A 57,671-nucleotide genomic window follows, 5' to 3' on the forward strand; every position below is an offset into this window, starting at 1 on the left:
GATTCGCAAATGTTCCACGCCAATCCGCTCGATTCGGCCGGTATCTTCATATTTGACGATCGCCCCTGACCCCCACTGTTTTTCAATGGCATTGGCAAGAGGCGCGTCGAGTGTTATGCAATTTCCTTCAATGTGCGTGATCACCCTATCGAAGGCTAGTTCAAAAGGCGACCATTGCACGGTCCCTCCTGCTACAGGCCTTTTCCGAATCGAGTCCATTCCAATGGCATGAATCCATCGTTCATTTCCGTATCGCAGCACCTTCACGGTATCTCCGGGACGGAAACTGGAAGCATCTTCGACATGCAGGCTGCGCGAGCCTGACGGAACATAGAGATCCATTATAGGCGTTGACGTCTCTGTTAGCAGATCAGGAGCCGATGCCCCTTGAATGTCGATCACATTCCGCTTAGCAATCCCTGTTGCATACAGCAGCGTACCCTCTTCGCCAATGCCTTCTCCCCGCAACACAACTCCGCTCGCACGAATATGAAGCTCTCCGCTGACTTGGTACACGCCCTTCTTCAGAAGTACAGCTCCCCGGAAGCCGTCTGGAGATAGATGCAAGGCCGAGATGCGATCCAGCGCATCCTGAATATGTGTTGTATTATCGCCTTCGACAGGTTCAATTGTGATGACCGTCGGCACATCGGGCAACGGAACACCGCCCCCGCCATATCCCGCATTTGAGAAATCGATCACACGATTTCCTTTGTAATCCGGTACATAGACAAGCTTACCAGCCTCGTTCAGATAAACAATTTGGCTCTGGCCTTCCCTAGAAGCCGTAGGTTCTAGAATCGTGAAATAAAAAGCGTCGTAACCTACAACATTTCCGTTCACTTGCAGCTCGACGCGCCATTGATAGTGCATAACTTGAGATACATTACTAGGGAATATAAACGTGCTTTCCGTACCCGCCTCAACTTCACGTTCAGGTAATTGGGCGATGACCTCGCCGGTTAAGTCATCTATCAAAGCAGTCTTCACTAACGTGCGTTCATTCGCCATCATGTGTAGGATGGGAAATTCGCTGTCTACCGCCAATAGTGCAGGTTGCCCGATTGCCATCACGAGAGAGGGATGCGTTAGCCATATATCTGCTATCCGTTCGGTTGGATCGAGGGCGTCAACAAAAAAGCTGATCTCTTGCGTTACCCCATGCAAGGTAACACGGCTGTTAACTTGAGCAATGCCTGGCTTAAGTGCCGTTAGTGTACCGGCTTCATCCATTGTGATTACATCCGGGTTCATGCAAGTGATGACGACCTCCGCTTGCGTCAGATCAGCCACCCTCCCATCGGTCATGACCCCCCTTACAGAAAGACGCGTGCTGCTTCCCTTTACAAGCGATAATGTATCCCATTGATCAAAGGACTCTCCCCCATCATCTCTTACATACACGCTCGCTAACAAAGGTCCGTCTGGAATAGACGGAATCTCATAGATACCGAAATCAATCAATTGAAAATCCCGGTCAGGATCGAAAAGATCCGCTTCAAGCTTGACATATCTGGCTGCAGCTCGAGGAAAAATGGCGATATTGGTGCCGCCAATGTCTTCTTTGGAGGCATCCTTCCGGCAAGCCTCATGCCAATTGAGGTTGTCCTCCGAATAGGAAATCTGATAACCACTTATGAAGCCTGAGGCAAATTTTAAAATAATCTGATTAAAAGTGACGTTACGTTCCAAATCAACCGTTATCCAGACCCTGTTGTCTTCTTGCCTATCGAAGCTTAGTGGCTGCCAATAGGTGCCCGCTTCTCCATCCACAGCAAGGTGCCCCTCGCCACTCACGCACTCTGAGCTGCAAATTACTGCGCGATTTAAAGCAAAGTTAACATCCATACTGATGAAATACCCCCTACCTTCATTTGCAATGAACTCAGCCTAAATTTTACTATCTATAAGGTTCTCTTACATTGTCTGAACTTACACTGCTATGTCTTTTTTTACGATGGTGCAGTTGAAAACAGCCGCTTAACCCCTTAAGGTTAAGCGGCTGCTCTACATTATGGATTGTAGTGGAAAATACAGATCATGTTTCCTGTTCACCCACAGCATCGGGATCGATACACGATCAAAATAGGCCTCCGCCGGGTCCGAATATTTGATCTGCCTCGAACGCAAAACGGCACTCCCTTTCCCTATCGTGATGTCAAAGAAAGCTTCGCTGCTTGCAAGCCGGCCGAAATCCCCGTTATTCTTATATCCCCAGAATCATTAGTGGTCTGAACCAACAACAGGCAATACCCGTTAAAAGCTCTGCGCCTATTCGCCTTATCTGACTCATGACTGCTCGGGTTCCCATTGCCAACTCCGAGTATGCTTCCAGCCCCTTCCACCGCGAAAACAACCTCGTTATCTGCGATTGGAACAACGCGTCCCTGCTCGTCGCGGATCGATACGCGAATGATTGCTACGTCTGTTCCATCTGCTTGAAGCACTGTTCGGTCCGCCTCCATATGAATGCGGGCTGCGCCGCCCGTAGTTTGAACCTGCTTTACCGCGAATATGCCACCGTCTTTGTAAGCCGTAGCCATCAGCTCGCCAGGCTCGTAAGGCACTGACCATGCCAAATGACCGGCCTTGACCATGCTCTTAACACCTAAACTACGTCCATTCAGCGTAAGCTCAACATGATCTCCATTGGCATACACCCAAACATCAATGGGTTCACCGCCCTTTTCGGCCCAATTCCAGTGCGGCAATACATGAATAGTCGGCTCGTCGGTCCAAACGGATTTTAAATAATAATAAACATCTTTCGGGAAACCGCACGTGTCCATAATGCCAAAATGGGAATTGATGCAAGGCCATTTATATGGCGTCGGTTCCCCTCTATAGTCGAAACCCGTCCAGAGGAACACGCCGCTCAGAAACCGGTGTTTAAGCACATCGTTCCAAGCTTTCTCCACCGTACAGGACCATGAGGGCATATAGATCCCTTCATACGCTGGGCAGTATCCTCTTTCCTTATCTATTTCATAAATACCTCGTGTCGTTGTGCTGCTTGCGCTTTCACTTCCGAGCATGATTCGGGATGGGCGGGACTTGTGATCCGATATATCTTGTTTTTTGCGCTGACCATAATTGTAGCCGACGATGTCTACCTGCTCGCTGTATGTCCCGTTATTCCAACCATGATTCATAGCCGCGAGCGTTGGCCTGCTCGGATCCAGCCTGCGAGTAACATTGTGCAGCGATCGCAGAATCCGCGCTCCCATGCGCTTGCCTTCAAGAATCTCTTCGTTTTCCATGCACCAAATGATGACAGAAGGATGATTGCGATCCCTCAGTATCAAACTTTCCAGATCAGTAACCCCTTTGGGCGTGCTATCCATGAGGCGATTCTCATCAATAACCATCAAGCCAAGTCGATCACACATATCAAGCAGTTCCGGTGTTGGCGGATGATGAGCGCTCCGATATGCATTGCAACCCATTTCTTTCAATAGCTCTAGTTTGTAAGCAATTAGCCGATCTGGCAACGCGACCCCGACGCCAGCGAAATCCTGATGATTGCATGTGCCTTTGATGAGCACCGGTTTATTGTTCAGGAAGAATCCATCTCGCGTAAATGCGATGGTGCGAATGCCGAAGACTGTTTCATAGACATCCACGACGCTGCCGTCCATGGACACTTCCGAAATGACTCGATACAGATAAGGACGCTCAGGCGACCAGAGCTGGGGATTAGATACCCAAATAGATTGCTCGGTCTCCCGCTTAGTCAGCCAAGGTACGCTAACTTGAACAGATTGTGATGCGACTCTTACGCCTTCCGCATTCACAATAGTCGATGTCAACTCGCATACCCGATCTTCCTCATATTGGTTGTGCACAACAGTTCGTATGACAACGTCTGCTGTCTGTTCCGTTATTACAAGCGTAGTGACATAGGTTCCCCAGTGGCCAACATGCAGCCGGTCTGTTTTTTGCAGCCATGTATGCCGGTAAATGCCGCCGCCTTCATACCACCAACCTTCGCACCGGGTAGCGTCGACTTTTACGACGATGACATTATTGCCTTCTTCCCCATATCGAAGGACATCTGAGATGTCATAATGAAAGCTGGTGTAGCCACTATCATGCGTGCCCAGCAGATGTCCGTTTACCCAGACCGTGCTTACGCCCATAACACCATCAAAGTGAATGCCGATGCTTTTCCCTTCGTCATGCGACGGTATAGCGAACATTTTTCTGTAAAAGCCGATCCCCATCGGCAAATATCCATGACTGGCCGGACGGCTTCCCAAATTCGGATCGTTCACCACATTCCCTTCCACGATATAATCGTGGGGAATGGCTACTCGGCTCCAATCCTTTGGGAGGGCCGACTCCGCTGTTTCTTTGTCTGCGTAAGCGATTTCAAGCCATTCGCCTTCCTCGCGTTTTCCACTGTCTGTAATACCGCCTGTCATCCCCGCTTTTACAGCGTACTTCACAGCAATGTCGCCTTTGTGGAAAAACCAGTCCTTGTCAAAACACTCTCTGCTCCTAGCTTGTTGATGCTCCATGTTTAAACCTCTTTCTTTTCATGTATTCTTATATAATTTTATTGATAATTATATGATCTACATAATCCTTGAACAATCTAACGATATTTATGTTAATATAACAATATTAATATTCTATTGAGAGTGATGCAGATGAAACCTTTTTACTGGAACGTATTAACGGATATCGATTTTCAATTGCCCCTCTATATTGTCTCAACCGGGAGCTGGACGCACCAGCCTCAGGTTTTCCGAAAAAATGGCTACAAAGCGTTTCAATGGCTTCAATGTCTGAGTGGCCAAGGAATACTAGAATTGGAAGGGAGATCCCTCACCGTTTCCAAGGGACAAGGCATGCTGCTGTATCCTGGGGTCCCACACCGTTATTACCCGATTGCAGAGCCATGGACCGTGCAGTGGATAGAATTTAATGGCACCTTCGCAGAGAAAATTCTCCAATCCATGCAATTCCTCGAGTCTTCTGTACTTTTTGTAACGAAACCCGAAGTGTTCGAGTCCCGAATCCATGAAATTAATCATATGTTCTCCGTCCGGAAATACGGCTCAAGCTATGAGGGATCTCAGCTCCTCTACGGCTTGCTGCTCGATCTGATCAGGTATACATCCACTTCAGATACCCGCTCCAATCAAGAGCAATATGAACATTTAAAGCCAGTGATCGACTATATAGAGAACTCCTATGCCCAGCCGCTTACGCTGATTAATTTAGCCAATCTCCTATCGGTTACGCCGCATTACATGTGTGTCCTCTTTCAGCAAACGCTCGGCACGAGACCATTCGAGTACATCAACCGTTTCCGGATTCATAAAGCGAAGGAATTTCTTCAGCAATTCCCCGAATGGGAAATCCAGACGATTACCAAAAAAGTCGGCTTCGAAAGCCCCAGCTATTTTATTAAAGTATTCAAAAAAATCGAGGGCATTACACCGAAAGAATTTCGAAAGCAGCATGAGCTGCGGTAATGATGCCATGAAACAGAAAAACGGCTGCTCTGGTATTTTCTACAGAGTCAGCCGCTGATTATTTAAGACGGCTGATCGATATGGGTGTGGACTGCTTCAATACCGACTTTGGCGAGCGCATCCCTACGGATGTCAAATACCATGATGGTTCTGATCCGCTTAAAATGCACAACTATTATACCTTCCTGTACAATAAGGCCGTATTTGAGGTATTGGAAGAAAAGCTTGGCAAAAATGAAGCGATGTTTTTTGCCCGCTCGGCCACAGCAGGCGGGCAGCAATTCCCTGTGCACTGGGGCAGCGATTGCTCGGCCAATTACGACTCCATGGCGGAGTCGCTGCGCGGAGGTCTCTCGCTCGGTTTATCCGGCTTTGGCTTCTGGAGCCACGACATCAGCGGCTTTGAGAAAACAGCGCCGCCTGATATTTATAAGCGCTGGGTCGCCTTTGGTCTGCTGTCTTCACACAGCCGACTGCACGGCAACGAGTCTTACCGCGTTCCGTGGCTGTTTGACGAAGAAGCCGTCGATGTTCTCCGGCATTTTACGAAGCTCAAAAGTACGTTGATGCCTTATCTGTTTGAAAGTGCCATCCAATCCACCGAGATGGGGATTCCGATGATGCGCGCGATGGTGCTCGATTTCCCGGCGGACCCTTCTACCCATCATTTGATACGCAGTACATGTTAGGAGACAATCTGCTCGTGGCTCCGATCTTTAACGATTGCGGACAAGTGATGTACTATGTGCCGGAAGGACGCTGGACCGACTTCTTTGGCGGTCAAGTCATTGAAGGTGGGAAATGGCACGAAGAAACCCATGGTTACATGACGCTGCCACTGTTGGTTAAGCCGAATGCGTTGCTCGCTATAGGAGCGAACGATCTAAACCCCGATTACGACTACGCGGATGGCGTATCCCTGCATTTGTTTGAACTGCAGGATGGCGCCAGCGCTGCAGCTTCGTTGTACAGCTTGCAAGGCGAGCTGGAAGTGACCGTGAAGGCTGTGCGCCAGAATGAAGAAGTCAGCTTCTTCACTCAAGGTGCAACGAAGCCATATACCATCGTGCTGAGGGGAATACATGAAGTCGCTGGCGTAGATGGAGCGGATTGGATCGATTCCCCTAACGGCATCGTGCTTACGCCTGAAACGGGCAAATCGCACTTAGCCATACGGTTGTAAAAAAAGGCAGTTCCCCAAGTAGAACCTTCTACTTTTGGGAACTGCCTTTTCTTGTTGCCGCTCGTGTGAGGGATAACATGCGTGCGAATGCAAGGGCGAATGCGAATGCGATTGTTTTACCGCCACCGATTCCCACTTCTTATTCACATGCAGTCCGCTGGGCGGATGTGATGGGAACTACAGGGCGCTATTTCAGCGAATAAGCTGATTTCTGGCTGCGAGCGGAACTACAGGGCCTTATTTCCCCGCAATTGGCCGTATTTTAGCATCAGGCGCCGAAATAGCGGATCGTAGTTCCCCTCCATCTGCCAAATAGCCTGTTCCGTGGCAAATAGCGGACCGTAGTTCCTAATTTTTCTGGCTTTTGGCATGTCGTATCGACGGCACTGAAGTCATGATCAGCGCTAGACTAAGCCATGTTATCTAGCAGCTTTGACAGGTGATCGAGAAACCGGTCATGACAAAATGCATTATACTCGTTCCATGGAGCTTGTAAGCCAGCGTAACCCCCAATTGAGTGCACTTGCTTCGCTTTCACAGCTTTCAGTTCCAGCCATGCGGGAGATCGGCTAACTCGATGCCATGTCGTCTGCGAGATCTCATCTTGGGGACGCTCAAAAGAATATGATCCGCATCATAGACGCCAAGGTCGTGAGCCTCAATCGCTTGCGTCCAAAAGATAGAATCAATATGGCGAGCTGGGGCAAGTTGAAGATCATCATACAAGACAGTTCCTGCGTGTCGGCCCCAGATATACATCTTCTTCTTATCGACCACTACAACGACAACCGTCTCGTCTTGCAGCCTTTTCTTTGCTGTTTCCCTAATCCCTGCAGCCTTCTGATCGTAACTGTGAAGCCATCTAGTCACATCCTTCGTTTTGTCGAGGAAATCTGCTGTCAACAAAAGATGTTGACGCCAGCCTTCTTCCCACGGCAGAAACAGGGAAGGAGCAATCTGCTTGAGCCTGGCTTGCTCATCGGCGTCGATCCAAGAGTCGACACCAACGATATAATCTGGCTGCGCTTTTTGCAGGGCTTCTCTGTTGAAATCGTAATGATGGCTGAGCGGTACAGACACATCAAAGGCATATTTATTTCGATAATAGTCTGTCAAATACTGATCAATAGGCGCAGCATAGGGAATTGTACGAAGAGCCAGCAACTGACCGATATTAACCCAACTATAGGCTGCGACCTTAGTCGTCCTATTTTTCAAATAAACGGCTGGGGCTAGTCCTATGTGCTTTTTGAACATATTGCTGAAATACGTTTCGTTCTTGTAGCCAACTTTATAAGCAATATCCGTGAGTGAAAGTTTGGTCTGCTCACCCATTAACCGTCTTGCCTCAATGAGGCGCAAATCCGTCACATACTCAATGACACCTTTGCCAAACTTTTCTTTAAATAGCCGCATAAAATGGTACCGGCTTAGCCCTGCCGTCGTAGCCAGCCGGTCAATCGTAATATCTTCCGTGTAATGCTGCTCTAACATGAGCTTCGCGCACTCCAGGGCCAGCTCTGTTTTGTGCTCTTGGTTTTTGAACACCTGACTGAGCAGCTCATAGAAGCCAGCCTCGCTGCGAAAGCGATCAGCAGCACTTCCGTTGTTCCAATGAGCAAAAATAGTTTTGCACAAAGGGATGACGGAGAGAGCTGACAACTGAATGGCCTCGCCTTCCCCTGGAAACATTTGCGATTTTTTGCAATGGCTTTCTGCCCGGCTAATTGCATCTCCACGGCTTGGAACCGCAAAAGATAAAAGCCTTGCTCATCCCCAAAGTGCAGACCCATTTCTAATAGTTGACCAGGTTTGCAAACAAAAACAGTCCCCGGCCGCATAGGATGATAATGACCATCCACGATAAGTCGTCCCTCGCTAGCAGCCGATGCAACAAGTATGAGCGTATCGGCTCGAATGAAATCGCGTTCTGCTGGCCATTTCATCTGATTTTCCGTTACGTGCCGGGCGCCAAGGAGCTTATACCACGAATCAGCATATGAGTTGTCGCTGCTGCTAAATAAATCTGAATCTTCTCCCATGGACGTTTGCTTCTCCCATTATTCTGGTTATTTTACAACGTCACTCAGAACATCATCGATAATCAGTTGGTTGGCAATAACATTTTGATTAAACCAGTGGCCTGAATCTGCCTCATAAACATGTCCTTGCTTGACCGCAGGCAGCTGCATCCATAGCGGGTTATCGACCGGCGGTTTCGCCCTTCCTTTTCCGGACAGCACGAAAATATAGTCGACATCATCCAACTGAGCTAATGTCTCAATCGAATAAGTCTCGTAGTCGCCCTTTAACAATTTCGGCTGTTTGAAACCAAGTCCGTCATACAGCACATTTCCACTATAGAATTTCGCTCCGAACAGTTTGTAGCCCTTATCTCCGGCTTGCAGCAGAACAGCTGTCTTATCTCCGGCTTTTGCGCGAATTTGTTCTTTCGCTTCGGTTAGCTTCTGGTTAAGCTTCTTGACCGCCTGATCCGCCTCGCTGCTTTTGCCTAGAACTTCGCCTAGCTTAGCAAAATTGCTACGCCAGTCATTCTCATCTTTTGAAAGCACATAGGTAGGCGCCACTTTGGAGAATTCTTCATAGGATCCATTTTTCATATAAGCCTCGGAGGTGAGGATAATCAAATCTGGATTATAACTTAACGCTTCTTCCGGCTTAAGCCCGCCTTCCATATGAAGGATTGCGACGTCTTTGAGCTCATTTTGCAAATATTGCTGCGGTTGCCCGGCAGCGGACCATTGCGCAACCGGCTTTACGCCGAGCGCCGTAAGTGAATCTTCGAGAAATGGCGCAATGATTCGCTTAGGCTGTGCAGGAACTTTTACCGTGTGCCCCATGGCGTCTGTCAGCGTTTTCTCCGTCTCTGGTTTTTGAGTTGCCGAGCTGGAAGTCAGCTGCGTGTTATTCGCTGCTCCGGTTCCCGCTTGCTTCGTATCGTTTCCAGCTCCGCAGCCGGCGAGAAATACCGATGTCAGAAGAAGAACAGACGTGATCGTTGCGTACTTTTTATAATGAAACATATGTAACCCCCTAGATGATACTGATAATCATTATCGTTATCGATACTAAGGAGTATATAGGAAGACAGCCTGTTTGTGAATAAGCAAAAATGCTGAATTTATGGAGATGCTGCGCACGATCGTGTATGAGCGGAGGTTTTAGGGACTTCCTCTGTCCGCTAAAAGTTTACTAAAGGGAACTAGAGTCCTCTATCTTGAGAAAAACAAAGTAATTTCTCGCTAAGCGGAACTACAATCTCTTATTTGTCCTCCACGGCGCGTTTTTCAACCGAAATCTTCAAAATAGCGGATCGTAGTTCCCCTTGCAGGTGGAGAACATGCATTTTCAGAGAAATAGCGGACTGTAGTTCCTTGAACGCCCCAAACATATAATTCTGCTGTGTTGAAAAAGACACCCAAGAGGTGTCCAAAGAGTCTTAACTACCAATGAACATCATGGATACAATGAAGTTAACTCTTCCTCCATCTTATCAGCAACTAACGTGTAAAACTCAGGAAACCTAGCATCAGTGGGACTTGATATCTCTTCCAATGCGCGAATCACTAGCCCAGACGCCGCAATTGCCGAGATAATCTCACCAAGTGTCCAACTCCGTATAAGAACCTTCTCCAACCCGGAACGTTCTTCCTCTGGCAGCAATTTTGCAAATGCCACGTCTCCTTCCCTCGTCCCCTTTTCAAAATAGTTGCCGCTAGGTTGCGTCAGATTAACTGTGTTCACCCAAGCACGTGCAAAAGGATGAAAGTCGGTCAAGAGGAACCGGCCATTTTTCCCAAGTCTGCGACGGACAACGGCAAAGATGTCGTTAAGATCCGTAAAGTAATGCAGAACACCAAACTCCATCAGCACGATGTCAAATTGGCCAAGTGACTCTTCATTCGGGATCTGCAAGACGTCAGAGCAAATATAGTCGAGCCTCACACCGACGGCATCAGCAACTTGCTTGGCGTACAACCGGTTTTCTTCCGAAATATCGACTACGGTTACATCCGCGCCTAACATTGCAAAAGAGATTGCTTTTCTGCCGTGCGAGCCAAGAAGATTAATCATTCGCCTTCCATTTGGATCGCCTATGTATTTTAACCAATAGCGCAGATGATGCTTATGTTCCCGCTTCAATTCTACGGCAAGTTCATCTGGTGTCCCGAAATTGTGTACCCAAGCCTGATACGCTTTCGTTTCCCAAGCCTTCTTGTTTGTTCTTGAAAACTCAGCTTGCACATTCCATGCCTCCCAGTTTCATCTGACTCCAAATGCTCATCCTAATACCTGCATCCTTAATTTACCACAAATTTCAAAGCAACAAACAAGCCTTCTTCTGCGTCTATACATTACTAAAGTCAACTAAGGAGTAGAGGATATGAAGATAAAAAATGGCTTGCAAACAGGAGCCGCGTTAATGCTGCTTCTCATGGGCTTGCTCCCCGCAGCGAGTGCGCATGCAGACGCGATCACGTCGCCTCCTGTCTATCTGGATGGGCATCCGCTCAGCTTTGAGACTCCTCCCGTTATCGAAAATGGCTACAGTCTCGTTCCACTCCGTACCATTTTTGAGGCCGAGGGCGCCAAAGTTTCCTGGGATGAAAACACACGCACAGTTACAGCTAAGAAAAATGATATCGTATTTACATACCGGATTGGTGAAATGACCGCTTTTAAAAATAAAGACCAGCTTGAAATGCCGATCGCGGGCAAAATTATTAACGGATCGACGATGATTCCGCTTCGATTAATTAGTGAAACGCTAGGTAATCTCGTGAAATGGCATGAATATGCTCGAACGATTACGATTTCCTCCGCTAATGAGTATGAAACCAAGATTGAATATGGCGTCAATCTGCGCGACGCTCCAAATACGAGTGCGCAAGTCCTTCGAATGATTCCGAAGAGCGAGAACATTCATGTGATCCGAGAAGTCGACGCCAACTGGTTGGAGGTTCAGACGAAAGACAAGTCCATTGGCTTCCTTTCAGCAGGGTCGCAGTATACGGATTACGCCAACTTGGCTCCAGCGGATAAAAAAGCCGATGAATTGCTCGCTTTCGGAGCAAAATATCTCGGAACGCCCTACGAATTCGGTGCAGATTCTGGCCAAACCAAGACATTCGACTGCTCTTCATTCGTCCAATATGTGTTCAAGCAAGCATTGTCGATTGATCTCCCGCGAGTCTCCTACAACCAAGCTTTGAAAGGAACCGAAGTCCCTCTAGATGAGCTGCGCAAAGGCGATGTGCTGTTCTTTGACGCACGCGGGCTCGATATCGGGCATGTTGGTATCTATGCAGGAGACGGGCGGATTCTTCATACTTACTCCAAAGAGCAAGGCGTACATTATGAAGACTTTGATGATAAATGGAAAAAGCGTTTTGCCACGGCTAGAAGGATGTTCTAGTTCTATTTTTCAAGACTTATAGTGGGATAATGGCTAGCCCTGAGGCTGCATTCCCTACCTTGATGGTGTCAATGACCTTATTATCCTGGACTCTGATAACAGAGACGGTATTTTCTCCAAAATTAGCCACATAGGCATATTTGCCATTTTGTGTGATAGCGACTATACCGGGTTTCTTCCCCACCGGAACGGTCGCTATCACTTTATTTTTTTTAAGCCTAATGACGGAAACGGTGTTATCTCCTTCATTACCAACGTAAGCAAATTGATCGTTTGGCGTTATCGCTACCCCGATGGGCTTTGTACCGACTTTGATTTTACTAAGAATCCTTCTGCTGCGCGTACCGATGACCAAAACATTCTGATTCGCAGTCACATAAGCCAATCTGCGATTTTGGGTAAAAGCAATTTGATCCGGACCTACTCCAGCGGGAATGGTGTCTATGACCTTATTGCATTTTGCATCAAAAATAGAAATCGTATTGCTGTCGTGATTACTCACATATCCCAAAGTTCTTTGGCCAGACTTCCGAGGTGTAACAGTTACCCCTATTGGTCTATTGCCGACCTTTAGCGTTTGAATGACCTTTCTCCTCTTGATACATAGAACTGAAACAGTCTTATCTGCCGAATTCGTAACATACACGTACCTTTGCGATGTTCCAACATCCGATGGACTTTTTCCGACTGGGATGGTGCTAATGATTTTATTCGTACTTCGCTGGATGACTTGAGCGGTGTTATCGGTTTTATTGACGACAACGGCATACTTCCCATCAGGTGTGACAGCGATCTCAAAGGGACCTTTTCCCGTCTTGATCGTTGCCTTGACCTTTCTTGTTCGAGTATCAATCACCGAGATGGTGTTGTCATTATAATTCGTAACGTAAGCGAAATGAAACGAGGGTATACGTCTATTCATGGTCACAAGGGATCACACTCCTAAGTAATCTTATGTTGGGAGATGTGTCCTTTGGAACGGCTGTTATCACGAGGCATTTGCATTCTCTAAAAGCAACACCCTCATACAGGATCAGCCTACCGAAAATATATGTATATAAGAAACGTTGTCATGGAGGAGCTTCCAATGCTAACCAATACGAAGGAAAGAAAAATCACAAATCAAGATATTGATCAGATGATTGCCGAGATTGATAAAGGTTGGAAAGAACTGAATAATATCCATATTTCGTGTCACCATATTTGGAGGGATCTCGTCCGAATATCGCAAGTTTTGGATGAAAAGTTCGATATTGCCTATTAATATCATGTTTTAAAACACAAAAACAGTAAGAGGCTTTCCCTCCGTCAATTGATGACTCTCGGGAAAGCCTTTTCTACGAAGCCGCTTGCCACCGATGAACGACAACTGTTCACGCGGGAGGAGCGTTAGCTGCGTCAAGAAATAACGGGAAATCCTCCCGTTATTTCTTGCAAGTCCTGCTTAAAAAGCCAGTTAACAGGCATTTCTCCCGTTAATTTACTCCCACACCCCTGCTTCCTAGCTCAATCGTCCCCAATAACAGGAGAAATGCCATTTATTCATGCTTTAGATGCGTTACTCCACAAAATAACAGGAGTATTTCCCGCTATTCTAAGCGACTTTCCCGAAAGTTCAAAGAAAGGCTGTCCCTCGGTCATTGGATGACTTATTGGACAGCCTCTTACTGTTTTTATTTCGCTTGAATGTAACCTTCTGCTTTCAGCAATTCAGCGATCAGAACAGCACCGCCTGCTGCTCCGCGCAATGTATTATGCGATAATCCTACGAATTTGTAATCGTAGATGGAATCCTCACGCAAGCGACCTACGGAGACGCCCATACCGCGCTCAATGTCACGATCAAGCTTCGTCTGCGGTCTGTTCTCTTCTTCGAAATAAGTGATGAACTGCTTAGGTGCGCTTGGCAGCTCAAGCTCCTGCGGGCGACCTTTGAACTGCAGCCAACGAGCAAGAATTTCTTCTTTGGATGGTTTTTTCTCGAACGATGCAAAAACGGTCGCCAAATGTCCATCTGTTACGGGAACGCGGATACATTGGGTTGTAATTAAAGGCGCGCTCGCTTTAACAATGGCATTATTTTCGATGCTGCCCCAGATGCGCAGCGGCTCTTGCTCGCTTTTTTCTTCCTCGCCGCCAATATAAGGGATAACATTGTCCAGCATATCAGGCCAATCCGTAAAGTTTTTGCCCGCTCCGGAAATCGCTTGGTACGTGGATGCAACCACTTGTGTTGGTTTGAAGTCCAGCAAGGCATGAAGCGCTGGTACATAGCTCTGAATGGAGCAGTTAGGCTTAACGGCAATAAACCCAGTTGAAGTTCCGAGACGTTTTCTTTGTGCCGCGATCACATCAATATGTCCTGGATTGACTTCCGGAATGACCATCGGGATATCAGGCGTCCAGCGGTGAGCCGAGTTGTTGGAAATAACAGGCGTGCCTGTTTTGGCGTAAGCCTCTTCCAACGCTTGAATTTCATTCTTTTTCATATCGACTGCGCAAAAAATAAAATCAACCTGAGATGCTACTTCTTCCACTTTCGAAGCATCTTGAACAACAATTTGTTTCACGCCTTCAGGGATAGGAGTAGTAAGCTTCCATCTGCCCTGCACGGACTCTTCATATGTTTTACCCGCAGAGCTGCTGCTAGCTGCGATCGTTGTTACTTTAAACCAAGGATGTTGATCCAGCAGCTCTACAAAACGCTGGCCAACCATACCTGTTCCTCCGACAATACCCACTTTTAATTTTTCTGACATGTGATATTCAAATCCTTTCAAAATGGTATGATAAACTATTCAATAAGTCTGAATTGGTGTACCTAATCAGCGCGTTAACGGCATTTCTTTTATAAAAGCAAAAAAATCCCACCCCCAAGACTATTCCAGCCTTAGGGACGAGATTTGGATTCCTCGTGGTACCACCCCAGATTCGCCAATATGTCGCCATATTAGCCTCTTCAAGTACGGCATTACGGTGTAATGCGTATACTTTAGCTCTGTAACAGGAGCTCCTGGCACACCATCCCCTTCTTACTCGGTTCCAATGTGCTGCTCTGAGCCTTTTTTCAATAAAGAATTCTTTGCTCCTTTTCAGCTAACGGAGCTCTCTGTGAAAGATTTCATTTATTTACTCATCTCTTCGTCGCATTTGAATGTTGCGATAATAGTATCAGATATCGATTGCAACGTAAACATAATTTTTATAATTTTCGAAATTAGACAAATTATTCTCCGACGATGTCCGCCCTTAAATCGCTCGCAACTTCCATCATCCTTGGAATCACGGCTTCATTCGTGCCTGACACATAAATATCCCCCTGATAATGCCGAAAGGGAATCTTGCTATCGCCATAGCTCCACATGAAGAAATCACCATCAATCGACATGGTTGTAGCACCGGTTATTGTAAACACAGATGTATAGGTAAAATCAGGTTTAGACGCAAAATACTGTTTGCATTCTTCCAAAGAGATTACGGCTTCTGAGTTGTCATTTACTTGCAAGGATCTTGTAATTCGATAACGTTGACTCAAAACGATTCCTCCATTCGTTCAATATTTTATTGCAAAATGACCCAAATTGCTAGAGTAATTTTTGACTTCCAGCCGCGTGGCAACAAGAACCTTTCAGTCATATAAAAAAGCCATTCCAATTACTGGAGTGGCTATGTCTGTTTCCATTTGCTTACCCTCATGATTTGGTTAGCTGTCTGCGATCTTCGACTTGCGGCGGCTCTTCCATCCAACCATGCCCAATCATGATTTCCCCGCCTTCTTTGACATAGGGTATAATTTTTTGAGCAAGTTTCGCCATCGCAAGCGGTAAATCACTACGCAGACTAAAAGCTCCGCCAAGCGAGTGACTTCCAATCGCAAACGAGCCCAATAAATTGGTGAGATACATCATTAACTTATCGGAGAATGGAGAAACCGTGGAGTTGGTGGCTTTCCCAGCGTGAGTGGCAGGTGGCTCAATATAATCCTCGCGCAGAAATTCACCTAAGGTCGTTTCGACCTCTTTAGACAGCTTCATGCCTTTCACAAAATATTCTTTCACATTCTTATCATGAGCAACTTGAGCGAAGCCGATCATAAGCTGCATCCCTGTAAGGTTTGCTTCAATGCCATGATGTAAGAGCGAAATCTCAATCGCATTTAGAGCTCTTTTATCCTTAAATAAATGGAATCCTGATAAATAATTATCATTCTGAATAAAGGTTACCTCTGTGGGCATGGACATATAAGGCGGCCGCGATAGAATCCCTTTTTCCTCTAGGAACTGTACGCACTGATCGTAAATCTCTTGTGAATTTGCTGTTAACCGCTTAAAAAGCTGTCTTATATCTTTCCGATACGACATCGTTGAATGCAACGCAAATAGCGGAACTTCAATTTTACTTATCATATGCAAAAACATCGGTTCATACTGGTAATCAAATAACTTAGGAACCCCTTTATTTACGTCGTTTGCAGTAAATCCAAGTGGAATGACAGCTCCTTCTTGCTCAAAAATTTGTTTGATCGTCGTTACCATTTGATCAGTGAAATCATACGTTACTTTAAGAATTTGTTTAATTTCTTTACTTTCCGCATTTTCAAGGAAATATTCCAAAAATTGAAGTAACATGGTTTTTTCTTGATACGTCATCCACAAGTTACCTATTTCTGATGATGTCAATGGGATATCGGTTGACTCCATATGATTGACTCCTTTATGTAAATTCGCGTGATCTTTTCCTGAGGTTTGCTTTCATTTATCATTTCCTATCGGGGAAAGAATATCCAGAATCATTTTACCTCAATGGTCGTACAAATAGGGCTGTCCCTCTGGTCATAAGACCTTTGGGATAGCCCTCATCATTTTTTCTTGCAGCCTAGCCTGTATGTTCCTGCACGTTTAAAGAAAACTAACATTATCGAAATTACCTAGCCTTATGAATGATTATTTAGCGAAAAGCTTTTCTGCCGCATCAAGCGCCATTTTATTGCCAATCTGCCTATTTCCCAAGAGTCCGCAGCGTGAAGCGGCAAAGTCAGCGAAATCACTCCGTCGGCAAATACTTTTTGCGGTGAAATTGGGCTGCACTCGGAACAATGCCTAAAGTCAGCAAGTGATCTGTATATAGGTACGATAGTGAAACGATGTTGGTTAACGGCTCATTCGCAAACTGTGTGGGGGCATATCCGGAACCTCTTTAAAGCGGCGGCTAAAATAAAACTCATCACGGTAACCTACGCGTCCGCTCAAATCTCGTATCTGCGGCGCAGAAACTAGCAGAATTTCCTTCGCCTTATTCATGCGTACTTGCGTGAGAAATTCTATCGGTGATTTATTCATTTTTTGCTTAAAACCTAGCGAAAGCTGGGTGCATCCCCGCAATCTCGGCAAGCTTATCCAGATTGATGTCCGTATGGTAAGCATCCTGCATGTATTGAATCGTTAGCTGTATCGATGCATCAGCATCTTTCGCTGTCGTTATTGAAGGCGGCTGATCCTTCAGAATCAACTCCACCAAGGCGTACAAATACTGCTGCCGCAAGTGCTCCCTTACGCTGGAAGCCCCCATACGCGGAGGCAAGCAGCTGCATTTTACGCTGAAAAAGAAGTAAATCCGTCTGCAAATATCGTCGTGGGTATCAGCGACGCTTGGATGAGGGCATGAATGCCCACCTTAGCCTTATTGAGGGAACTCCACTCCCTTATTAAGGCAAAAACTAAACTTTGTGGGTTGGAGGGGAACTACAGGCGCTTATTCAACTGCATTTCTTCACATTATCTTTCAATATAGCGAAATAGCGGACCCTAGTTCCCTCTCCTTCACGCCAAGGGGTCTTTTTGCCAAAATAGCGCCCTGTTGTTCCCCTACAATAAAACAAGGCCAGTTGCGCTCACGCCAACTGACCATTGTCTGTCTATAGTTAACCAACCCGCTTCCGTTTGAACAATAAGTACAGGAAGAACGGGGCTCCGATACCCGCCGTGAATACCCCTGCTGGTATATCAAGCGGCATAAACAACATGCGCCCAGCCAAATCAGCCAGCAGAAGCAGAATCGCACCGGTTAAAGCCGCAACGGGAATTACGAGCGAATACGAATTGCCTACGAGCCTGCGGGCGATATGAGGGGCCATGAGGCCGAGGAACGAAATCATCCCCGCTACCCCAACGGCCGCACCTGCAAGTGCTACGCTGTAAAGCAACACCATCACTCGGGTAAATTGAAGCCGGCTGCCAAGCCCCAGAGCTGTAGGTTCGCCTAATGTCTGAATCGTCAGCTCCTTGGCATACAGCAAGGATAGCGGGATAAAGACGGCAATCCATGGAAAAATGACCTGCACGTACTTCCAACTCGTCCCGTAGATGCTGCCCGTCATCCAGTTCAGCACTTGAGCCGCCAAGTAAGCCGGCCCGCTAATAAGCAGAAACATCGTAAGTGCCCCCATCGCTGCCGAGAGACCAATTCCTATGAGCACCAACCTATACGTCGATACGCCCCTCTTCCAGGCAAGGGTATAATTGATGAGCACCGCGAGAAGCGCTCCCGTCATCGCAACAACCGGAACCCAGTGAATGCTGTAGCCAGTGAACAGCGTCATGAAAGCAACAGCCGCAGCCGATGCACCTCCAGTGACGCCTAGAATGTCTGGCGAAGCAAGAGGGTTCCGAATGACCCCCTGCAGCAAGGTGCCCGATACGGCCAGCGCCGCACCGATTAGGATTGCGGCTAGTATTCGCGGCAACCGAAAATTCATGAGAATCAGGTCTGAGCTGCCTAAGCTCTGTCCAATCAACGAGCGGAAGACATCCTTCATCGGGATGCGTACACTGCCGACGGAGAGGCAAACCATCGAAAGCACGATCATCGCGAGAAATAAACTAATGATGATTACAATCGATCTTCTCGAGCGCGACTTAATCATTTGCCTTCCTCCTTGCCGCATGGATCAGAAAGGGCACGCCCAGCATTGCCATAGCGATCCCGACGGGGACCTCTTTCGGCAACAAGACGAAACGTGCAGCAAGATCCGCCGCCACAAGCAGCACTGCTCCGCTTAACGCGCAGCAAGGCAGCAGCCAGCGGTGATCCTGGCCAATCAGCGCTCGACATAGGTGCGGAACGATCAGTCCGACGAACGCGATCGGACCTGCTGCCGCCACCGAACTACCGGCGAGCAGTACGACGGCAAGAGACGATAGCAGGCGTACGAGCATCACTCGCTGGCCCAGACCTCGGGCACTCTCCTCGCCTAGCACCATAATATTGAGAGAGCCGGCTAACAGAAACGCGAGGCCTAACCCAATCGCCATATAGGGGGCTACGGACAGCAAATGGTCCAATTTCCTTCCGGAAACGGACCCGATCATCCAGAACAAAGCTGCATCCAGTGACTGCTTGTTAATCAGAATCAAGCCCGATGTGATCGACGAGGCAAAAGCCCCCATCGCCGCGCCCGCCAGCGTAAGCTTGACTGGCTCGAACCAACTGTCACGCATCGCCATGGCATAAACGCAGACCGAGACGAAGAGCGCGCCGGCGAAAGCGATCCAAATCATCGTATTCATCGTAAGAGCTGATCCATAGAGGACCAGCCCGATGACGATGAATAATGAAGCGCCGGCATTAATGCCGAATATGGAAGGGGACGCCAGCGGGTTTCGCGTCAACACCTGCATGACGGCGCCTGCTACTGCAAGAGAGGCGCCTACTGCTGCTGCAACTAGAACCCGCGGTACCCGGGTTGTTCTAAGAATTAACTGCTCGTTTGAGCCGTCGAAATGTCTGTAACTCGTCCATAAATTGCCGAGCCCGAATATTCGCTCCCCTAGTAAAACGCTCGCTACAGCAAGCACAACCAGAAACACAGTTCCCGCCGTCAATCCCATCATCTTTCTCTTATGCGTGTCGAGAATAGCAGCCTTGTTATTTGACATCGAAGTATTTAATCAATTCGTCGAGCAGCAGGTTGGCTGCTTTGTATCCACCTGCAGAGTTCCAAATTCCTTCATCTACTTGAATCACTTTATTGGTTTTCGTTACGTTCAAGTTTTTGAATAATGGATCATTCTGCCATTCTTTCACCACATTGGCAGCATCCGTCTTCCCTTTCGCTTCCGTGACGAAGTAGAACAGGACATCTCCATCCATTTTGGCGATATTTTCTTTATTCATGACTTCAATGAAAGACTCCTTGTCCTGTGACTCGGGACGCGCGATGCCCAGCTGGTTAAGCAGCACACCGGCAAATGTCTGTTTCTGGTAAATACGCACTTGTGACGCCGAGAAACGCACCAGAGAAACTTTCGTTGCGGCCTTGCTGCCGAGCTTCCCTTTCACTTCCGCTACACGCTTGTCGAAAGCAGCCATCGCTTTCTCGCCTTCATCCTTCTTATTTACGGCCTCCGAGTACAGCTTGAAATTGACTTTCCAGTCCCCAACCAAGTCAGCCGCGAACACCGTAGGAGCAATTTGATTCAGTTGATCATAAATTTTCTCCTGCCTCACTTTGTTCCCGATAATCAAGTCCGGTTTCAAGCTGGCAATCAGTTCAAGATTCGGCTGCAGTTCATCTCCAACAACAGTTACATTCTGCATATCGTTCTTGATATGGTCGTACCATGGTTCTCCCAGCCAAGACATAACAGCTCCTACTGGTTTTACACCGACAGCGAGCAACGCTTCTGTCCCCTCATTGGTCAGGATAACGACGCGGGATGGCGTACCCTTGATCGTCGTTTCGCCCATCGCGTGTTTAATGACGCGCGGGGCATCGGCTTCCTTATTTGCCGCGGCGGATGAAGTGCTATTAGCGCTCGGAATCAGCGTCACGCCACTCGTCGTGGTTGGCGATGTCGTTGCCCCCGTCGAACAAGCGCTGAGTAACAATGTGAAACAGATGACGACCATGGCAGTCATCCAGGCTCTTGATTTCTTAACCATCTGTGAATCTCCCTCTCCCTTGTTTTGATAATGATTCTCATAACCACTCCTACTATAGCGTCTAAGCCCACTTGCCACAATGGGATATCTCGACAGTAAGAATGGATTATTTCGACGCCATTCCCAGGCATACAATTCTTTGAATCTTTTGGGAGAGACACCCTCCTGCTTTTTGAAAATCCGACTAAAATAATAACTGTCCGCGTAACCGACACTCTCTGAAATCTCTTTCAGCGTTTTGTCCGTATAAACGAGAAGCTCCTTAGCCTTGTTCAACCGCAGCTGGATTAAATATTCGATAGGGCTTGTATCCATTTGGTTTTTAAACAATCGCAGCAGTTGTCTAGTCGTACATTCCAGCGTATCTGCCAACTCTTCCAGCGTCACTGTTTCCTGATAATGTTCCTCCATATAATAGACGGCTTGGCTGACGAGATCGGGACGGATGACGTCTACCCCTTGTTCGTGCAACTGCTCTACTAGTTCATATAGCAATTGGTAAAATAGCGTCTTCACCTTTAATTTATCAAGTGGGCTTGGGGCCTGCCATATTTGGTACATATGCTCCAATTTCTGCATCCAAGAAATCGGAAAGTTAGGCAATAAACTATAGCGCAGCTGGAACGGATTCTCCCTTTCCATCAGATTGACTAGCTCTAATCGGCTAGGAAGCGGCAATGTTGCCTTGTAAAGCACCATAAAATATTCCAACTGCTCCACGGCCGCAATGTCGAGACGAATTCCCTTCCCTACATGCAGTACATGAAATCGCTTCATACGGCTTTCGACTCCGTCTATGTGCAGCTCGGCACTGCCACTGGTGACATACAGGAAAGCGCTTGTCGGCACGCGATAACCGCGCATCGCTTCGCCAGGCTCAAGCAGCATTCGGCGAACGTCCATCACTCGGATGAGAACATGATTCCACAAGACGATATGGTCGCTAATTCTCATTAATCGGTCATTCCTTTCATTCCAACTATGATTCACCTATTTTATCACAATTGAAAATAATTCTCATTATCATTTGGATGCAGTGGATGCAGTGGATGCAGTGGATGCAGTGGATGCAGTGGATGCAGTGGATGCAGTGGATGCAGCCTTTTGAAGTAGCTATTTAAATGTTGCATTTTGGAGTTGCATTTAGGAATCACATTTGGGTGCCTTATTTGGAAATCGCATTTCTAATTCCCCTCTACGCCCCTTGTCATACGTTGGATACAGGTTCGCCCCCTAAATGATCACTTAGGGGAACTGGAGTCCTCTATTTAGAGAAAAACGAGCATTTTTCATTCTGAACGGAACTACAGTCTCTTATTTGTCCTCCATTGCTCATTTTTCAGGTGAAACCGGCAAAATAGCAGACTGTAGTTCCGCTTGCATGTGAAAAATGTGTTTTTTCAGAGAAATAGAGGACCATAGTTCCCTGAAATCCCCCCATCATATGAAATACGAAAAAAAAACCTAGCGAAAAATCGCTAGGTCCATTTCTCATATTCACCTTTCGTCAAGCCAAATATGAATTCATCAAAATGCTGCCCCTTCGTGAAAATCATATTACGCAGCCTTCCCTCTTGGACAAACCCGAGCTGCTCATGCAGCGCGATGGAACCGTCATTAAACGCATAAACATGCGCTGAAACTTTCTGATAACGCAGCTCTTCGAAATAGTACCGCAGCAGTATCTTTATCGCATCCGAAGCATATCCCTTGCGCCAATGTCCACGAAAGATGGCTACGCCATATTTAAAAGTCCCATGCCGTCGATCGCAGCTACTGGTGCTCAAGCTCCCAACGAGTTCACCCTCCAACGTTTCAATGGCTAGCATGACATTATCGCTGACCGGTGCATTCGCAGCCTGACCCGCTGCCCAAGCTTTTGTTCCTTCCTCGGATCTAGGAAAATAGATGACATCGCAGTGCCTCGCACCTTCCGAATCCAAATCATTCAGATGGAATTTCTCCCAATCCGAAGCCAAGATAGGTCGTAATCGAACCTTTTTACCTGACCACATATAGTTCTGCATGAGACACTCCATCTTCAATCAATATTTGCGTGTAGATACATCCCGTTTCGCCGTTTCCTGAGAGAAAATACTTTCCGCTGTAATGATATTCACCGGAATTTCCTTGCCTGCGACAAGATCCTTTGCCGCTTTGATGATTTGTGGTCCGAGCAAGGGATTGCATTCCACTGACATGTTTAGCTTCCCAGCAAGCATAGCTTGAAAAGCAAGCTTCGTGGCATCCACAGAAATGACGATGATGTCTTTGCCCGGCTTCAAGCCCGTCTGCTCTATTGCCTTAATTGCGCCAAGTGCCATATCATCATTATGGGCAAAAACAACCTGCGGTATCGTTCCCTGTCGAAGTACTTTACTCATTAATTGCTGACCGCTTTCCGTCGTGAAGTCCCCGACTTCCGAAGCTATGACGCGAAAGCTAGCATTCTGAGAGAGCACCTCCTCAAAGCCTTGTCTGCGCTCAATGGCAGGTGCTGATCCTGCTGTTCCTTGAAGCTCCACAATTTTGGTTTCCCCGGACACAGGCTTGTGCTCCACAAGCCATCTAGCTGCTCGCCGTCCCTCTTCAACGAAATCCGAACCAATGAACGTCGTCCATAAAGAGTCATCTTCCATCTTTACTTTGCGATCCGTCAAAATAACCGGTATGCCAGCTTCCTTGGCTTCCGTTAAGACTTCGTCCCAGCCTGACTCAACGATCGGCGTGAAGGCGATAACGTCCACTTTTTGCTGAATAAAGTCCCGAATAATCTCGATTTGCTTGTCTTGACTGCCCTCGGCATTTTGCATAATAAGGTCGATGCCAAGGTCCTGGCCCGCCGCATTCTTAATGGATTCGGTGTTGGCTGCCCGCCAGCTGCTTTCAGAGCCTACAACCGCTACGCCTAACTTCATTTTTTTCGTGCTCACACTCATACGAGAAGTAATCTGTTTCAGGCTAGGGTCACTGACTGCCCCTAACTCTCTGGTATTTTTTTGCGTAATAACATGGCTTGGCAGAATGATCTTCTTGGGAATAACCTTCTCACGGTTAAGAATATCGAGTGCGTATTGAATTGACTCTCTTCCCCCTGTTGGGCTAGTAACCGTCCCGCTAAGAACACCTTGTTTAACTAAATCAAATCCCCCATTTACCGTGTCCAATCCATCAATTCCGATTATTTGCACGTTGCTCAAACCTAGGGCATCAATCGCACGATAAGCACCAAGCGCCATGGCATCACTATGTGCAAATACAAGCTTAATCTCTGGTGAGCTCGGTAAAATACGCTTTACTTCATCCTCTGTCCGATCCCGCTGCCAGTCTCCGACAATCACTTTATCGACCTGAATGGACGGTGATTGAGACAAATAATCGCGAAAACCACGGCTCGTTTCTTCAACCGATTTGGAGCTGACGGCTCCTTTTATTTCTATAACATCGGCTGGATTGCCACCCAGTAAGTCAGCCGCTAATTTGCCTGATTTTTTGCCAATCGACAGATTATCCGACCCGATAAAGAGGGAGTAATCATAGCCGGTAACACCTCGCCCAAGGACAATAACAGGAATGTCCTTATAGACCTCCGTAACGATCGGGGTCAGCTTCTCCGAGTCGTTCAGCGAAATAATAAGAAGATCGATGCCGTACTTCATCAGCTTCTGAACATCATGAACCTGTTTCTCACTATTTTCTGCTGCATCGGTAAAAATCAGCTTAACGTTCTTGTGCTTCTCAGCTTCTTTTCGAATTTCATTGTTCATAAGCAGCTGCCGGGGTTCATTCAGGTTGGGCTGACTAATGCCAATTAAAAAATCCGGTTCAGCTTTTGCCGCTTTAAGGTGCAAGAGGCTTGCAACGAGCATAACCACAACCAGACCAATCAAGCTAAAGCTTAGCAGCCAAATGTAACCTTTTTTTGAGAGAACCTTCATCCTAGTAGTCTCCACGCTTTCTATATTCCAGTGGCGATACGCCTGTCATTTTTTTGAAAGTATGACTGAAATAGTGCTGCGATTGGTAGCCGACTTTTTTCGCGATTTCATACATTTTGGAAGTAGGATCATTCAGATATTGAATGGCTTTTTTAATGCGGATGTCGGTAAGACAATCTACGAACGATTTGCCCAAATCTCTTTTCAACAATTTACTCAAATAGGTGGCATTGACATTCATCTGTTCCGCCACTTCGGACAATGATAAGTCTTCCTTATAATAGTAGGTTTCCAAATATTTCTTCGTCATCATGACGATAGGGGTCAAGGCGCTCTCACGCATTAGCTCCTGATTCATCTCTTCATAATGCCTTGGAACTTGTTCAAGCTGTTCAACAACCGTGTGTGTAAGCAGCATGCTAATTCCTAAATAGGTCATGACTGCACGCTCAAACTCTTGATAAACAGCGCGTATGCTGGCAAGATCGGAAATTTGGGTAAGCGCTGCAATTCGGCCCTTTTCTGCGCTAAATACGGTTGAAATGGGGAGCTGCGGAAGCATTTCGCTTAAGATATTTTTGATCGCAAACTCAAGCAATGGCGGGTCCCAAATCTTGCTCGGGGCATTGGCTGTAACTTTGCCGAGCGGTTTGAGAAGCAGCATGCTGATTTTCCCATGAAACTGCGGCTGAAAAAACAGCCACTCTTCCTCAAACTGTTCCTTCGTTAACTTCCCGGTAATCCATTTGCTAAAAAATTCTTCCCGCATCGTTTCCGCATTGAACTCCAATTTATGGTTCATCCACTGCGTATGCTTTTGCTCAACTCTATCTTTCATGAGCACATCGAGCGCTTTGTGAACGGCCGAGCTAAGCTCCATTTTTTGCACAGGCTTTAGCAAATAATCGAAGGCATTGAGCCGGACCGCTTGCTGCGCATAAGCAAATTCATCATGACCTGATATGACGATTACCAAGCAATTCGGATTCTGGTCATGCAGTTTTTCAATCAATTCAAGGCCGTTCATAAATGGCATGTTGATATCGACAAACATCAGATCAGGACAAGCCGAAGCCGCTATTTCTAGCGCTTCTTTGCCATTTTCGGCTTCAGCAACAACCTCAATGCCCATATCTGCCCATGGAAGCGTTTTACATAAACCGTTTCGAATGCGTGGTTCATCGTCGGCAATCATAAGTTTCCACATATTCGTCACCTCATCCTGTCTTTTTCACTGCTTGCACCGTTGGATGCTTGATTTCGACTGTTGTTCCTTGTCCAAGGACACTATAAATCTGAATTCCGTAAGCGGTACCATAAGTGAGCTGTATGCGCTCGTTTACATTGAATAGGCCGATTCCGTACTGATCCTCGCGCATTTTCTCGCCACGTAAAATTTGATTGATCTCCTCCAGCTTCTCCGGCGGAATGCCAGCCCCATCATCTGTGATTCGAAAACAAATGAGATCCGACTCCAGCTCCGCACAAATGCTGATCTTCCCCTTGCCTGTTCTTGCCTTAATGCCATGGTAAATCGCGTTTTCAATTAAAGGTTGCAGAATAAGCTTCAGTACATGATAGCTATACAAATGTTCCGGAATATCGAATTTAAAATCTAATTTATCCATATAGCGAGACATTTGGATAATCATATAGCTCTCAGCGTGTTTAACCTCATCCCGTACTGGAATCCACTCGTTTCCGCGATTCAGACCAATTCGGAATAGATTCGTAAGCGCCCCGATCACTTCAATAATATCGTCGGCTTCATATTCTTGCGCCATCCACTGGATGGTATCCAGCGTGTTATATAGGAAATGCGGTTTGATCTGGGCTTGAAGAACTTGCAGCTCAGCTTCCCGCTTTTTTTTCTGCTCCATGTAGACCACATTAATTAAATTATTAATTTCTTCCAGCATATGATTAAAGCTATTGCCCAGCTGCCCGATCTCATCTTTGGTTTCGGAGACGAAACGTTGATTAAGCTCACCATTCTTCACATGACTCATCAAACTCATCAGCTTACGAATAGGACGGATCAATGTGCCGGTAAAGTAAGCGGACAGCAAAGACGCTAAAACAATCGTGATGAAGGTTACGATGAGGGTATACAGCTGAATATCTGTGATAACCCGCTGATAATCGTCATTAGGAATAACTCCAATGAATCTCCACTTATTCGTTGCGGAATCATTAAACAAAATGCGATAATCGTGCCCTTTAATCTGCTGCGTTAGACTTCCTTGTGAACCGTCCGGCAGCCATTTACCTTGAATGCGATACACGATATCGTTTGTAGGCGCATACACAATATTGCCTTTATGATCCAATATGTACATAAATCCGGATTTGCCGAGCTTCACATTCTCAAATATGAATTTAATCATATCCATTCTTAAATCCATAAGAACGACCCCCAGCACTTCTTCCGTTTGGGGATCTACGACTGCGTGTACGAGCGATAATACATCGTAAGAACTGTAATTTTGGGACGTAGAAACGTTACGTCCTATCGGATTACTAATGATCATCGTATCCTTAGGTGCTTTTAGCGCATCCTGAAACCACGTTTCCTCGATCAACGAATCGCGTGTAATGCGAAACATATCATGCGATGTAAATGCCCCGCTTTTATTAACTAGCATAATGCCCATTATTTCTTTGTTGCGCTCTGCGTACATGGACAACGTCTTATCAATCCGTGAAACCTCATCTTTAGAAGGCTGTTGCCCCTTCATTTGCATAAACTTCTCGACTTCCGGATCTTGACTTATGTAGTGTTGAACATCCTTTAGATGCTCGATATAATAGTCCACATTGCTTTCTACCTGATGAATCATTTGCAGCGTGCTTTGATCTGCTTGATTCTCGGAGTAACTGCTGTAGGTTCGAATGCCCCAAAAGCTCAGCGTAAGAATAGAGATAAGAATAATTAAGAGAAAGATGCAGTTTAGCTTAAAACGGATGCTGCGGTCGTGCCACCAACGAAGATATGCCCTCACTGCGATCCTCCTCTTAATTGATCTGGTTCTTATAATATCACAACTGGACTACGTTTTGGACGGGACTTTTCGTTTTTTTCGGCGTGTGCGGATTCCGCTTTCTTTCCCTTCTTGATACGATAGCACGCTGCAGGGCGATGAAGGCAAACAAGAGGAAGCCGATCACGATTTTCGTCCACCAGGAGCTTAACGACCCTTGAAACATAATCATCGTTTGGATAACGCCAGCACTCAACACCCCGAGCATTGGACCTACGAAATAACCAAATCCGCCTGTAAGCAGGATGCCGCCAATGACACACGCCGCAATAGCGTCCATCTCGCCTCCCATCAAATGAAGACCATAGCCGGACAGCATGTAGAACGTAAACACAATGCCGCTTAATGCTGAACAAAATCCGCTAAGCGTATAAACCGCCAATTTGGTTACATACACAGGAAGACCCATTAATTCCGCAGATTTCTCATTCCCGCCAATCGCATAAACATTTCTGCCAAACGCCGTATATCTTGAAATATACACAGCTGCAGCGACGGTGACTAACGCGATAACGACCCCGATAGAAATAGATCCATCCCCTGGTAATGGAATTCTGAAATTGGATATGGCGCTATAAATGGGATTATCAATCACAATACTCTCAGGGCTGATTAAAAAACACGTGCCACGTGCCAAGAACATGCCCCCGAGGGTGACAATCCACGGATGAATATGGAAACGGCAGATCAGATAGCCTTGCAATAATCCAAATATGGTACCTAGCAGCAATACGCTTGGCATAACAACGAATGGATGAATACCGGTTCTTAACATGACGGCGGAAAGCACACTGACCAAAGCAATTAATGACGCTACTGAAAGGTCGATACCGCCTGTCACAATAACAAAAGCAAGGCCAGTCGCGACAATAATAAGAAATGCATTATCAACAAACAAGTTCAGAAATACTTGCATAGAGAAAAAGCTGTCAAACATCGCGGAGCCTGTTCCATACAACGAAATGAACAATAGAATCGTGGCAAGAATGGTGATGTTTGAGGATGTAATTTTAAGCGGCATTTTCATGAACAAGCACCTTCTTTCCCGTTTTTCTGCTAAACGTACGACTGAACATATCTCTTAAAACATCAGATTGGACTAAGCTGACAAGAATGATAACGACTGCCTTGACAACCATAACGGATTCCGATGGCACGCCTAGCGTGTAAATGGTCGTCGTTAAGGTTTGGATGAATAGAGCGCCTAACACGGTGCCGCCTAAGTAGAAACGTCCGCCACGCATCGAAGTACCGCCGATAACAACGGCTAGGATCGCATCCAGTTCGAACCATAAACCAGCGTTGTTGGAATCAGCGCCTGTAATGTTCGAGCTAACAATAATGCCGGCAAGGGCTGCGCAAAATCCGCAAATGATATAGACAGACATCATAATGCGTGTGGAATTGATGCCGGCAAATTCACTCGATACGCGGTTGGAACCAACGGATTCCAGGAACAATCCAAACGCCGTTTTCCGTGTGATCACATGTAAAACAACAAAAACAACGACAGCCAAAATGACGGCAAAAGGCAAGCCAAGCAAATAGCCCCCACCTACAAAGCGGTATGCTTTATCGGAAATCGTAATGATTTTCCCGCCGGAGATTAGCTGTGCGATGCCTCGCCCTACGGTTAACAAGATAAGTGTGGCGATCATCGGTTGTATTTTCAACTTAGCTACGAGCAACCCATTCCAGTAACCGCACAGAACGCCAATTCCCAAGCCTGCCAATAAGGCTAAAGCGAACGGAACATGCTTTTGTAACAGAAATGCTGCTAAGGAAGCGGCTATCGCCAGTACGGAGCCTACCGAGATATCGATCCCTTCTTTGGCAATAACGAGCGTCATACCCAGCGCAATAATGAGGATCGGCGTCCCCCGGTTTAAAATATCAATCAAACTTCCAAATAAATGCCCATCTTGTATCCGAATATTGAAAAACCCTGGGGTAAATAGGGCATTAAATAGCAGGATAATAGCGATCCCTAATGAGGGCCAAAACAATTTGGAGCGGATCGCATTATGAAACATGCTCTTTAGCGGTGTCATTTTTATACCCTCCCTCTGCAATCATCTGCATAATTCGTTGTTCACCGATTTCGTTTCCATTCAGCTCACCGATGATTTGGCGATCCCGTAATACCAGAATGCGGTCACAGCAGCCAACCATCTCTTCCCATTCCGATGTGATCATCAGAATCGTCATTCCTTCCGCAGCAAGCGATAAAATTAATTTGCGAATTTCCGCTTTGGAGCCAACGTCAATACCGCGAGTCGGCTCATCTAAGATGAGGAGCTTCGGTTCTGTCGCTAACCACCTCGCCAAAATCGCCTTCTGCTGATTCCCACCGCTGAGCTGATCAATTCTTTGCTCCATGCTGGAAGCCTTAATACTCAGCAGCTTCATGTAATAATCTGCTATTTCCTGCTGTTTGCGAAGCGATAAGTTATGCAAGAGTCCGCGTTTGGCTTGCAGAGCGAGCACAATATTTTCCCGAACCGTCAATTCCCCGATAATGCCTTCGACCTTACGCTCTTCCGGGCAGAATGCTAAGCCATACTCGATCGCTTTCTTTGGAAACATGGTGCGGATCTTATCATTATCGATCGTCATTGCCCCTTCATCCGCCTTATCGATGCCAAAAATCAACTTTGCGATTTCCGTGCGCCCTGAACCGAGCAAGCCTGCCAGTCCTAAAACCTCTCCTTTGCGAACCGTAATATCGAATGGCTCCATGGAGCCTCGACGTCCTAATTGTTTCGCTGACACCCACACCTCGCCTTTTTTCATTCCGACAATCTTGCTTTGCTGCTCTTCGTCATTCCATTCCCGGCCGATCATCTTGGAAATCAAGTTAATTCTCGGTAATTCTTCGGTTAAGTACTCGCCTACTAGCTCACCGTTTCTCAGCACGGTAATGCGATCGGATACCTCATAGACTTGATCCATGAAATGTGTAACGAATACGATAGCCATGTCCTCGTCCTTCAGTTTCCTCATAATTCGGAAGAGCTCCTTGACTTCTTGCTGATCAAGACTGGACGTCGGCTCATCCAGAATGAGCAACCCGGAAGAAATATCTACGGCGCGTGCAATCGCCACCATCTGTTGAATAGCTACAGAAAACTCGGAAAGCGGCTTGGTTACGTCGAGCTGGATGCTCAATCGTTCCAGAAGCTCCTCCGCCTTACGGTTCAAGGCGTGCCAATCGATGCTTCCTCCGCGCTTACGTGGTTGACGGCCGATGAACAAGTTCTCCGAGACAGATAAATTCGGACATAGATTCACTTCCTGGTAGACCGTACTGATACCTAATGCCTGCGCATCTTTTGGCGACTTGATGTGCACTTCCTGACCATTCAAAGTGACGATGCCTTGGTCCATCTCATGCACACCTGTCAAAACTTTAATCAAGGTGGATTTCCCTGCGCCATTCTGTCCCATCAAAGCATGAATTTCTCCTCTTTTAAGCTGAAAATCCACATTCGTTAAAGCTTTGACACCAGGGAAAAATTTACTCACGCCAGTCATCGTTAATACAGGTTGCTGATGCATGCCTCTCCACTCCTTTAATATTCTTGGATGAACGAAATCAAGAGCTCCGATTGACTCTTGATTTCGTTTAAATCTCTATTTATCTTAGTATTTACGGTTTGGCAGAGCGTCAATTGCTTTTTGACCTGTGAATACATCTTCATTGGATTTAATCCATTTTGGAACCTGTTTTCCTGCTTTCAGGTCTTTAGCTGCTTGGAACAATTGAGGTCCGAGAAGCGGGTTACACTCAACAACCGTGTTCAGCTTGCCTGCTTTAACCGCTTCGAAAGCTTCTTTGATACCGTCAATGGAAACGATTTTCACGTCTGTACCTGGTTTTTTACCAGCTTCTTCAATCGCTTGAATTGCTCCTAGTGCCATATCGTCGTTATGCGCATATACGCCTTGGATATCTTTACCTTCTGGGGATTTCAAGATCGCTTCCATCACTTGTTTACCTGTTGCACGGTTGAAATCACCGCTTTGCGATTTCACGATTTTAATGTTCGGGTGATTTTTCATTTCATCGTCGAAGCCTTTTTTACGATCAGTCGCTGCGCTCGCACCCACTGTTCCTTCCAGCTCAACGATATTTCCTTTGTCTCCAAGGTGCTGAGCCATTGCTTTTGCGGCATTTTGGCCTTCTACGATAAAGTCAGATCCAATGAAGCTTGTGTATAGATCTTCGTTCTTTTTGTCGATGCCACGGTCAACGAGGATGACCGGAATTTTGGCATCCTTCGCTTCTTTCAGAACAGCTTCCCAGCCTGTTTCTACAACAGGAGCCATAGCGATTACATCAACCTTTTGGGCGATAAAAGAGCGAATGGCTTTAATTTGGTTCTCTTGCTTTTGCTGCGCATCAGAGAACTTCAAATCGATGGTTGGATCAGCTTTCGCTGTGTCTTGAATGGATTGCGTTTCCGCACCGCGCCAGCCGCTCTCGGCTCCGATTTGGGAGAAACCAACCGTAATTTTGCCATCTCCTGCTTTTGCTGCTTCTGCCGCCTTCGTAGCTTGAGGCGCTGTTGAAGCGGTTGTCGTTTCTGATGTTTTAGCCCCGCAGCCTGCGACCAGAGACATAATGACCGTTGCTGTTACAAGTGCCCCCATGATTCTTTTTCTTTGTACCATTTGTGTTCCTCCTCTTAATAATTATTTACAACCTTAGTGTAATATTTAACGTAGTAAAGGTCTTTACACGCAAAAGTCATTTTTTGCTTTATTCCGTCATACTGGATGGAAATCGTGAAAAAGGGATCGGATACCAGTAGCAACGGGAACTGGTTGTTGGCGTGGGAGGAATAACGGACTAAACACTAAACCGAAACGCAAAAGTAAAAGCCTAGCCCTCCTCCTCCCGCCAGAGGGAACTACAGGGCGTTATTCTGGCTAAAATAGGCGGTTTTGGCGCTGGAGGGGAACTACAGGGCCCTATTCGCTTGACAAAGTCAGGACTTCAACCAAAAATAGCGAGATAGCGGACCGTAGTTCCCCCTGCTGAATCAATTAGCTTTATTTTGACCAATTAGCGGACCACAGTTCCCTCCCGCAAACTCAAGGTGAGGCGAAAGTGAGAGCTTAGCCTCCCTCCTCCCGCGCCAAACAAAAAGTCCGGCCAGATGAGTGGCCGGACAGTTGTTTATTGCATGATCGCTCTAGCAACAATGACAAGATCTGCGATATCTACTTTGTTATCCATGTTGATGTCTGCTTGCTTCCCTACAGCGTCCCAATCCGCGTCGCCCTGCTTCATCCCATACGAGGCCGCGACGATCGCTAAATCACCCACGCTAAATCCTCCCGAGTTAAGGTCGGCATTGATCTTCTTCGCTTCGAAGGCAGTAACCGCCTCTGCCAGCCTGTCAATCGCTGCAATCAACTGCTCCTCTGTCGATGCACTATTGCCTGCAACAAGCGCAGCTTGATTGATAGCTGCTTGCAGGGCCGCTTTGGCCCCTGCCGCATAGAAGCCATGCTGCGCATCTTCTACGGCTTGATCATGCCTCGTTTGAGCCGAAGCGATTGCTGCCAATAGGGCCGCTTTGTGCCCCGTTGGATTTGCTGGCTCTTTAAGCTCGAGAATAAGCCTATCGACCTCTGCAAAGTTCGTCTTTTTGGTCAACTTAATCGTATTTATACCTTGATTCAACGTTACCGTTATGGAAGACGGATTGTAACGACCCCATCCGAACTGTTTGTAGTCAATAACTTGATAAGCTCCATTGTTGACGGAAACATCATGCTGGGAAATGACAGTGCCTCCCGTTCCGTTAGAAGCCATGACCGTCATAGCATAAGTACCCGCTTCTACGTTGACGTTAAATAAGATATAGTCGCTGCCAGCCGTGTCCACATAACCGACAACTTTGCCCCCAGAAGCGTCATCCGAATTGTTGATTCTCGCGTTTCCGCCTAGAACAGCATCCTCAGCCTCGTAGCTGTACATGGAGATAGTCGGTGTGCCAGATGGTTCCTGGACTACTGCGCCATAGGCGACCGGTGTGCCAAAGTTAGGCGTGCCATCCTGGTTCCAGGTGAATTTCTGCGCTCGAACGGTACGATTCCCCCAGCTTCCGCCGGAATTAAGATCAGCATGGTAAACGATCCAATCCTCTGTACCATCCGGGGATTTCGTAAAGGTGTTATGTCCCGGACCGAATGCTCCCGGAGCTTTGCTGAACACAGGACCCGACTTCGTCCAAGATGCAGGATTCAGCACATCACCATCTGTATTCGTCAACATGCCTAATGTATAATCATCCGTCCAACTGCCGCTTGCTGAATAGACGATAAAGATTTTATCATCCTTCATCAAAATTTCCGGAGCTTCATTAATGCTAGGCGGCGTGCCTATCAACTCCCATGCTTGATCAGGCTTGGACAGCAGCACTCTAGGACCGCTAATCGTCCATGGATCGCTCATCGGCGCGATGTATAAGTTTTGGCTCACATTGGTGTCGCCTTCCCAACCAGACCACACGAAGTACATCGAATTATCGCTTTTTGTTAAGACCGTGCCGTCAATAGCCCATTTCTCTGTGGCATCTGCAATCTTTCCTTTCATCGTATAAGTCCCTTGTGCGTCTTGCGAATCGCCCTCAATAACATACATACGGTGGTTACTATTGTTGCCGTCATCCGCAGCGAAATAGATATACCATTTGCCATTCAAATACTGAATTTCAGGTGCCCATAATTCCTTCGAATACATTTGTCCAGTAGGCGGTGTATAGACCGTTACGCGAGGTGCGATCCCGATATCCTGAAGGCGTTTGGCCTTCGCCACCTGAATCAAGCCGTCATTCTCAGATTTCACATAATAGTAGTAGCCATCCTTAAATACAACGCTCGGATCTGCCGAACCAGCACCGCTTGAGACAGGTACGATTGGATTTTTGAATGTACCGCTATCCGTAACCGTCACTATTGCAGAAGCGCTCACGCCTCCTGCTGCCGTAACCGTAATGCTCGCTGTTCCTCTATTAATCCCTTTCACGTATCCGTTACTATCAACTCTCGCCGTACCTGTGTGGCTGGAGCTCCACGTAAGCTGCTGACTTGAAGCGTCTTCAGGCGCGATCGTAGCCGTCAGTTTTTTTGTTTCGTCCACCTTTACAGTTAACGATGCCGCATCCAAAGTAACAGACTGCACGCTTTTCCCTGAATAAACAGGCGTTAAGGCTTGTTTGGTTAAATTGGCATGCGACCATTTGACATGTAGACTTGCATCGCCGGTTGCATGCACATACTCGACTTTAACCGGATACTGTTGTCCAGCAGTTAATGAAATCGTTCCGCTTTTTTCTTCTCTTGTACTGCTAGTTTTATTAACGACTAGTAGCTCGCCAATCCACACTCTAGCAATGTTGTCACTATCAACGTAGATCGTATGCGTTCCTGTATTCGCAGGCTGCACAGTCCCCATCCATCTCGTCGAGAAATGGTCTTCACCAATACCAGCAGTTGGATCGGAAGCTCCTGTCCCCTTCTCATTACCAAGGTCATAATCAATTTTTGGCGTGATGGACGTTTTGGCTAACGACATGAATTGATCATCTTTGTAATAGTTCACATTGAATACCGGCAGCGTATCGAAAGCAGCGCCAGTCAACGCTTTAATATCGTTCACGTCCCAAGGGTGCCCATCTGGATATGCGATCCCATGGAAAGGCATAGACGGCTCCGATGTCAGTGGATTCGTATCCGAGCCCCAAGGGAAACGTGTGTTATCCCGGCCAATACCGAACTCCCACATGACGTAACCAATGCCTTTATTCCCATAGTGCTCCACAATGCCTGGAACGGATTGCGTCGATCGGTTCATCGCTTCATCCGCAAGAATTCCCTTGCTGACCCCGTAAGGAGTTGGGTAATCCGACTCATACGGATGCCAAGTGATGAAGTCTGAAGTGGCTTCACCGCTAAATTGACCGGCTGTTGAAGACACCGGGTGCACGGTATCGATTTCTTTGATCCAAATCCGCGCATCGTTCATAATCTGCTTCGTAATTTGATCCATTAAGCCGCTTTCGCCATTGCTTGGTTCATTATAAATGTTCCAGAAAGCAATTCTCGAATCGTTCTTATGCGCAGTCACAATGCCTTGTACATATGCTTTCAAATCTTGTTTGTTAGCCGCATAGTCGGCTTTCACGGCATCACCTGGACCTTCCACCCAACGGCTGTTATGCGCACCGTATCTTGGTGCCGGCTGAGGCCCCATAACCGGAAAGTCATCCCAACAATCGTCGAAAAAGGCAAGCTCAACCTTGATGCCGTGTTTGTCGGCAAGCGCCAGGAAATCTTCTAGATTAGCAAGCAGCTTCGTGCTGTTATCTTTCCAAAGCAAGTTATGCACGAATACGCGCACAAAATTGATGCCATACATTTCCGCATATCCTAATTCACGGTCGTTGATGTCATGATCGTACACATTCCATTGCTGAATCTGATTCACAACATTCGTTGGCACGAAAACTGCGCCTTTTACCCATGACCAATCATAGGTCGGCTGTTGAATCTCACCCAAATCTTTGACAAAAAGATTGTCATAGCTGGTCGCAACGTAGTGCGCTCTGACACCGATAGCTCCCGTGCTGTAGGAGGTATCTACCGCACTAACGATATGCTCACCATCGATATAAATATCGATATGGCTGCCTACTGCCGTCACCTTCATATGATAGGCTCTATTTTGCTGGATCGGGTACAGAATGGAGGCAAGTTCTTTCCAGTTGTTGTTGAATTTGCCCAATTGAATGCGTCCGTTAGAAGTTATTCCTGCAAAATAGCCCTTCAAATTATCCCCGCCATTGCTAGGATCCGTAACGCGGAAGATTAAACCTGCATTATCGTTATTCACGCCGTCTTTCATGGTTATGTCAGCTTCGTATTCGAAGTTGCTGAACGAAGTGCCATCCGCTACTGATTTGAAGCCAGGACCTTTATCTGTAACTTGATAAGCCTTGCCGGATACATGCCATGTGCCTTGGTACGTCTTCCAGCCGGCAGCATTGTCATCGTTAAAATCATCCGAGAAGGTACGGCTGACTAACGTAAACGTGGCGCTTTGCACGGTTGAATCGAGCATGCCGCTTTTGGCAGCATAGGCTTTCACCGTTGTTGTAGCCGTCAAAGTGATAGGTCCACTGTAGATAGGCGATGCAGCTGTAGGGAAACTGCCATCTAAAGTAAAGTGTATATCGGCACCTGCTGTCGAGCTCGTCAACGTGACGATTTGTGTATTAGGAAAAGTAACTGATGCTGGACTAATGACTGGCGCTGCAACTGGCAGCAAAATTGTCGTCAACCGCTTCAAAGAGACATTATCATAGGTAACCGCTTTATCGTCATTCCATGCTCTCAGCCCGACAGTACCAGATGCGTACGTTGCGTCTGTAAAATCAAAGGCAAGCTTGTCATTCACATAGATGTAAAAACGTGTCCCGATCCCGATGACTTTCAGATGGTTATAAGCATTCGGGTTGACACCGCTCACAACCGTTGAAGCGATTGGCGTCCAGGTGCCGGACGCACCTGCTGTGCTCATTTTGCCGACTTCAAGCTTCCCGGCAGCGTTCATACCTGCGTAGTACGCATTTACTTTATCTACACCGTCAGCAGGCGCCGTTGCTCGGAAAATGACTCCGCTATTATTAGCGACCGCATCCTGCGGGTTCACATCCACTTCAAATACAAAATCTTGATAAACCGCATCTACAACGGACTTTGCGCCTCTTGGATTCACAGCCATGTAGCTGTAAACGCCTTGCGTTACTGACCATGACGTCGGGGCACCAACTGCCGCTCCCATGTAATTCGTCCAGCCGTCCGCAACGCCATCGTTAAAATCATCGGTGAACACTTGTTCACTTACCGCGATAATATAGGAGGACGTAACCACATCCGAGACCATTTCCCCTGCATTTTCAGCATAGGCTTTGAGAACCGTGTCAGATGTTACTACGATAGGTGACGTATAGACAGGTGAAGCAGCATTCGGCAGCGTACCGTCAACCGTGTACCGAATAGTCGCCCCTGCTGTCGCCGAGGTGATTGTAACGTGCTGCGCACTGTCATATACCCCAGACGATACACTGAACTCAGGCGCAGCTGTCGCCGCAGCGCTATACGCTTTGGCTTCAAGATTGTCGAAGGTCGCCCCTCCCCACCATGTTCGAAGACCAATCGAACCGGAGGATGTGATCTGCTTACCGTCGTTATCGATAAAGTCAATCTTCGGCGTAATCATATCCTCAACATAAATTTGAATGTGATTGCCTACCGCGACTACTTTCATATGACCGCTCGCGTAAGGATACGGTACTTTCTGTAGTTCCTTATATTCGTTGCCGCCTGCGCCCGTTACCCTGGAAAGCATAATAGTCTTGTCTACACGCAAAGCAGCGAAGTAACCATTATAGCCATCCGGCACGTTCCCCGTTGGCGTCGTGACCCGGAACAAAAGCCCCGATTGATCATCATTGAGCCCGGCAACTTGGAGATCCGCTTCATAAACCAAATCTTTGAAGCTTATGCTTCCAACTACCGTCTTTAAACCCGGTGCGCCTGTCGATTTGTACTGCTTAGCTGCGTTGACGGTCCAAGTGCCTCTATTTCCCGCATCCGCTGACCCATAGGTTGTCCAGCCATCAGCATTGCCATCGTTAAAATCCTCTCTAAATACAGGCAATGGATCTCCTGCTGCCGCCGAAACCGAGCCAACGGGCAGATACGTAACAACCATGCACAAGAGCAGCATATACGCCCATACTTGTCGAATCTGTTTGTGTTGAAATGCAAATACTCTGTTCAAACGAAATCCTCCCCCTTAAATCGCCTATGTAACCATGCTGTGCTTATCTTAATAATGAAGGACAAAGCACTTTTTGTATTTAGATTATTTGGCATTCCTTTATACTTTTCAGACAAGAATCCGATCTAGCAAACTAGCGGGAATCCAGCAATGGTGTTGCCAAAGGGAACTGGGGTCCCCTGAATGCCAGCGCCATATTAAAAGACGTTCTGGACAGATCCACCTAGTGATCAGTCCAGAACGTCTCATCGTACGTTTATCGCAGAATTTTTTGCGCCATGATTGCTAAGTCTACAATGTCTACTTTGTTATCGTTATTCAAATCTGCTCGCTTGTACTTCTCCCACTCTGCATCCGTAGAAGATTTCCCATAAGCTGCTGCTGCAATGCCTAGATCCGCGATGGAATATTTGCCGTCTCCATTCGTATCTCCGGGACTAGCTGGTATGATTGCATTTAAGAAGCTGTCGAAAGCCTCACGCAATGCCACGATAGCTTGCTCGACTTCACTTTGTGTCGATGAAGCCTTATCAGCCACTGCTTTCGCTTGACTAATTGCTGACCATAGCGCAGCTTTCGAGCCAACAGGATACTGGCCAGGGCTTGTGCCTTCTGTTGCGGCTTGATGCTTATCTTGTGCCTGAGCTATCAAATTGTTCAAGGCCGCTTTGTCAACGACGGTAGCGATTTGCAAGCTGTGAGTAACACTTTCGAGTTGCGTTTCTACGCCTGCAGCATCAGCCATAACTGCTTTCGACAAAGTAATGTTTGTGCTGCCCGGTTGTGCCATTGATTTCGCTTTCCACTTCAGCTTCAGCAAGTGATCGTTGATATCACCAGCTCCCAAATTGACCATAATGATGCGAATGTGACCAGGCGTTTGCAATTGATCTACAACCTTAAATCCTTCCTTCAGCTCATCGACACCAACATATTCCACTAAATTAGGGTCGTAGCTTAAGTTCAGATCCTCGGCGTACACACGCTCAGTAACACTTGTGAATCCTAGTTCAACATCGAACGGCTCACTCGCCTGAACTTCGGCAGGACCTGTCAAAGTCGCAGAAGCTGGAGTCGCTGGTTCTGTTACAGCGGCTTGCAGCGGTCTGACCACAATATAGTCAAGCTCGTAGAAACCGGTGCCTTTCATGAACGTGATCGCGTTGGAGCCCTCGTTCAGTTCGACTTCCACGGGGATCGCCATGAACCTTCCCCACTTTTGAGTGCCTTGGAGCTTGAACGACTGTTCCTTGCCGTTTACGAGCATTTTACCTGTCGCAGCCGTGAAATCACTGCCATTGGCAAACCATACATCAACATGATAGGTGCCGGCTGCAGAGGCCTGAACATCACCAAACTTCACATAACTATCCGCAAAGTCAATCTCACCCACATAGCTTTTACCAGACGCATAATTGTTGTTTGTATTCACTTTCGCTTTGAACAGCTCGGCTTGTTCAGCCTCATATTTGATGGATAGGGCGGCATCTGGATTCTCGGTCACTTCCGGGAAATAGCTGACTCGCAAGTTCTCCGCTCCGAATGGAACCAGTGTAATATTCTCCGTTGGTTCCGTTGAAAGCAACGGCCCAATTGGCGGTTCGGAAGCTTCTACATTGTTGGCTGACTTGCCCCATGTAGGAATTTTCTTCGCTTTTGCAATCAGCTTGACTGGACTTGTCGCCTGAATGAACGGATTCTCAGGCATAGGTCCCTGCACAACCTCAATGGATGCTTCCGGATGTTCACGGTCGATCAATAACCCGTAGTTCCATGGTGTTTTGGAAAGCACACGGAATTGGCTGAAGCCAAGCGCTGCGGCATTAAATCCTGGCGCTGCCGCAATTGGATTCGATTGTACTTGCCAATCTTCTTCCACTTGAAGTGAGAACACGAGTGGACCGCGTTCGATCCCGACAGAATTGTTCACCCACGTCGATGTTTTCAGCTTCATTGGCACCGTCAGAACGACATGATCACCAGTCGCCCATGTTCTGTCGATCGTTAGGTATTCTCCAGCTTTCACAGCTGGCTGAACTTGGCCATTCACCGTTACCGTTGGTTGTTCCGCCCATGCCGGGATTCTTAACTTGAGTGGGAAACTTACAGATTCTGACGTGTTCACTTCGAACCCAATTTGATCCTCAAAGGGATAGTTCGTTGTTTCTTCTACCGTTACATTGGCGTTCTTAATTTTGGTCGATACGCGGCTTGGGCCATAAGCAATGACACCAAGTCCGCCATCATTTGTAGCCGCCCACATATTTTTCACAAAATACGGCCAACCCATATGCATATTAAAGCGACAGCAAGGGAAGCCGGAAGTTGGAGAAGGCATCATCCCGTTATCATAGTTTTGCTTGAAGCCATGATCCGCTAGATTGCTCTCAACCTGATTAGGCAATGAATAATACTGATGAAGCTTCAAGTCCTTATCCATCGCGCCTGGCAATGAATTGAAGGCAATTTTCTCAAGCGCATCACCAATGTGAGGATCCCCGAGAATCATAGCCGCCTCTTCATTACTTTGCATCCGCTCGGTAATCGCGCAGAGCTCTACTCCCTGCGTAGATCCGATACCCGCCAGCATCTCTGTACCGGAAGGCATTCCCGTAATTTGCGTGTGCTTATTCAAATTCGTTACGCCCGCTTGGAACGCATCACGATCCACATTGTCGTGTGATCTTTGATAGTAAACAGCAGGCATTTTAATCGCTTCATTCACGTTGACAGAATGGGTCGGTTGGAAGTCATTGCCGAAATTCTGGAAACCGTCATTTGTAAACGTATCTGTAATGGGATAGCCTTGATCGGCAAGCGTATCTGCCAACTGCAATAAGAAAGCGTCGTCTGTCCGGTTATATAGCCAAAGTACCGTATCGATGTTGTCGCCGACACGCACCTTGCCCCAGTCTCTGAGTGGACGTGCTGGTAATTGTGCGGCTTGATAATGGAAATAGTTGGTCATAAATGTAAGCACTCGTGCATCATTCGTAGCTTCATAGTAGTCCTTCATGACATAAAGCGCGACCATGCGAGGCCACCAATCATCACTGCTTTTGGGTCCAAATGAACCGTCCGCTTGCTGGCTGGCCAAGATGGCTTCAATCCATTTCTGGGATTTGGCAATTAAGTTCTGATCTTTCAATGTGTAAGCTAGAGGAACTAACCCCTTCAAATAATAGACTGGACGCTCCCAGTCCGAGTCTGGCGCTGTGCCGCCAAGCCACGCAGCATTCGTACTGAGTTCTCCGTACAAATCCTCGGCATAGCCGGTAGCCCCGTCGCGCTGAAGTTCAAGCTGCTTCAGCAGCCAGCCTTTGGCTTCAACCGAACCAAGCGGCAGCGGGATAAACGGCGTTTGTACCAGCGGATCCTTGTTCGCTACAGGTGAGGTGAACTCTTTGCCTGGCACCACATATTCGCTGGCGATTACATTATCGAAGCTCGGCTGCGCACGGTAACTTCTTAAACCGATTCCGCCTTTGGTATATTTCTGCGGGCTGTCGTCTGTATAGACGAGAACCGGCTTCTGTGAATCGTTGACATACACTTTAATGTCATTCTGATAAGTAATGACCTTCATGTGATAGTATCGATTCGGATCCATCGTGTCGAACACTTTTACCTGCTTCAGAGGGGTCCAGTTATTGTTCATTCGTCCAAGTGTGATCTTGCCATCACCGCTTAAACCGGCGTAGTAGCCCTTCACATTATCTGCCCCAGGTGTTGCGCTTTGTGTCTTGAAGAGCAGTCCTGCATCGCCTGTACCTGTGTCACTCGGCAGTTTAATATCGCTTTCCAGCGTCATATCCTGGAATTCTGCGTCTTGCGCAAGTATTTTGTAACCGTCACCTTTATTAACGGTTATGGCTCCGGATTGCATTTTCCAGTTTCCATCTACCAGATTCCAATGTTCAATCGTTTGTTCTGCCGGCGTATCGAAGTTATCGGATAACAACGTATCGCCTCCCACGGATTTTACGACAATATTGTCGTACGAAGGCATTGAGTTGTACATTCTAACGCCAACACTACCTTGCGTGTATGTATTGTCAGTTTGCTGCAAAACCAGCACATCATTGACATATACATTGATTTGACTGCCTACAGCAGAAACTTTCAAATGATAATCCGTATTCGGATTGATCGTTACAGCCGAACGCTTTAATTCCGTCCAATTGTTGCTCATACGACCGAGCATGACAGCACCGGTGCCAGCAGCGCTAAGCCCTGCATAATAACCTCGCACATTATCAGCACCTGGTGTTGCACTTACTGTTCGGAATAGCAGACCAGCGTCTCCGTTACGATCAGCCACACGAATGTCAGACTCTATTGTAAAGTCGTTCATGTCATCCTTGTTGGAAATCGCCTTATAACCTTGTCCTTTCGCTACGGACAGTCTGCCAGCGTCAATGGACCATGGGCCCTCAATGGCATTCCATGTATCGTTAATTTTCATTTTGTCGAAATGATCTGCAAAGTAACCCGGTATGGTTTCCGCTTCCGCTGCTTGCACCGGATAAGGAGATAGCATGGTCAAATATAAAGCAAAAATAAGTAGTTGGACGATTACCGTTTTTCCTTTTAACACAGGACACCTCTTTTCTTAAATTAAATTAGACACTACCTAATCCTCACATCAGCCACTTTTGTTTGTAGGTCGTCAGCCGTCAAGCTGTCTCCTCCTTTCCAAAAAGTAGAAAGCATTCAAGGCTCCGCAAGATGCCTGATCTTTTCTTCCAGTTCTAGCGGATCTACCATATGAAACGTGTCCAACACAAAGCCATTTTTATCGATTAGAAAAACTGTCGGCAGTGCATGAAGCTGATAGAGATCAGCGGCATGTTTATGCTCATCCAGCAGGATCGGATACTTGAGATTATTCTGTTTGACGAATTTCTCAATATTTTCCGGTTTTTCTTCGGTGGACACGTTAATACCAAGAAAATCAACTTGATCCTTATATTGTCCATACAGTTTACGCAGTGTAGCGACCTCAACCGAGCAGGCTTCACACCAACTAGCCCAGAAATGAATCACAACCGGCTTCTCCCGTTTGCCCCCAATCGTGTGATACGAACCATCCAGTGCTTTTAATGTAAAAGAAGGCGCTTTAACATCACCCGTTCCTGGCTTCTCCCCCGAGCTTGCCAAATTTACAATGCTCTCCAGCTTATGGACATCCAATCGCTGGCCATCGCCGCCTGGATTAGGTTCCGTACTCTTGTTTGCGAAATGCAGGTACACTGGCAGGCAGCTTAGCAAGATAATGCCAACTAGCACACTGATCATTTTCTTCATTTGAACCTCTCCCTGAACGTTGTTTACTCTGATTATATCCGCGCGAAAAAATGGCGTCTTTACGCGATTAGGCGAAACTTTGCGCGATTCTGACAAAAGTTCAGGGCAAGGCACACTTCTTTACAGAAAAAGCCGCCTAACCACATAAGATCCTGAGGTTAGGCGGACTTTACTAAGCGTTTATTGCAAAATTCTCTGTGCCAGCGCTGCCAAATCGACAAGGTCTACGCGACCATCGTTGTTCAGATCTGCTTGTTTGTACTTCTCCCAATCGGTGTCATTCGATGTTTTACCGTAAGCGGCTGCAACAATGGCGAGATCGCCGATTGAGTATTTACCGTCACCATTCGTATCCCCAGAATTTCCAGAAATAACCGAGTGGATGAAGGTTTGCAGCGCATCATTCAGTTCAGCAACCGCTTGTGCGACTTGCGCATTCGTCGCATTCGCATCGTTAGCAACCAGGGTAGCTTTGTCGATAGCCGCTTGTAGTGCCGCTTTAGCACCAGCAGGATACTGACCAACGGCTGTACCTTCTGTTGCCGCATCGTGCTTACTTTGCGCTCCAGCGATGAGTGTGTTCAGCGCCGTTTTGTCCACAATAGCAAGAATGCGAATGCTTTGAGAGGCGCCATCCACGGCGGTTTCTACGCCTTCTCCGTTTGCCAAAACAAGATTGGAGAGTGTAATCGTACTGGTAATATCCTCTCCAGTAGCCTTTGCTTTCCAATGAAGCTTCAGCAAATCGCCATTCATGCTCGTATCGTTCACATTCACTGTAATCAGACGAACCGCACCTGGCACTACTTTCTTATCGAGGAGTGTTAAGCCATCTTTTACGCTTTCGGCGGATACAAATTCGAGCTGGTTTGCGTCATACGTAACGCTCAAATCTTCTGCATACACACTTTGCGTGACACTGTTCAAGCCAATTGTCGAATCAAACGATTCCCCGCTTGAGACCGAGGCAGGTCCGGTTAACGACGACGTCGGATCATTCACGATCGGGCCGACCGAGAAATAATCGAACTTCGCCGGGATCGACGTCCCATCCGTAGCAGAGAAAGCGTAGAATCCAACTTTGGGATTTGTTAATTGTACCGTAACAGGGTCTGCAGCCTGCTTCCAGCTAGAACCGTCCCAATAATAGGTCGTATAAACATTACCTACCTTACGGATTTGCAGGTACGATGTATCGTAGCCTGGATGTACCGCCATATGACCCGCTTTGGTATATGCGGCATTTTTCTCAAAAGCGGATTCCAGGGATTTGCCCGTGGCGCCGTCTGTATCCCACACATGCCCAAACTTCATATAATTATCTTCGTCCTGCCAAACGAGCAGCCCGGCTTGCTGGAAGTTCTTCCTTACCTGCGCATCTACCTTCGTAGTGATGACAAAATCACCGCTAGGCGCGTTTTGCAAGAAGGCATTTTTTAGTGCATTCGAATTGCCAAAGCTATCGCCCGTGAGTGTCTGAATCGTTAATTTGCCCGGATTGGCCGTCAGGCTCCAATTGGCGTTATTTTGACGATAAATGCTCCAACTGCTGTTTAGCGTGGTGCTGTCAAAGTTATCCACCGTGGAACCTTTTGGAAGCGGATCATTCACACCAGCGAAAACTTTATCTTTCTCAGCAGTTAGGCTATTAAGTGCTTGCTGGAGGCCGCTCGCAGTGGCATTAGTGTCTGCAAGTACCTGCTTAGCAGATTGAATGACACCTTGGAAATGATCCACCACAGCTTGCGGATATTGGCCTGGCTTAGCACCTGCGGTGAGCTTACTGAAAAGCTGCTCAGCCTCTTGAATGCCGCTGGACAAATCGCCAGCCGTTACCGTGCCGATTAACTCGCGGTGAGCCTTGGCTATCCGATCAAAATCGAGCTTTTCCACCTTGCGGTCATAAGAAAGCAAACCGTTAATCTCATACTCGACGTCGGTAATTTGGGTATAGATCGCTGCGCTCAAGCCAGGATTTCCTTTGAGATTTTTCAGTTGATTGATGTAATCGATGTATTTGTCCGTAATCTCTTTTTTACTTTTCATCTCTTGATACGAGAACACGAGCGGACTCCATTCATGTCCTGGCGTATGTAGACCAAGGCCTCCGTATTCCCCGAGTACAGCAGCACGTGTATCCGATGGCTTCGGGGAGTTCGGAGATGGGTAAGCGTGCATATCGACCAAGTCGCCTGCGCCGGAATCCTGCCAACCGCTCGCGTTATTAATGAGGCGCGTTGGGTCGAGGCTTTTCACATAATTGGTCGCATCCTTTGTCTGTTGTCCGCCCCAATCGAATTCGCCCCAGCCTTCATTGAAGACTGTCCATTCAATAATCGACGGCACGCTGCGCAGCTGATCGACCATTTCTTTGTATTCCTTAAGCCACTGCGTTTTGGCAGCTTGTGTAATATCCGCGCCATGGTTGTTTTGACGATCCTCCAAGCTCGGCATATCCTGCCAGACGAGGACGCCTAGCTTATCCGCCCAATAATACCAGCGAGCCGGCTCTACTTTAATATGCTTACGGATCATATTCATACCGATTCGTTTCACGGCTTGAATATCAAATTTCAAGGCATCTTCGGTCGGAGCCGTGTAAATGCCATCCGGATAGAAGCCTTGGTCGAGCGGCCCCATCTGGAACACGAATTTGCCGTTCAGCAGCGGTCTAGTAATACCGTCTACTTTTCCAAGCTTGATCTCCCTCATCCCAAAATAACTATTAGCCTGATCCACAACTTGATCCCCGTTTTTCAAACGGACTTGTAAATCGTACAGAAAGGGATCATCCGGCGTCCAAAGCCTAGGATTCGGAACAGGAACCTGCAGCTCCGTGCCAGCGGGACCGCTGATTCTTCCTACTTCCTGACCGTCCTTCATCGCAATCGCTTCTACGGTCAAATTGTTAGCAGCCCCTGCAGGAACGGTTAATTTCAGCTTTTGATTCGTAAGATCAGGAGTCATATCCAGCTTCTCGATATGAGCCTGAGCGACAGGCTCCATCCAAACGGTTTGCCAAATACCGGAGACGGACGTGTACCAAATGCCTCCCAGCTTTTTCACCGTTTGCTTACCGACAGCTTGATCTTCACCCATATCCGTATTATCCAGCACGTGAACGATCAGTTCATTGTCGCCTGCTTTTAATTGATCGGTGATATCGAAGCTAAACGATGTGTAACCGCCTTTGTGCTCGCCGACCTTTGCACCATTGACATAAACGGTCGTCAAATAGTCGGAGGCGCCGAAGTTCAGCATTACGCGCTGGCCGTTCCAATCACTTGGAACCGTGAATGATCGCTTATACCACATCAGATTTTCTACACGTTTGATGCCCGAAAGCACCGATTCAGCAGCAAAAGGAACAACGATTTTCTCCTTCAACGTTTGTCCGGTTGGGAGCGCCTCTCCGACTTTAGCCGATTGGAACTGCCATTCCCCGTTCAGATTCTGCCATTTATCGCGCACGAGCTGGGGTCTAGGGTATTCAGGAAGTACATGATCCTTATCTACTTGGCTCGCCCATGGCGTCGTGATTTGATAGGTAGAGTTGTTCTTCAGCATTTTATCGAATGACTGGACCACTCTGCCATCCTGATCCTCAAGGCCGCTTTGCCCGTCATAGCTCGCCTTAACTAACCAAACATCCTTCGAATATACCGGATATTGGAAGGTAACCACGATGGTGCTGCTATCGCCTTGTTTGAGCGCTGCCGAAGCGATCGGCCAGTCGCTGCCCATGACATTCACCTTAAAATGATTAACGAAACCTTCTGGAAGCGATTGCAAAGGTTTATCCACTTTGACTTCGGCCGTCGCTCCATCAACAGCTACGCTGCCTCCATAGGAGAAACCGCTTGGCGGGGTAAAAGCCTCAGTCGGTATGGCTGATTTCGGTAGGGAAGGACTCGACCATCGCATGTGAAAGTTCGATCCGCCCGTATTTTCAAAGTATTCAACCTTTATCGCATATTTTTGTCCGGCAACCAGGGGAATCGGCGCTGCGACCTGCTCCTTATCCCAATCGTTGACCCAATGATCAATGACCAGCTTATTGTCAATCCAGAGCCGGAAGCCGTTGTCCCCAATGATTGAGAACGTGTAATTTTCGGAAAACTGGGGTTCGATGAAGCCGCTCCAACGTACATTCACATTATCCTGCTGCCCGGTTAAAATCCCAAACGCTGGGTCCAAGTTGCCGAAGTCCAAATTGGGATCAAGTACGGTTGACTTTAACGTGCCAAAGTTAAACTGCGGAGAGCCCAAACTTGTATAGTACTCACCTTTTAAGCCGTGAACGACAGGCTCATTCGCCACTTCCGCAGCCTGTGCTTGAAGGGTCATGAGCGGAGCCGTTGAGATCGTACCGAATGCACAAGCGGCAATAAGCAGCTTATTAAACGTCTTCTTTAACTTCATGCTATTCTAGCCTCCTGATCATATAAATGATGAATGGGCGAGAGCATTGAGAAGCCTCTCCTTTTTCTGCACATGAACTCCTTTCATCCAATTCATTGGAAGATTACAGATACATTATGTAACAATAAAGAGAGGAAGTATTTAGGATATTCCGCCTTTTTTTACGTTTTCTTGCCTTTTGGTCCGCGGGGTGTAAACAGCAAAAGGGAGATTGCTCTTAGGCAATTTCTGCCGATCAAGCCCCTCCCTGATGTTCTTCCTCACTTATTTACCTATGATTATTGTACATTCAACAGTTTATAAATCAGCATGGCCGCTTGGGCGCGATTCGTAAATTCCTTTGGATGAATCCCCTTGCCATAACCATCTACCAAGCCCATCTCTACAAGCGTTGTAACACTCTGTAGCGCGTAACTCGAAATATCTGAAACATCGTTAAACGAATCAGCTAAAGAAGTCCCTTTACTTGCTGGGAGTTTATTGAGCGCTTTTAAGGTACGAGCCGTAAGGGTCATCATGTCCTCTCGGGTCACAGACGCTCTCGGATCGAAGTTATTATACTCGTCACCTTCCACAATGCCTAAGCTTCTCGCAGCGGATAAGTGCTCATCGAAGTACTCGCCCTGCTTCACATCGTCAAAGCGCTCGCCTGAACCGCCTTTTACCTCCAAGGCTCTCATCAGAAGAACCACATAATCGGCACGAGTAACAGGCTGCCTCGGACTGAAAGTACGCTCAGCCGTTCCATTCACAATCCCCTTCTCAGCCAGGAAGGCAATTGCCGTTTTGGCCCATGTGAAATCGCCTAGATCATCGAATGGGAACAAACCGTTAATCTCAACAGCCACTTTGGCATTCGACTGCTGATCCGTACTAGCCAGAATGGAATCGACCAATTTGACCTTACCGATCGCCAGTTCAGCATTCCCATCCTCGATTGCTTCAAATTTTAATTTGTACAAAATCTGCTCGCCATCGTCCCCCTTCGTTCGGCCTACGCGTGTGTGCGCGAGTTGAATATGGTTATCTTTCACTATGGGAGGAACAGAAAATCCAGGAATCTCCGTCGTTGCTTCTTTTAATTTCATCTGCTTCGGATTGAAGTCCAAATTGATTTCGTACGCATAGACATCTTTTAGCTGATGCCCCGTTACAAGAACCTCCACATTTTCTCCCTTGGACGGCTTTTCAGTAAGAACAGTCAGCGTATACGAGGGTGAATCCTCTGCAGAAACTGATACTGATGCCCCTAAGATCATCGTTGCAGCCAAAACGGTCATTAAACTTCTCTTTTTTACTTTCACGTTGGAGTGCCCCTTTCATTTCATTAACTCCAATATAAAAAAATCTAGCATTCATGTATTTAGACGATCAGGTGTAAATTTGCTATTTTCGGATATTTTGCGTAAAACAGTCAGGCGCGGGCTAGCGCATCGATATTCTGACGGCTCTCCTTGTCTTGGCCTTGTACTGTACTCTACCGCCACGCCCCACCATGCCATGCACCGCCACGCCCCGCCACGCCACGTCCCGCCCCGCCACGCCACGTCCCGCCATGCGATGCACCGTCATGCCCTTCATCACCATGACCGGCCACGCCACGCCATGCCCTGCACCACCGCCTCGCCCCGCCCCACTTAAATAAGGGAACTCCGTTCCCTTATTTAGCCGAAAAGCGGCGTTTCGCCTGCTGGAGGGGAACTCCAGGGTCTTATCCGCCCTAAATCTTCCAATTTCACGCCCAAATGGCGAAATAGCGGATCCTAGTTCCCTCTCCCTCACTCAAACGTTTGTTTTCAGCAAAATAGCGCCCTGTAGTTCCCCTACAACATCGCCGAGCTCTGAAACCACGCCCCACCGCATGAAAATACACAAAAAGCCGGACACAGGAAATTAATCCCCCTATCCGGCTGCCTTTTACCTCTATGAACATGTCGATTTTAGTAATACTTCGTGCCGAGAAATAACGAGCCAATTGCAGCAAAAGTTCGAATTAGTCGCTCTGCAGCATTCTCAAGTAAATCGCTCGTACGAGCCATGTCCTCCTCAAGTGTCTCGAGACCGTTCATTGACCGTATTTATCAATTCCCCCTGTAAAAAAGCAGCCACATTCCCTGCAGCAATGTCCATCAGTCGGCTCCGAGCCTCAAAGGTTGCCCAAGCTATATGCGGCGTTACCATACAGTTTCTGGCAAGCACAAGCGGATTGTCCTTATCTGGCGGTTCGATGGATAGCACATCCAATGCTGCACCCGCAATTTCCCCTTGATTTAGAGCATCTGCCACGTGCTGATCAACAAGCAGACCTCCCCGCGACGTATTGATGAGGAAAGCTGTCGGTTTCATAAGGGCGATCCTCTCAGCGTTGAGGAGGCCTTCCGTCTCTGGCGTGAGCGGGCAGTGCAGACTTACGAAGTCAGAAACGCCAAGCAGCTGCTCGAGTGGAACACGTTCCACGGATTCCTCACCTGCATCCGGTGCCTGGCCTTCTCTGCCTGCGACCAGCACGCGCATGCCAAAGGCCTGCGCCAATCGGCTAACCTGCTTGCCTATGCGTCCATAGCCGACGATCCCTAACGTTTTTCCCCCAAGCTCAATTTGCGGGCTAACGGTATAGCAAAAGTCTGGCGATTCCGCCCAGCCTCCCGCACGAACACTATCTCCGTGCCGGCCGATTCTGTGGCAAAGCTCCAAAATCAGGGCGAAAACGAATTGACCCACAGAATCCGTCCCATATGTTGGCACATTGGTCACGACAATTCCTTGTCTTGAAGCAGCTTTGACATCAACGACATTATAGCCTGTTGCCAAAACCCCGATATATTTCAATCGGCTTAATCCGTCCAATGTCTCCCTCGTGAGCGGTGTTTTATTCGTCAGCACGATATCCGACTCCTGAATACGTTCCTTTATGAGCTCAGGCGGCGTTCGGTCATAGACCGTGACAGTACCAAGTTCCCCTAGCACTTTCCAACTCAAATCTCCGGGATTTAGCGTATAACCGTCGAGTACAACAATTTGCATTTCTCCACCTCTTGATTAATACAGCGTATAAATGACCTTATTCTCCGTATAAAATTGCTGATTCGTACTTCCAATGGAAAAAGCGCCAAAACCCGAACGCTTAATGCCCCCAAACGGCATATGCGGTTCACTGGCTGTGCCATGATTAATGTGCACCATACCGGCTTCAAGGCGTAGAGCAAACTCGTTCGCATCACGCAACTCATCAGTGAATACCGATGCGGCTAGGCCATACTCGGTCGCATTGGCGATGCGTACTGCGTCCTCTTTCGTATCTGCCTCAATGACCGTAAGAACGGGTCCGAAAATTTCCTCGCGGGCAATGATCATCTCTTCGGTTACCTTCACGAACAGAGCTGGTTCCATGTAAGCCCCAGTTTGATAATTACCACCAGTAAGCACTCTGCCACCGTATAACAGCTCAGCTCCCTCTTCTTGGCCCAGTGAGACATAGCGCTGTACGGATTCCAATTGTTCTTTATTCACGAGTGGGCCCATATGAATCCCCGGCTCCCAAGCCGGACCTACACGCAGTTGTTTAATCTCTTGCAGTAAAGCCTCTATTAGTTTCTCTGCTTGCGATTTGAGCACGACAACTCGGCTTATGGATGTGCAGCGTTGACCCGAGCAAGCAAAGGCCGCAGACACAATCTGCTTCGCTGCTCCCGCCAGATCTGCGTAATTCAAAACCACTGCAGCATTCTTACCGCCTAGCTCCAGCTGAGTTCGCGCCAAACGCCCGGCAGCTGTTTGTTGAATCCGCAAGCCAAGATCCGTCGAACCCGTGAAGCTGATTCCTTTCACACGCGGATGTTTCGTCAGAGGATCTCCGACTCTTGCTCCTCCGCCTGTCACCATGTTCACAACTCCGTTAGGCACTCCGGCTTCTGTGAATAACTCCATGAGCCTTGCTGATGCCCATGGTGTTGCAGACGCGGGTTTGAACACGACTGTACAGCCGTAAGCAAGCGCAGGCGCAATCTTGCGAACTGGCGTAACAACCGGAAAATTCCACGGTGCTATAGCAGCAACTACGCCGATTGGATAACGGACAACCGTATTCCGTACATTCCGGCGTTCACTCGGGGCTGTTTCGCCTAAGATCCGTGACGCTTCCCCAGCAGCAAAACGGGCTTCTTTCGCTGCCCGGGCCACCTCGCCACGGGATTCGGCAATGGTTTTTCCCTGCTCGGCAGATAACCGGAAAGCCAGCTCATCGCGATCAAGCTCTAGCAAGTCTGCGAATCGCAGCAGAATTGCCCCCCGTTCCGGTCCTGGCACAGCCGACCAGCTTGTGAAAGCAGCATCAGCCGCTTCAACTGCCCTGTTCACATCCGTAGCATCGGAATCAGCAAAATAACCGAGTATCCTTTCATGCTCTGCAGCGTGGGCGACTTGAAATGTACCTCCCCCCTGTGCGGACTTCCATTCACCATCTATGTAGTTGCCATAGTTCTGACCGGCGGCTTCTTGCAGCCAATGAAGCATTTCATGGTCTGACATCACACATTCACTCCTTTCTCGTTACCCTGCCGTAATGGCATTGGTTTGGGACATTGCGGCGCGGCATAGTTGTTTGAGGTCTTCATGTGTTGGTTTTACAGGATTAACAGGCACGTTGCCCGACTGCATCGCTTCCTCGGCAATCCTATCAAGTTCCTCTTCCGTCACACCATAATCGGAAAGTGTTTGTGTTATGCCGATATCCTTTTTGAGGCGTCGAATCGCTGATACGGACCTCTCGGCTGCCTCCCGCAAAGAAAGATGATCGGTTTTCTCTCCGAAAATAACGGCAATTTCCTTGAATTTTTCCAAGTTTCCAATAAGATTGAACGTCATAACCTCAGGTAAAAGTATCGCGTTTACGATACCGTGCGGAATCTTGAAATGCGCGCCTAATGGAATGGCGAGCGCGTGTGAAAGTCCAAGACGAGTCGGATTGAAGGCCATTGCTGCGATCAAACTGGCAAGCAGCATATCGTGACGCGCCGATAAGTTCTCTCCTTGAACAACCGCAGTCCGGAGACTGCGTGCAATCATTTTCATAGCCTGAATCGACATGCCTTCGGAGATCGGCTGCGTCGCTTTATTAACGAAAGATTCCAATGCATGCGTCAAAGCGTCCATTCCCGTAGACGCGGTAAGCGATGCAGGCAAAGAAACCGTCAACTCAGGATCGCATAATGCCAGAGACGGGCAATTATACGGGCTGCCCACACTGAGTTTGACCTTTGCTTTTTTGTCTGAAAGCACGGACCAAATCGTAAGTTCGCTGCCAGTCCCCGCAGTCGTTGGAATTGCAATGACGTGCGCTCCTTTACGCGGCACTTTGTTTATCCCGACGTAATCGCGAATGTTGCCTTCATTTCCTAACATCAAACCAACTGCCTTTGCCGTGTCAAGCGAACTTCCGCCTCCGATGCCCACAACCAGGTCGCACCCTTCCGACTTGGCCAGCTCTGTTGCCGTTGCGACCGATTCAATATTCGGATCGGGTTCGATGTCCGAGTAAATGACGTACGGAATTTCTGCTTCATTTAGCGGTGACGTCAATCTGTCGACGCCTCCTGCTTTGAGGACGCCAGGATCGCTGACGATAAGCACCTTGCTTCCTCCAAGCTCGCGAACATGATGCGGGAGCGTTTGCGCAGCCCCATTCCCGAACTCGATGACCGTCGGCAGTTCATATCGAAAAATCCGGTTTATCATCTTTTTTCCTCCCACTATGTTCAATCCCTATTTTTGGGCAGCGATGCTACCACGCTAAAGCCTCGATCAGGCCTCCGGTCCACATGGAGACCATATTCATTTCCGTACAGCATTTGTAAACGCTCATGAATATTTCTTAAGCCAAGACTCTTTTTCGGCTCAGCATGCGGTCCCGCGCTCGTATTCAAAGCGCTGCGAATAGCCGCTAATTTCTCTTCGCTGATCTCTGCTCCATCATCTTCCACGCCGATATGAAGCGATTGCTCATCAACGGCTGCCCAAATCGTAATCCTCCCCTGCTCTTCCTTCGTTTCAATACCATGAAAGATTGCGTTCTCCACCAGCGGCTGAATAATCAGTTTCGGAATCTGACAGCTCAGTGTATCTTCAGGAATTCGGGTTTCGAGCTCGATGCGATCTCCGTACCGGAATTTCTGTATGCTGATGTAATCTTTGACATGCTGAAGCTCTTCATAGAAGCTGACGATTGGCGCCCCCTTAATACTGAAGCGAAAAATTTTTGCAAGACTTACCGCCATCTCCCCAATATCCGGCGCCTGATGAATATCAGAGAGCCATTTGATGGACTGCAGCGTGTTATACAGAAAGTGCGGATTAATTTGCGCTTCAAGCGAGGCAAGCTCAGCTTCCTTTTGCTTCAAATTAGAGACGAATACGGTTGAAATTAAATTCTGAATGTCTCCGATCATGATATTAAAATGCTCGTTAAGCTTGCCAATTTCGTCTGAATTGTCCACCCTGGCACGTACCGACATATTGCCTTCCGCCACTTTTTCCATCAGCCGGATCAAGTTGGAAATTGGACGTGTGATACGCCTGCTCAAAAAGTAAGCGATAATGGTGCTCATCACCGTCATGATGAGTACCGAGATCATGATAATGTTTTTGACTCTGGATGCGTCGACGAACAATGCGTTCGCAGGAACAACTGTTATTATTTTCCATCCTGTTGTGTGAATAGTTGCAAACGCAACCAGCTTCCTGGCATCGGTTTCTTCGGTAAAATAATAACCGTTATCCTCAGAAAAAACCGGCTCGAACAGCGCGATTTTCGACGTTTCCAGCTTTTGGGTAACAAGCGTCTTGTCACTGATCGAGATGACATTGTTCGCATCATCCAAAATCATCGAATAGCCGTTTGGAGCTACACGGCCGGTTGTATAGATGTTTTCTAAGGTGCGTTCATTAACGTCCATCCATAGTATCCCAATTGGCTTCCCATACGAATTGCGAATTTTTTTCAAAAAAGAAACCACATTCGCATTCGAACTAATCGTATATCCGCCTACTTTGTGGGAAGGCGACCATTTCGCATCTTCCGAGTCAGATTGACTAAATGTCTGAAACCATGGGAAATCGGTGAAATTCGGTTTTTCTCTTAATTGATTAGCCGACGAGAAGTAGGTTCCGTTCGTATCTATGAAGTACATACCGTTAATATCGTTGCGGTAAATCGTATATTTGTTCATCTCATCTTCGACGCTTCGGCTGATTTGGCTTTTCTCATAATCAGAAGCAGACGGATACGCTTCGATTTGCTTTTTGATCGGATTAGGCAGGTTAAAAGAGTCGTAAAATGCGGTATTGGCGGCTTTCTCAACATCCTCCAAAATGACTTCCGAGTTAAGTGAAAGCTGATGAACGGTTTGCTGAAGCGAGCGGCTCAAGTTATTGTTGATAATATGCGTTGCTACGCTGTAAGCGAAATAACTGACGATCGTCAGAGGCAGAACGACCAGACTCAGGAACGAGAGCATCAGTTTGGTGAATAAATTAAAACGAACCTTCTTCATGGTGCAAGCTTCCTGTATTCGCTCGGTGTAATACCCGTATGTTTCTTAAACATCTGTCCAAAGTGACGGAAATCTTTGTAGCCTACCGCTTCCGCAACTTCATAGTTTTTCATACCGCCTGAAGCAAGCAACTCTTTAGCCTTCTCAAGCCGCAGCTCCGCAAGAAAGTCCGAGAAGTTGCTTCCTGTTTCCTGAACGAATAAGTAGCTCAGATAGCTGCGGTTAAGAAATACACGGTTCGCTGCGTCTGCCAGTGAAATTTCTTCACCATAGTGCTGATTCAGATAATCGATCACATCGCGAATGACTTTGCTGTAAGGTTTTGGCAGGTGCTGGTGCATGATCTGCACCGCTTCCTGGAATAAAGCATCCAAGCTAACCACTGCATCGTTCAGCGTATCCGATAAATACAGAACTTCACGCACCCGCTCCCGCAAATCTTGTTGACTATCACGGCTGCGTTCCTTCTGCAGTAGTTCCAGCGATTCCGCCAGCTTCAAATAAAAAGCCTCGATGCTTTCCGGATCGTACAAAGCTTCTTCGGCAAAACGCACCTTCAATTTGTCCAATTCATCCAGCAACGGTTTCGTGCTGCCTAGCTGAAGAGCTTGCGTTATCGTATGAATGGTGTCACTAGCCGGTAATATCTTTCCCACCGTCTCGGGATTGAAGGTTAAGATCCGTTTGGTAGGACTCAGCCATCGCAACTTCAGCGCCCGGTCCGCATCGAGATAAGACTCTCGCAGACCTTGGAGGCCCGATGATATGCTGCCGAGTCCCCAAGTGGTCGGCACTCGCAGGTAATCCAGCACAGCTGCCTGCCCCTTAGCTACAAAGTCCTCCATCAAATTGAAATCGTTCTCATTCTGTCTTAGAACCAAGACGAGACTTCCCGGACGAAGATCAACTAGCTCTCCGCTGCCTTCAGTCCGAAGCAGTTCTTCCAGGATGTTCTGTACAGCGAAATGCAGTAAACCACCATCACGGAATAACGTACTTTTTTCTTTAAAAGCATTTATTTTTACAAGGGCAATCGCATTTTTGCCGCAAATGGAGTCATTCAAACCGAGTACATGCTCATAGCGCTTAAGCTCCTTCTCTCCTGTCACGCCAAACAGCAGCTCCTTCAGCACTTTTTGTCTGGCAAGACCAACCGACTGCTGCAGGAGATGTGACATTTGATCCTGTTCCCGAATTTTTCCCCGCTCGTCAGCGATTTCCTGCGTCACTTTATCTATCGCCTGTCCTAGAGATTTACTGTCGATCGGCTTGAGCAGATAATCCGTTACACCGCATGCAATCGACTTCTTGGCATAGCTAAAATCATCATAGCCGGAAATAATGATAATTTTGATGGAAGGCCATCGTTCCTTAACGATTCTCGAAAGCTCCAAACCGTCCAATCCGGGCATCCGGACGTCTGTCAGGAGTACATCCGGCTGCCGGTCCTCGGCCATTTGAAGCGCTACTCTCCCATTAGGGGCCGTATGTATTTCGCCAATTCCATAGTTGTTC

At 47.4% G+C, this 57,671-nt stretch carries 36 protein-coding genes, 1 pseudogene and 1 other annotated feature (2 of these 38 cut by a window edge); of the genes and pseudogenes, 5 read left to right on the top strand and 32 right to left on the bottom strand.

Features of this window, described 5'->3' with window-relative positions:
* A protein-coding gene (locus tag AC58UW_RS20930; RefSeq protein WP_497422542.1) for a discoidin domain-containing protein crosses the window boundary here: on the bottom strand, nucleotides 1-1,848 show its 5' portion. The gene continues 747 nt to the left of window position 1, outside the view; 1,848 of the gene's 2,595 nt are visible here — the first part of the coding sequence; the start codon lies at nucleotides 1,846-1,848; its stop codon lies off the left edge, out of view.
* Nucleotides 1,849-2,147: 299 nt separating this feature from the next.
* Nucleotides 2,148-4,520, bottom strand: a complete 2,373-nt coding sequence (gene galA / locus AC58UW_RS20935; RefSeq protein WP_497422543.1) for a beta-galactosidase GalA — start codon at nucleotides 4,518-4,520, stop codon at nucleotides 2,148-2,150.
* A gap of 132 nt (nucleotides 4,521-4,652) precedes the next feature.
* Between galA and AC58UW_RS20940 the strand changes: the two genes are divergently transcribed.
* The 3 genes and pseudogenes from AC58UW_RS20940 to AC58UW_RS20950 all read left to right on the top strand — a co-directional run bounded on the left by AC58UW_RS20940 (nucleotide 4,653) and on the right by AC58UW_RS20950 (nucleotide 6,869).
* Nucleotides 4,653-5,483, top strand: a complete 831-nt coding sequence (locus AC58UW_RS20940; RefSeq protein ID WP_497422544.1) for an AraC family transcriptional regulator — start codon at nucleotides 4,653-4,655, stop codon at nucleotides 5,481-5,483.
* Nucleotides 5,484-5,539: 56 nt separating this feature from the next.
* Nucleotides 5,540-6,666: pseudogene (locus AC58UW_RS20945) on the top strand (TIM-barrel domain-containing protein); the annotation flags it as partial.
* Nucleotides 6,667-6,743: 77 nt separating this feature from the next.
* Nucleotides 6,744-6,869 (top strand): hypothetical protein, encoded by a 126-nt coding sequence (locus AC58UW_RS20950; protein WP_497422545.1) that lies wholly within the window; start codon nucleotides 6,744-6,746, stop codon nucleotides 6,867-6,869.
* A 340-nt stretch (nucleotides 6,870-7,209) separates the two neighbouring features.
* Here the strand turns inward: AC58UW_RS20950 and AC58UW_RS20955 are convergent, their stop codons facing one another.
* The 3 genes from AC58UW_RS20955 to AC58UW_RS20965 all read right to left on the bottom strand — a co-directional run bounded on the left by AC58UW_RS20955 (nucleotide 7,210) and on the right by AC58UW_RS20965 (nucleotide 10,932).
* Nucleotides 7,210-8,358 carry a helix-turn-helix domain-containing protein gene (locus AC58UW_RS20955; protein WP_497422546.1) on the bottom strand — a complete coding sequence of 383 codons (1,149 nt, stop codon included), beginning with the start codon at nucleotides 8,356-8,358 and terminating at the stop codon, nucleotides 7,210-7,212.
* 377 nt (nucleotides 8,359-8,735) lie between these two features.
* Nucleotides 8,736-9,710 (bottom strand): ABC transporter substrate-binding protein, encoded by a 975-nt coding sequence (locus AC58UW_RS20960; protein ID WP_497422547.1) that lies wholly within the window; start codon nucleotides 9,708-9,710, stop codon nucleotides 8,736-8,738.
* 433 nt (nucleotides 9,711-10,143) lie between these two features.
* Nucleotides 10,144-10,932, bottom strand: a complete 789-nt coding sequence (locus AC58UW_RS20965) for a class I SAM-dependent methyltransferase (RefSeq protein WP_497422548.1) — start codon at nucleotides 10,930-10,932, stop codon at nucleotides 10,144-10,146.
* 139 nt (nucleotides 10,933-11,071) lie between these two features.
* On the opposite strand from AC58UW_RS20965, the gene AC58UW_RS20970 reads away from it, so the two are divergent.
* Nucleotides 11,072-12,103, top strand: a complete 1,032-nt coding sequence (locus AC58UW_RS20970) for a stalk domain-containing protein (RefSeq protein WP_497422549.1) — start codon at nucleotides 11,072-11,074, stop codon at nucleotides 12,101-12,103.
* Nucleotides 12,104-12,119: 16 nt separating this feature from the next.
* On the opposite strand, the gene AC58UW_RS20975 is transcribed toward AC58UW_RS20970, so the two are convergent.
* Nucleotides 12,120-13,025 carry a YVTN family beta-propeller repeat protein gene (locus tag AC58UW_RS20975; RefSeq protein WP_497422636.1) on the bottom strand — a complete coding sequence of 302 codons (906 nt, stop codon included), beginning with the start codon at nucleotides 13,023-13,025 and terminating at the stop codon, nucleotides 12,120-12,122.
* A gap of 165 nt (nucleotides 13,026-13,190) precedes the next feature.
* Here AC58UW_RS20975 and AC58UW_RS20980 point away from each other — a divergent pair, with 165 nt between their 5' ends.
* Entirely contained in the window at nucleotides 13,191-13,367 is a 177-nt protein-coding gene (locus tag AC58UW_RS20980; RefSeq protein WP_497422550.1) for a hypothetical protein, read from the top strand.
* A 409-nt stretch (nucleotides 13,368-13,776) separates the two neighbouring features.
* Here the strand turns inward: AC58UW_RS20980 and asd are convergent, their stop codons facing one another.
* The 26 genes from asd to AC58UW_RS21110 form a co-directional block, all read right to left on the bottom strand.
* A complete protein-coding gene (asd, locus tag AC58UW_RS20985) occupies nucleotides 13,777-14,862 on the bottom strand; it encodes an aspartate-semialdehyde dehydrogenase (RefSeq protein WP_497422551.1) in 1,086 nt (361 codons plus the stop codon).
* A gap of 130 nt (nucleotides 14,863-14,992) precedes the next feature.
* Nucleotides 14,993-15,257, bottom strand: a binding site (T-box leader).
* A gap of 72 nt (nucleotides 15,258-15,329) precedes the next feature.
* Nucleotides 15,330-15,638 (bottom strand): hypothetical protein, encoded by a 309-nt coding sequence (locus AC58UW_RS20990; RefSeq protein ID WP_497422552.1) that lies wholly within the window; start codon nucleotides 15,636-15,638, stop codon nucleotides 15,330-15,332.
* 157 nt (nucleotides 15,639-15,795) lie between these two features.
* A complete protein-coding gene (locus AC58UW_RS20995; protein ID WP_497422553.1) occupies nucleotides 15,796-16,803 on the bottom strand; it encodes a DUF3231 family protein in 1,008 nt (335 codons plus the stop codon).
* A gap of 450 nt (nucleotides 16,804-17,253) precedes the next feature.
* Complete coding sequence (locus AC58UW_RS21000) at nucleotides 17,254-17,442, bottom strand: helix-turn-helix domain-containing protein (RefSeq protein ID WP_497422554.1); 189 nt, start codon at nucleotides 17,440-17,442, stop codon at nucleotides 17,254-17,256.
* A 7-nt stretch (nucleotides 17,443-17,449) separates the two neighbouring features.
* Complete coding sequence (locus tag AC58UW_RS21005; RefSeq protein WP_497422555.1) at nucleotides 17,450-17,671, bottom strand: hypothetical protein; 222 nt, start codon at nucleotides 17,669-17,671, stop codon at nucleotides 17,450-17,452.
* Between the two features lie 352 nt (nucleotides 17,672-18,023).
* Nucleotides 18,024-19,025 carry a FecCD family ABC transporter permease gene (locus AC58UW_RS21010; RefSeq protein ID WP_497422556.1) on the bottom strand — a complete coding sequence of 334 codons (1,002 nt, stop codon included), beginning with the start codon at nucleotides 19,023-19,025 and terminating at the stop codon, nucleotides 18,024-18,026.
* A complete protein-coding gene (locus AC58UW_RS21015; protein WP_497422557.1) occupies nucleotides 19,018-20,037 on the bottom strand; it encodes a FecCD family ABC transporter permease in 1,020 nt (339 codons plus the stop codon). Before AC58UW_RS21015 ends, AC58UW_RS21010 begins: the two co-directional genes overlap by 8 nt.
* The gene (locus AC58UW_RS21020; protein WP_497422558.1) at nucleotides 20,027-21,997 is read right to left on the bottom strand and encodes an ABC transporter substrate-binding protein; all 1,971 of its coding nucleotides are present in this window, start codon (nucleotides 21,995-21,997) and stop codon (nucleotides 20,027-20,029) included. The genes AC58UW_RS21015 and AC58UW_RS21020 overlap by 11 nt, the downstream gene beginning before the upstream one ends.
* Before the next feature lie 524 nt (nucleotides 21,998-22,521).
* Nucleotides 22,522-23,070: a GNAT family N-acetyltransferase gene (locus AC58UW_RS21025; RefSeq protein ID WP_497422559.1), complete on the bottom strand. Its 549-nt coding sequence runs from the start codon at nucleotides 23,068-23,070 to the stop codon at nucleotides 22,522-22,524.
* A gap of 18 nt (nucleotides 23,071-23,088) precedes the next feature.
* Nucleotides 23,089-24,981 carry a substrate-binding domain-containing protein gene (locus tag AC58UW_RS21030; protein ID WP_497422560.1) on the bottom strand — a complete coding sequence of 631 codons (1,893 nt, stop codon included), beginning with the start codon at nucleotides 24,979-24,981 and terminating at the stop codon, nucleotides 23,089-23,091.
* A gap of 1 nt (nucleotide 24,982) precedes the next feature.
* The gene (locus tag AC58UW_RS21035; RefSeq protein WP_497422561.1) at nucleotides 24,983-26,188 is read right to left on the bottom strand and encodes a response regulator transcription factor; all 1,206 of its coding nucleotides are present in this window, start codon (nucleotides 26,186-26,188) and stop codon (nucleotides 24,983-24,985) included.
* 10 nt (nucleotides 26,189-26,198) lie between these two features.
* Nucleotides 26,199-27,983, bottom strand: a complete 1,785-nt coding sequence (locus AC58UW_RS21040) for a sensor histidine kinase (protein WP_497422562.1) — start codon at nucleotides 27,981-27,983, stop codon at nucleotides 26,199-26,201.
* A 37-nt stretch (nucleotides 27,984-28,020) separates the two neighbouring features.
* Nucleotides 28,021-29,049, bottom strand: coding sequence for a galactofuranose ABC transporter, permease protein YjfF (yjfF, locus tag AC58UW_RS21045; protein WP_497422563.1), 1,029 nt, complete (start codon nucleotides 29,047-29,049; stop codon nucleotides 28,021-28,023).
* Nucleotides 29,033-30,073, bottom strand: a complete 1,041-nt coding sequence (locus AC58UW_RS21050) for an ABC transporter permease (protein WP_497422564.1) — start codon at nucleotides 30,071-30,073, stop codon at nucleotides 29,033-29,035. Before AC58UW_RS21050 ends, yjfF begins: the two co-directional genes overlap by 17 nt.
* Nucleotides 30,045-31,580, bottom strand: a complete 1,536-nt coding sequence (locus AC58UW_RS21055) for a sugar ABC transporter ATP-binding protein (RefSeq protein ID WP_497422565.1) — start codon at nucleotides 31,578-31,580, stop codon at nucleotides 30,045-30,047. The genes AC58UW_RS21050 and AC58UW_RS21055 overlap by 29 nt, the downstream gene beginning before the upstream one ends.
* Before the next feature lie 84 nt (nucleotides 31,581-31,664).
* Complete coding sequence (locus AC58UW_RS21060; RefSeq protein ID WP_497422566.1) at nucleotides 31,665-32,696, bottom strand: ABC transporter substrate-binding protein; 1,032 nt, start codon at nucleotides 32,694-32,696, stop codon at nucleotides 31,665-31,667.
* A gap of 508 nt (nucleotides 32,697-33,204) precedes the next feature.
* Complete coding sequence (locus tag AC58UW_RS21065; protein WP_497422567.1) at nucleotides 33,205-38,880, bottom strand: family 43 glycosylhydrolase; 5,676 nt, start codon at nucleotides 38,878-38,880, stop codon at nucleotides 33,205-33,207.
* Between the two features lie 256 nt (nucleotides 38,881-39,136).
* The gene (locus AC58UW_RS21070; RefSeq protein WP_497422568.1) at nucleotides 39,137-43,477 is read right to left on the bottom strand and encodes a 3-keto-alpha-glucoside-1,2-lyase-like domain-containing protein; all 4,341 of its coding nucleotides are present in this window, start codon (nucleotides 43,475-43,477) and stop codon (nucleotides 39,137-39,139) included.
* Between the two features lie 116 nt (nucleotides 43,478-43,593).
* Nucleotides 43,594-44,187: a TlpA family protein disulfide reductase gene (locus AC58UW_RS21075; RefSeq protein ID WP_497422569.1), complete on the bottom strand. Its 594-nt coding sequence runs from the start codon at nucleotides 44,185-44,187 to the stop codon at nucleotides 43,594-43,596.
* Between the two features lie 180 nt (nucleotides 44,188-44,367).
* Nucleotides 44,368-48,609 (bottom strand): beta-xylosidase family glycoside hydrolase, encoded by a 4,242-nt coding sequence (locus AC58UW_RS21080; RefSeq protein WP_497422570.1) that lies wholly within the window; start codon nucleotides 48,607-48,609, stop codon nucleotides 44,368-44,370.
* A gap of 278 nt (nucleotides 48,610-48,887) precedes the next feature.
* The gene (locus tag AC58UW_RS21085; protein WP_497422571.1) at nucleotides 48,888-49,913 is read right to left on the bottom strand and encodes an S-layer homology domain-containing protein; all 1,026 of its coding nucleotides are present in this window, start codon (nucleotides 49,911-49,913) and stop codon (nucleotides 48,888-48,890) included.
* Nucleotides 49,914-50,655: 742 nt separating this feature from the next.
* Nucleotides 50,656-51,633 (bottom strand): D-2-hydroxyacid dehydrogenase, encoded by a 978-nt coding sequence (locus AC58UW_RS21090; RefSeq protein ID WP_497422572.1) that lies wholly within the window; start codon nucleotides 51,631-51,633, stop codon nucleotides 50,656-50,658.
* A gap of 15 nt (nucleotides 51,634-51,648) precedes the next feature.
* On the bottom strand, nucleotides 51,649-53,136 hold the full coding sequence (locus tag AC58UW_RS21095; RefSeq protein WP_497422573.1) for an aldehyde dehydrogenase family protein: 1,488 nt from the start codon (nucleotides 53,134-53,136) through the stop codon (nucleotides 51,649-51,651).
* A 21-nt stretch (nucleotides 53,137-53,157) separates the two neighbouring features.
* Entirely contained in the window at nucleotides 53,158-54,342 is a 1,185-nt protein-coding gene (locus tag AC58UW_RS21100) for an iron-containing alcohol dehydrogenase (protein WP_497422574.1), read from the bottom strand.
* 20 nt (nucleotides 54,343-54,362) lie between these two features.
* A complete protein-coding gene (locus tag AC58UW_RS21105) occupies nucleotides 54,363-56,156 on the bottom strand; it encodes a cache domain-containing sensor histidine kinase (RefSeq protein ID WP_497422575.1) in 1,794 nt (597 codons plus the stop codon).
* Nucleotides 56,153-57,671 carry the 3' portion of a response regulator gene (locus AC58UW_RS21110; RefSeq protein WP_497422576.1) on the bottom strand. It continues 68 nt past the right edge of the window, so only the last 1,519 of its 1,587 coding nucleotides appear in the window; the start codon falls outside the window, past its right edge; the stop codon is at nucleotides 56,153-56,155. Before AC58UW_RS21110 ends, AC58UW_RS21105 begins: the two co-directional genes overlap by 4 nt.

The sequence above is a fragment of the Paenibacillus sp. J22R160 genome, from assembly GCF_059692135.1.

Coding starts and splice junctions, on each gene's coding strand:
- AC58UW_RS21095 (WP_497422573.1), bottom strand. CDS start 53,136: ATGTCAGACCATGAAATGCTTCATTGGCTGCAAGAAGCCGCCGGTCAG.
- asd (WP_497422551.1), bottom strand. CDS start 14,862: ATGTCAGAAAAATTAAAAGTGGGTATTGTCGGAGGAACAGGTATGGTT.
- AC58UW_RS21020 (WP_497422558.1), bottom strand. CDS start 21,997: ATGAGAATTAGCGACCATATCGTCTTGTGGAATCATGTTCTCATCCGA.
- AC58UW_RS20960 (WP_497422547.1), bottom strand. CDS start 9,710: ATGTTTCATTATAAAAAGTACGCAACGATCACGTCTGTTCTTCTTCTG.
- AC58UW_RS21080 (WP_497422570.1), bottom strand. CDS start 48,609: ATGAAGTTAAAGAAGACGTTTAATAAGCTGCTTATTGCCGCTTGTGCA.
- AC58UW_RS21000 (WP_497422554.1), bottom strand. CDS start 17,442: ATGAATAAATCACCGATAGAATTTCTCACGCAAGTACGCATGAATAAG.
- AC58UW_RS21105 (WP_497422575.1), bottom strand. CDS start 56,156: ATGAAGAAGGTTCGTTTTAATTTATTCACCAAACTGATGCTCTCGTTC.
- AC58UW_RS20950 (WP_497422545.1), top strand. CDS start 6,744: ATGCGTGCGAATGCAAGGGCGAATGCGAATGCGATTGTTTTACCGCCA.
- AC58UW_RS21035 (WP_497422561.1), bottom strand. CDS start 26,188: ATGTGGAAACTTATGATTGCCGACGATGAACCACGCATTCGAAACGGT.
- AC58UW_RS21090 (WP_497422572.1), bottom strand. CDS start 51,633: ATGCAAATTGTTGTACTCGACGGTTATACGCTAAATCCCGGAGATTTG.
- AC58UW_RS21100 (WP_497422574.1), bottom strand. CDS start 54,342: ATGATAAACCGGATTTTTCGATATGAACTGCCGACGGTCATCGAGTTC.
- yjfF (WP_497422563.1), bottom strand. CDS start 29,049: ATGAAAATGCCGCTTAAAATTACATCCTCAAACATCACCATTCTTGCC.
- AC58UW_RS21025 (WP_497422559.1), bottom strand. CDS start 23,070: ATGCAGAACTATATGTGGTCAGGTAAAAAGGTTCGATTACGACCTATC.
- AC58UW_RS20955 (WP_497422546.1), bottom strand. CDS start 8,358: ATGTTTCCAGGGGAAGGCGAGGCCATTCAGTTGTCAGCTCTCTCCGTC.
- AC58UW_RS21050 (WP_497422564.1), bottom strand. CDS start 30,073: ATGACACCGCTAAAGAGCATGTTTCATAATGCGATCCGCTCCAAATTG.
- AC58UW_RS21060 (WP_497422566.1), bottom strand. CDS start 32,696: ATGGTACAAAGAAAAAGAATCATGGGGGCACTTGTAACAGCAACGGTC.
- AC58UW_RS21055 (WP_497422565.1), bottom strand. CDS start 31,580: ATGCATCAGCAACCTGTATTAACGATGACTGGCGTGAGTAAATTTTTC.
- galA (WP_497422543.1), bottom strand. CDS start 4,520: ATGGAGCATCAACAAGCTAGGAGCAGAGAGTGTTTTGACAAGGACTGG.
- AC58UW_RS21015 (WP_497422557.1), bottom strand. CDS start 20,037: ATGTCAAATAACAAGGCTGCTATTCTCGACACGCATAAGAGAAAGATG.
- AC58UW_RS20975 (WP_497422636.1), bottom strand. CDS start 13,025: ATGAATAGACGTATACCCTCGTTTCATTTCGCTTACGTTACGAATTAT.
- AC58UW_RS20980 (WP_497422550.1), top strand. CDS start 13,191: ATGCTAACCAATACGAAGGAAAGAAAAATCACAAATCAAGATATTGAT.
- AC58UW_RS20970 (WP_497422549.1), top strand. CDS start 11,072: ATGAAGATAAAAAATGGCTTGCAAACAGGAGCCGCGTTAATGCTGCTT.
- AC58UW_RS21075 (WP_497422569.1), bottom strand. CDS start 44,187: ATGAAGAAAATGATCAGTGTGCTAGTTGGCATTATCTTGCTAAGCTGC.
- AC58UW_RS21010 (WP_497422556.1), bottom strand. CDS start 19,025: ATGATTAAGTCGCGCTCGAGAAGATCGATTGTAATCATCATTAGTTTA.
- AC58UW_RS20940 (WP_497422544.1), top strand. CDS start 4,653: ATGAAACCTTTTTACTGGAACGTATTAACGGATATCGATTTTCAATTG.
- AC58UW_RS21005 (WP_497422555.1), bottom strand. CDS start 17,671: ATGGGGGCTTCCAGCGTAAGGGAGCACTTGCGGCAGCAGTATTTGTAC.
- AC58UW_RS21030 (WP_497422560.1), bottom strand. CDS start 24,981: ATGAAGGTTCTCTCAAAAAAAGGTTACATTTGGCTGCTAAGCTTTAGC.
- AC58UW_RS20995 (WP_497422553.1), bottom strand. CDS start 16,803: ATGGAGTCAACCGATATCCCATTGACATCATCAGAAATAGGTAACTTG.